Genomic DNA, 55,976 nt, shown 5'->3' with positions numbered 1-55,976 from the left:
AAGCTCGATGGCCAGCTGAAAAGCCTGAACGATGACGTGGCGGCGTTGAAGAAGCAGGGCGGCCAGAAAGCGGCCATCGAAAGCCTTGAGCAGGATGTGCTGGTGCTCAAGACCCAGATGGAGAACCGCACGGCGTCCGGGAGCGGGGCCACGGTGCAGGAGTTCGATGCGTTTCGCGGGCAGACCACGCGCAACCTCAATACCCTGCAGAGCCAGATTCAGAACTTGCAACAGCAGATTAACGCTCGGCCTTGAGAGCACCTGAGGCTTCTTCGCGGGGCAAGCCCGCTCCTACAGGAGCGGGCTTGCCCCGCGAAGGGGCCAACATCAAAGGCGCGGGTAGTCGATGTACCCCACCGGCCCCTGGCCATAGAACGTCTCGGGGTGCGCCTCGTTCAACGGCGCATCGGCCGCCAGCCGTGCTGGCAGGTCCGGGTTGGCGATGAACGGCACGCCAAAGGCCACTGCATCGGCCTTGCCTGCCGCCAACGCGGCATTGGCACTGGCCTTGTCGAAGCGTTCATTGACGATGTACGCCCCGCCGAACGCCGCCTTGATCTGCGGCCCCAGGCTGTCGTCGGCTTCCTTCTCCCGCGAGCAGATGAACGCGATACCCCGCTTGCCCAGTTCGCGCGCCACGTAGGTGAAGGTTTCGGCGCGGTCGGCGTCGCCCATGTCATGGGCGTCGGCCCGCGGTGCCAGGTGTACGCCCACCCGGCCTGCGCCCCACACCTCGATGGCCGCATCGGTGACTTCCAGCAGCAGGCGCGCGCGGTTCTTCAGCGAGCCGCCGTAGCGGTCGGTGCGCTGGTTGGTGCTGCTTTGCAGGAACTGGTCGAGCAGGTAGCCGTTGGCACCGTGGATCTCCACACCGTCGAAACCCGCGGCCTTGGCGTTTTCCGCAGCACTGCGGTAGGCCTCGACGATGTCGGCGATTTCCTCGGTTTCCAAGGCCCGTGGGGTCGGGTATTCGCTCAAGGGCCGTACCAGGCTGACATGGCCCTTGGGCTGGATCGCGCTGGGCGCCACCGGCAACTCACCGTTGAGGTAGCTGGGGTGCGAGACGCGGCCAACGTGCCACAGCTGCAGGAAAATGCGCCCGCCGGCGCCATGCACGGCCTGGGTGACGTTATGCCAGCCACGCACCTGCTGGTCGTTCCAGATACCGGGGGTGTCGGGGTAGCCAACGCCCATCGGGCTCACCGAAGTCGCCTCGCTGAGGATCAGCCCGGCGCTGGCGCGTTGCACGTAGTATTCGGCCATCAGCGCGTTGGGCACCCGGCCTTGGTCGGCCCGGCAGCGGGTCAGCGGGGCCATGATGATGCGGTTGGGCAGTTGCACGTCGCCCAGGGTGATCGGATCGAAAAGCGTGGTCATAAGGGTTACCTGCCTGGTCAAAGCGCGTGGCGCAGTTGTTCGAGGAACGCCTGGATGGTGGCTTCGTCGCGTTTGAAAAAGTGCCACTGGCCGATCTTCTGGCTGCGGATCAGCCCGGCGCGCTGCAAGGTCGCCAGGTGGGCCGAGACGGTCGACTGCGAAAGGCCGCAGCGTTGGTCGATCTGCCCGGCACACACACCGTTCTCGGTGCTGTGGTACTGGTCGGGGAATTGCGTTGCCGGGTCTTTCAGCCAGCTGAGGATTTCTCGCCTGACCGGGTGGGCCAGCGCTTTTATGATTTCGTCGAGATCGAGTGGCATGGGTGAGGCTCGTTGTGTATCGCGGTTGAGCGAAATTTAAATCGGTATTTCGCGATATACAAATATGAAGAGGTTCTGAGCTGAGTGCGAATCGCTATATCGCGTTATAACGATATAGGTGTGGGCGGTGCTAGACTGGGCCCATGAACTACCTCGCACACCTGCACCTGGGCGGCCCGGCGCCGCAACAACTGCTTGGCAGCCTGTATGGCGACTTCGTCAAAGGCTCGCTGGAGGGGCGCTTTGCGCCTGCGCTGGAGTCGGCGATCCGGCTGCACCGGCAGATCGACAGCTACACCGACCAACACCCGCTGGTGCTGGCGGCACTGGCACGGTTCCCCCGTGAGCGGCGACGCTTTGCCGGAATCGTGCTGGATGTGTTTTTCGACCATTGCCTGGCGCGGCATTGGGGCGACTATGCCGACCAGCCCCTGGAGCAGTTCACCGCGGGGTTTTACCGGGTGCTGTTGGCCGAGCCGGAATTGCCGGGGCGATTGGCGCGGATTGCGCCGTTCATGGCGGCGGATGACTGGCTGGGGGCTTATGGTGATTTTGCGACGTTGGAGCAGGTGTTCAATGGCATTGCCCGGCGATTGTCTCGTCCGGAGGGGATGGCGGGAGTGATGGTTGAGCTTGAGCGGTTGTATGAACCGTTGATGGCGGATTTTCGCGAGTTCTATCCGCAGTTGCAGGCGTTTGCGGTGGCGGGCAGGTGAGCTGTGTGGTGCCTGTACCGGCCCTTTCGCGGGGCAAGCCCGCTCCTACAAGTACGTATCCCGTTGTAGGAGCGGGCTTGCCCCGCGAAGGGGCCGGTACAGGTAAATCCAGGCTCAGGCAGCCCGCGCCTGCCGCCGCGGCACCACCGGCACTTCCTCAGCCCCGAACAACGCCAGGTGAATCGCCTGCTGCGCCTGGAACGCCAGCGCCGCCCGCTCTTTGTCCACGCTGCTGATCGGCGCCAGCAACTGAATACACACCTCACCCCGTGGCTCGGCAAACAAGCGCGTCAGGTGCGACACAAGGTCATCGTCACCGATGAACGGTGCAATCGGGTCGGTTTCGCCGTTGCGCCGGTACTGGATGGCCACCGGCTGCAGGGCCACGCCCTGGTCGATGGCGCCGGCCAGCAGGCGCCCGTGGAAGGTGCGCAGCTGTCGGCCGTCGGTGGTGGTGCCCTCGGGGAAAATCACCAGCGGCTGGGCCTGGCCCAGTTGCCCGCTGATCTGCTCGCGCAGGCGCTGGCCGTCGCCACCGCCGCGGCGGATGAACAGCGTGCCGGCCTTTTCCGCCAGCCAACCGGCCACAGGCCAGTGACGCACTTCGGCCTTGGACAGGAACGACAGCGGCATCAGCATGCCCAGCAGCGGAATGTCGGTCCATGACACATGGTTGCTGACCCACAGCATCGGCTGCTGCGGCAGCGTGCCGACCACCCGTACCTCGAAGGGCAGGGCGCCGGCCAGGTATTTCATGAACCAGCATGTCCAGCGCTGGCGCCGCTGCATCGGTGTCTTCAGGCCCAGGCGTTCGCCCACGCCGATGATGCTTGCCATGAGCATGCCCAGCAGCAGCACCAGGATCAGCCTTGAGAAGCGGGCGATGACCCGCAGCTTGGGCATCAGACCGCTGCCTTGAAGTGGCGGGCGTAGCGTGGGCACAGGTCGTCGCGTTTGAGCAGGATGAACACATCGGCGACCTGGAAGTCTTCGTCCCAGCACGGCTCGCCGCAGATCTTCGCGCCCAGGCGCATGTAGGCCTTGAGCAGCGGTGGCATTTCGGCGATGACGTTGCTCGGCAGGGCCAGGTTCGGCAGCGGGTTCTTGGGTTCGGCGCGCAGGTGCTCGGTGCACAGGTAGCGTTCGCGCAGGCGCTGCATGACGGCATGGGCCTGTACGCCGCCGTCTTGCATGGGGATGCTGGCGCAGCCCATCAGGTAGCTGTAGCGGCCTTCGTTGAGCACTTCGGCCAGCTCGCCCCAGAGCACGGCGATGGTGCCGCCGTTGCGGTAGTCGGCCGCCACGCAGGTGCGTCCCAGTTCCAGGATCGGGCCCTGCAGCTGCAGCAGGCCGTGCAGGCTGAATTCTTCTTCGCTGTAGAAGCGGCCCAGGCTGCTCGCGGCCTGGTGGTCGAGCAGGCGGGTGGTGGCAACCAGCTCGCCGGTGTTCAAGTCTCGCACGCCGATGTGGCGGCAGTGCACGTCATAGTCATCCATGTCCAGGCCCTGTTCGGCGCCTTTGAGCTTGGCTTTGAATTCCGCGCTGAATACCTTGTAGCGCAAGGCCTGGGCTTCCTGCAGGGCGGCTGCGCCGACCAGGCGTTCGGCTTGCAGACGGCGTTCAGTGCTGTTGTCGCCAGAGCGAGCGATCCGAGTCATTACGAGTCTCCATAAGCCAGCCATGAAGGGTTGCGGCCGGTCGGCTTTGTTGTGCAAAGTCAGCCTAGGTAGGCGCGGTGTCACCCCTGTGAATCTTTGGTGATGCTTGCGTGACACCCCAGAACAGCCCCCGATAAGGAGCGTCCGATGGCCTGGTTGCAACGACTCAACGACCCCCTCCGCCAGCCTTTGGCCGGCACCCTGGGCGAAACCTACGCCGCCGAGCTGCAGCGCCTTGGCAGCGTGGCCCCGTTCGAACTTGCGGTGCTGGGCGGGCGTGCCATGGCCACCCCGGGGCTGGCTTTCCTGATTGGCTACCAGGCTGCCCTGCGCGTGCTCTGGCCCAGTGCCCCGGCCAGCCTCGGTGCGCTGTGCGCCACCGAGCGGCGCAGCGTGCGCCCGGCAGACATGCATACCCGCCTGCACGGCCTGCGCCTGAGTGGCAGCAAGGATTTCGTCACGGCCGGGCTGGATGCCGAATGGTTGCTGGTGGCGGCGCGCGACGAGCCGCCAGGCGCGGCGCCGCGGCTGAAACTGGCCGTGGTCTACCCCGGCGAGGCGGGGGTGGCGCTGGAGGCCTTGCCGACCTTGCCGTTGATGCCCGAGGTGGGGCATGGGCGCCTGCAACTGGAACAGGCGGCGTGCGAGCTGCTGGCGGGGGATGGTTGGGACGCCTACGTCAAGCCGTTCCGCTCGCTTGAAGACTTGTACGTGCTGGCGGCGCTGGTGGCCTGGTTGTACGGGGTGGGGCAGGAGTGCGCCTGGCCCCAGGCACTGCGCCTGCGCCTGCTGGCTGTGCTGGCAGGGTGCGCCGAGGGCAGCCGGCAATGTGCCGACAGCGTGGCCTGCCATTTGCTGTTGGCGGGCTTGTTCGAGCAGTTCCAGGACCTGCGCGGGGCCATCGACAAGGCCTTGCTGGATGGGCCGCGGCAGTGGGCGCAGTTATGGCAGCGGGACCAGGGCGTGCTGGCGCTGGCGACGGCGGCGCGGGAGAAACGCTTGGCCAAGGCGTGGGCGGCTGCAGGATTGTCATGAAAGGCTGCGAGGCTGTGTGATCCTTTGACATCCGGGGCCGCGTTGCGGCCCTTCGCGGGGCAAGCCCGCTCCTACAGCGATAGCGCCGGTGCCTGTAGGAGCGGGCTTGCCCCGCGAAGGGCTGCAACGCAGCCCCAACGCAGGCGCCCCCCGCATGAAGGCATTGTGGTTGATTCTGATGTTGGCCATGGCCCCCGCCTGGGCCGAAGACTGGCCTGAACCCAACTGGCCCGTCGACAACACCCCCCTCGACTGGCAAGCCGTGGACGCCTACGCCTTCCCCGAACGCAACGCCAGCGAACGCAGCGGCATCCGCACCGATGCCCTGCTGATCATCCGCGACGGGCGCATCCTGCACGAACGCTACAGCGCGCCCACCACCGCCAATACCGCGCACCTCACCTGGTCGATCAGCAAGAGCGTCCTGGCCACCGTGCTGGGCGTGGCCCAGGGCGAGGGCCGCTTCCAGTTGCAGGACCCCGCGGCACGCTTCTACCCGCCGATGCAGGCACACCCCGAGGTGCGCCTGGCCGACCTGCTGCACTGGGCCAGCGGCCTGGCCTGGCAGGAAGACTACGAATACGCCCCGCTCAAGTCCTCGGTGGTGGCCATGCTCTACACCCGTGGGCGCAGCGACATGGCCGCCTACACCGCCGCCCGTGCCCGCGCCGACGCACCCGGGCAGCGCTTCGTCTATTCAAGCGGGGACAGCAACGTACTGGCGGCGGCCCTGCGCGGCATGCTTGGCAAAGGCAATTATGCGCAGTATCCCTGGCAGGCGCTGTTCACCCCCTTGGGGATCGACAGCGCGGTGTGGGAGCGCGACAGCAGTGGCACCTTCGTCGGCTCGTCCTACCTCTACCTGAGCGCCCGGGACCTCGCCCGCATCGGCCTGTTGATGCAGCGCGACGGGCGCTGGGGCGAGCGCCAACTGTTGCCGGCAAACTGGGTGGCCTTCAACCGTACCCTGTTCGCCCAGGCCCAGGCCACGCCCGGCGAAGCCAACCCGGGCGGCCACTGGTGGTTGAACCAGCCCTTGGCCGGCCAGCCGCTGCCCTGGCCAGACGCCCCGGCAGATGCCTTCGCCGCCCTCGGCCACTGGGGGCAGGCACTGTATGTGTTGCCCTCCCAGAAGCTGGTGATCGTGCGCTATGGCGACGACCGTGATGGCCGCTACACGCACAATGAACTGCTCAAACGGGTGCTGGCGGTGTTGGCCAAGGAGGAGGGCGCATGAAGCGCATGCTGTTGCTGCTGGTGCTGGCCCTTTTGGGCTGGGCCTGGCTGGAGCGCCAGGCCCTGGCGGATTTCCCCGGCATTCTCTCGGCCTACTCGGCCAAGGAATATTGTTCGTGCCGTTTCGTCATGGGCTTCGACGAAGGGTATTGCCGGGGTTATGTGAAGCAGTGGCTGCCGTTGAGCGAGCTGCACGAAGACACCCCGCAGCGGCGGGTAAGCGCCGCTGGCCTGGGCCAGCGCAGCCAGGCGGCCTGGCAGGGCCCCCAGGCGGGCTGCCGCTTGCTGCCATGAAGGCGGGCGGGTAAGGTTGACGGTCAAGTTTCACGAGACCTGTCATGTTCAAGTTGCCCCGCCTACTGCCTGCCTTGCTGCTGGCCCTGTGCCTGCCCGCCCACGCCAACTGGCACCTCGATGGCGAGTCTTCCCGCCTGTCATTCGTCACTGGCAAGAACGGCACGACCGCCGAGGTGCACCGCTTTCTGGTGCTGCATGGCAGTGTCGACCGCAAGGGCGCGGCAGCGCTGAGTATCGAGATGGACTCGGTCAGCAGTGGCATTCCCCTGCGCGACGAGCAGATGCGCGACAACCTGTTCGAGGTCGAGCGCTTCGCCGATGCCACGGTAAAGGCGCAGATCGACCTGCGGCCCATCAACGACCTGGCCAATGGCGCGCAGATCGAACTGCGCCTGCCACTGACCGTGACCCTGCATGGCCAGTCCCACAGCTACAACGCCTTGCTCCTGGCCACCCGCCTGGACCAGCGGCGTTTTCAGGTGGTAACGCTCGAACCGCTGGTGCTGCGCGCCAGCGACTACGGCCTGCTGCCGGGTCTTGAAAAGCTGCGCACCTTCGCCAAGCTCAAGTCCATCAACCCGTCGGTGCCGGTTAGCGCGGTGCTGATCTTCAACGCCCGCTGACATGCCCGGGCCGGTCTTTCCCTGGCGTGACGGCAACCAGTTCGAGCTGCTGATCGACGGCCCCGAATTCTTTCCGCGCATGCTCCAGGCCATTGCCCAGGCCGAACTGCAGGTGGACCTGGAGCTGTACCTGGTGGAAGCCGGGGCCTGCGCCGAAGCGGTGGTGCAGGTGCTGGAGCAGGCGGCCAGGCGCGGCGTGCGGGTGCGTTGCCTGTTCGATGACTACGGCTCGCTGGCGTTTACCACGGCCCTGCGCCAACGCCTGCTGGACGCCGGGGTGTACCTGCGCTGGTACAACCGCCTGCGCTGGAAGCGTGGGTTTCGCAACCTGTACCGCGACCACCGCAAGTTGCTGCTGGTGGACGAGCGCTGGGCGGCGGTGGGTGGCACCGGGGTGACCGACGAATTCTGGACACCGGGCCAGGCGACCAGCGAGTGGCACGAGGTGATGGTGCAACTGCAAGGGCCGGTGGTGGCCGATTGGCAACTGCTGTTCGACCGCCAGTGGCACGCCAACAACCGCCGCACGGCCTGGCGGCCGGCCGAAGGCTTCGGCTTGCCACGCCTGCCCAAGGCCCCGGCACAAGGCGTCGGCATGGGCCGGGTCGCCTATGCCGACGCCCGTCAGCACCAGGACATCCTGCATTCGCTGGTGCGCGCATTGAACAGCGGCAAACAGCGGGTGTGGCTGGCCACACCGTACTTCTTGCCCACCTGGAGCGTGCGCCGTTCGCTGCGCCGGGCCGCCAGCAAGGGCCTGGACGTGCGCCTGCTGCTGACCGGCCCGCGCACCGACCACCCGTCGGTGCGCTACGCCGGGCACCGCTACTACCCGCGCCTGCTGCGCGCCGGGGTGCGGATTTTCGAGTACCAGCCGTGTTTCCTGCACCTGAAGATGGCCGTGGTGGACGACTGGGTGAGCGTCGGTTCGTGCAACTTCGACCACTGGAACCTGCGCTTCAACCTTGAAGCCAACATCGAAGCCCTGGACCCGCCCCTGACCGCGGCGGTGGTGGCCAGTTTCGAGCGCGATTTCGCCCTGAGCGAGGAAGTCGACCTCAACCACTGGAACGCCCGGCCCCTGTGGCGGCGGGTGAAGCAGCGGATCTGGGGGTGGATCGACCGGCTGGTGGTCAACGTGCTCGACCGCCGCGACTGAGACCGGCTATCGTGCTGTGACTGTTCACAGGCAATCGAAGGAGTGGGTGCGATGACGGCGAAGAAGATTCTCATGCTGGTGGGCGACTACGTCGAGGACTATGAGGCGATGGTGCCGTTCCAGGCGTTGCTGATGGTGGGCCACACCGTGCACGCGGTGTGCCCGGAGAAAGTCGCCGGGCAGACGGTGCGCACGGCCATCCATGATTTCGAGGGCGAGCAGACCTACAGCGAAAAGCCAGGGCACAATTTTGCCTTGAACTACGACTTCGTGCGGGTACGGGCCGAAGGCTATGACGCCCTGTTGATTCCCGGTGGCCGTGCGCCAGAATACCTGCGCCTGGATGAGCGGGTGCTGGAGCTGGTGCGGGCGTTCGACCAGGCCGGCAAGCCGATTGCGGCGGTGTGCCATGGGGCGCAGTTGCTGGCGGCGGCCGGGGTGCTGGAAGGGCGCGAATGCAGTGCCTACCCGGCGTGTGCGCCGGAGGTGAGGCTGGCGGGCGGGACGTTCGTGGACATCGCGGTGGACCAGGCGCATGTCGATGGCAACCTGGTCACGGCACCGGCATGGCCTGCCCACCCGGCGTGGCTGGCGGCGTTCCTCAAGGTGCTCGGCACCCGTATCGCCTGACCGGCCTGTTCGATTGCGGCGCTTCGCGAGCTACGCTCGCTCCTACAGGCCGATGAACTCCCTTGTAGGAGCGAGCAAAGCTCGCGAAGAGGCCAGCACAGGTTCACGCCACCTGCTCAACCCAATCATTGAGGTTGTAATAGCTGGTCACCCGGGCGATTTTCCCGCAGTGGATGTAGAAGAACGCCCCCGCCGGCAACACATAGGTCTGCCCGTTGGCCGCCGGCAGCCCTTCGTCATCGGCCAGGTACTGGCCATGCACGGTAAATTCCGCCGCCGCACGGCTGCCCTCGGCATTCTGCATCACCACGATATCGGCCAGGCGCTCGCGGTAGCAGCGGTTCATCTTGTCCATGAACGCGGCGAACTTGGTCTTGCCCATCTGCCGCTCGCCCTGGTTGACGTCATGGATCACGTCTTCGCTAAGCAGGGCCAAGAAGCCCGGCATGTCGCCGGCATTGAAGGCGGCGTAGTAAGCATTTACCAGTTCGGTAGCGGTCATGGAACAATACCTGTCGTGTAGGGAAAAGGCGGTCAGTGGATTCCGATGATAGGGTTTCCCCTCAAGCCCGGCTTAGCCGAGCGCGTCATCCACATCGACAAAACGACCGCCAAGCATGGAAATACGCCTGTTGCACGGCGCCGCTATCGCGCCTTACATCGATGACCTCGCTCGCCTGCGCCTGACCGTGTTCCGCGAGTTTCCCTACCTCTACGATGGCACCCCGGAGTACGAGGCCGACTACCTGGCCAGCTACACCCGCTCCGGGCGCAGCCTGGTGGTGCTTGCCCTGGACGACGGCCAGGTGGTAGGTGCTTCCACCGGCCTGCCGCTGGTGGACGTGGCGCCTGCGTTCCAGCAGCCGTTCCTGGCCCAGGGCCGCGACCCGGCCAGCGTCTATTACTTTGGTGGGTCGCTGGTGTTGCCGGAATACCGTGGACTTGGTCTGGGCGTGCGCTTCTTCATCGAGCGTGAGTCGTATGCCCACAAGCTGGCCGAATTCGACTTCTGCGCTTTCTGCGCGGTCGAGCGACCAGGCATCCATCCGCGTCGTCCTGCGGACTACAAGCCGTTGCATGGTTTCTGGCGCAATCGTGGCTTCCTGCATGATCCTTCGCTACGGACGCGTTTTGCCTGGCGCGACCTGGACGAGCAGGAGAGCTCGGACAAGATCATGTCGTTCTGGACCAAGGGACTGCCGATTTGAATGGGCTTGCCATCGAGCCTTGGTTGGCATTGTGCGAGGGAGACAGGGAAGAGGTGAGGCAGGAGAGGCAGGTGTTACCCGCAGGACTGGGCGGAGCAGTTCGACAGCATTGTGTAGAGCAGGCTTGGCCTCTTCGCGGGGCAAGCCCGCTCCTACAAGGGGACGCGATTCCCTGTAGGAGCGGGCTTGCCCCGCGAAGCAGGCGCCGCCGTTACATCAGGTTTACTTCACTTCGACTGCCAGGCTCTGGGCAATCTTGCTCTGCCACAGGGCAGGGCCGGTGATGTGTACCGACTCACCGTTGCTGTCCACGGCCACGGTCACCGGCATGTCCTTGACCTCGAACTCGTAGATCGCTTCCATGCCCAGCTCGGCGAAGGCCAGGACCTTCGACTTGCGGATCGCCTGGGCCACCAGGTAGGCGGCGCCGCCGACGGCCATCAGGTACACGGCCTTGTTGTCCTTGATCGCCTCGATGGCGGTCGGGCCGCGCTCGGACTTGCCGATCATGCCCAGCAGGCCGGTTTGCTCGAGGATCTGGCGGGTGAACTTGTCCATGCGGGTGGCGGTGGTCGGGCCAGCTGGGCCTACCACTTCGTCACCGACCGGATCGACCGGGCCTACGTAGTAGATGAAGCGGCCTTTGAGGTCCACCGGCAGCTCTTCACCGCGGTTGAGCATTTCCACCATGCGCTTGTGCGCAGCGTCGCGGCCGGTGAGCATCTTGCCGTTGAGCAGGATGGTTTCGCCCGGTTTCCAGCTGGCCACTTCCTCGGGGGTGATGTCGTCGAGGTTGACACGGCGGGCGCTTGGGCCGGCTTCCCAGACGATTTCCGGGTAGGCGTCCAGCGACGGCGCTTCCAGTTCGGCAGGGCCGGAGCCGTCGAGCACGAAGTGGGCGTGGCGGGTGGCGGCGCAGTTGGGGATCATGCACACCGGCAGCGAGGCGGCGTGGGTCGGGTAGTCCATGATCTTGACGTCGAGCACGGTGGTCAGGCCACCCAGGCCCTGGGCGCCGATGCCCAGCTGGTTGACCTTCTCGAACAGCTCCAGGCGGATTTCTTCCAGGCGGTTCTGTGGGCCACGGGCCTTGAGTTCATGGATGTCGATGGACTCCATCAACACTTCCTTGGCCATGACCGCGGCCTTCTCGGCGGTGCCGCCGATACCGATGCCGAGCATGCCCGGTGGGCACCAGCCAGCGCCCATGGTCGGGACGGTTTTCAGTACCCAGTCGACGATCGAGTCGGACGGGTTGAGCATGGCCATCTTCGACTTGTTCTCCGAGCCGCCGCCCTTGGCTGCGACATCGACCTCGACCTTGTCGCCGGGAACGATGGAGTAGTGGATCACTGCCGGGGTGTTGTCCTTGGTGTTCTTGCGGGCACCGGCCGGGTCGGCCAGGATCGAGGCGCGCAGGACGTTCTCAGGCAGGTTGTAGGCGCGACGCACACCTTCGTTGATCATGTCGTCGACGCTCAGGGTGGCGCCGTCCCAGCGCACGTCCATGCCCACGCGCACGAACACGGTGACGATACCGGTGTCCTGGCAGATCGGGCGGTGGCCGGTGGCGCACATGCGCGAGTTGATCAGGATCTGGGCGATCGAGTCACGCGCGGCTGGGGACTCTTCGCGCAGGTAGGCCTCGTGCATCGCCTGGATGAAATCGACGGGGTGGTAGTACGAGATGAATTGCAGGGCGTCGGCGACGCTCTGAATCAGGTCGTCTTGCTTGATCACGGTCATGCAGCGCGCTCCTCTTAAAGACGGGAACATTCGAAAAGACGCCCGACGGTGCCGACCAGCATGTCGATGCGCCTTGCAAGGCGCGCCGGCAGGCTGGCCGGCGCAAAAGGGCGCGGCAGTATAGCGCGCCTCACCGCGCGAAACACCTGCGTGTGGTCTGGACCATGGTCGGCTGGCCGCAGGCACCATTTTTGCTGCCGATACGCGCTTGGCATACAGTGACCCGGTAATCGTTGGAGAAACACCCCACCATGCCCGAACTTCATGTGGGCGAGCGCCGCTTTGCGGTGCCGGCCGGCAGCAACCTGCTCGATGCCTTGAACGAGGCCGGGCTCAACGTGCCCTACAGCTGCCGGGCCGGCAGCTGCCATGCCTGCCTGGTGCATTGCCTGGCCGGGCAGCCGGTGGACGCCTTGCCCGAGGCCCTGGCGCTCGACAAACACGCCCAGGGCTGGCGCCTGGCCTGCCAGTGCCGGGTGGTCGAGGACCTGCAGGTGGCGCTGTTCGACCCGCTGCAGGACGGCGTGCCGGCCCAGGTGTGCGCGCTGGACTGGTTTGCCGATGTGCTGCGTGTGCGGCTGCGGCCCGAGCGGGCGCTGCGTTACCAGGCGGGGCAGCACATGGTGCTGTGGCTCGGGGCGGTGGCGCGGCCCTATTCGCTGGCCAGCTTGCCGGGCGAGGATGACTTTCTCGAATTCCACATTGATTGCGCGCAGCCGGGGGCCTTTTGCGACCTGGCGCGCGGGCTGCAAGTGGGCGAGCGGATGCGCCTGGGCGAAGTGCGCGGCGGCGCCTTGCATTACGAGCTGGACTGGCAGGACCGGCCGCTGTGGTTGCTGGCGGCGGGCACTGGGCTGGCACCGTTATGGGGCATTCTGCGCGAAGCGCGGCGGCAGGGGCATCGGGGGGAAGTGAAGGTGATGCATGTGGCGCGCGATGGCGGGGGGCATTACCTGGCCGGGCCACTGCAGGCGTTGGCGGGGGTGACGGTCGAGTTGGTGCTGGCGCAGCACTTGGACGAGGCGCTGGCAGGGTTGCGGCCGACATCGCGGCAGACGGTGGCGCTGGTGTGTGGCGGGGCGGGGAGTGTCGAGCGGTTTGCCCGGCGGCTGTTCATTGCCGGGGTGCCGCGGGGGCAGGTGTTCGCCGATGTGTTCGTGGCGCATGCCTGAGGGTTTTGCGCTGCCTGTGCGGGCCTTATCGCGACCTGCGGTCGCTCCTACCAGGGATGTGTAGGAGCGACCGTAGGTCGCGATAGAGCCTGGGCATCAAACCAGCGGGTCACCCACGTGCAGGATCTTCATGCCGTTGGTGCCACCGATGGTGTGGTAGCTGTCACCCTTGGTCAGGATCACCCAGTCACCTTGCTCCACCAGGCCGCGCTTGAGCAGCTCGTCGACGGCTGCCTGGCTGACCTTGTCGGCCGGCAGCGAGGCCGGGTCGAAGGCAATCGGGTAGACGCCACGGAACATGTTGGCACGGGCCTGGGTGGCGCGGTGCGGCGACAGGGCGAAGATCGGCACGTGCGAGCGCAGGCGCGACATGATCAGCGGGGTGTAGCCGCTCTCGGTCAGGGCGATGATCGCCTTCACGCCCGGGAAGTGGTTGGCGGTGTACATGGCCGCCAGGGCGATGCTTTCGTCACAGCGCTCGAACGTGGTGTGCAGGCGGTGGCTGGACTTCTGGCTGGTCGGGTGCTTCTCGGCGCCCGAGCAGATACGGGCCATGGCCTGTACGGCTTCGATCGGGTAGGCACCGGCGGCGCTTTCGGCCGACAGCATCACCGCATCGGTGTTGTCCAGCACGGCGTTGGCCACGTCGGACACTTCGGCGCGGGTCGGCATCGGGTTCTGGATCATCGACTCCATCATCTGGGTCGCGACGATCACCGCCTTGTTGTTGCGGCGGGCGTGCTGGATGATCTTCTTCTGGATGGCGATCAGCTCGGCGTCGCCGATTTCCACACCCAGGTCACCACGGGCCACCATGACGGCGTCGGAGGCGCGAATCAGCTGGTCGAGGGTTTCGTCGTCGGCGACCGCTTCGGCGCGCTCGATCTTGGCCACCAGCCAGGCGCTGCCGCCGGCCTCGTCACGCAGCTTGCGGGCGTATTCCATGTCGCTGGCATCGCGCGGGAACGACACGGCCAGGTAGTCCAGGTCCATTTCCGCGGCCAGCTTGATGTCGGCCTTGTCCTTTTCGGTCAGGGCCGGTGCGGTCAGGCCGCCACCCTTGCGGTTGATGCCTTTGTGGTCCGACAGCGGGCCGCCGATGATCACCACGCAGTGCAGGGCATCTGCGGTGGCGGTTTCGACGCGCATGACCACGCGGCCGTCGTCGAGCAGCAGTTCGTCACCGACGCCGCAGTCCTTGACCAGGTCCGGGTAGTCGATACCGACGATGTCCTGGTTGCCTTCGGTCAGCGGGTGGGCGGTGGAGAAGGTGAATTTGTCACCCACCTTCAGCTCGATGCGCTTGTTGCTGAATTTGGCGATGCGGATCTTCGGACCCTGCAGGTCGCCCAGCAGTGCGACATGGCGGCCGTTCTTGGCGGCGATGTCACGGATCAGGCGGGCGCGGGCCTTGTGCTCGTCCGGGGTGCCGTGGGAGAAGTTCAGGCGTGCCACGTCCAGGCCGGCGAGGATCAGCTGTTCGATCACTTCCGGCGAGTTGCTGGCGGGGCCAAGGGTGGCGACGATTTTGGTACGGCGGATGGTCATGCACAGACTCCTATAGTGAAGCGCAGCGAAAGGCTACTCCTCAATTGCGCTGTAGTCATTGTTCCGTTGCACTACCTGCGAGCAATGCAGGGTGGCATTTGAACGGGCAGGGGTATCCTTGCAAAAGGCTATGAAGATTTGCCGTTGCCGGCCGATACACAGGCATCTAAGGAGACTCCCCATGCGCGCCCTCATCGTTATCGCCCTGGCGGTCAGCAGCGTCGGCTGCACCCGCTGGTCCATGGACCACCACCTCAACAACGCCTACCGCGCCTACGACCGGGGCGACTGCCAGCGGGTCATGCTTGAGCTGTCGCAGGTCGACCGCACCAGCCGTTCGCGGCCGTTCATCCACCCGGAGGTGTCGTTGCTGCGCGGCCAGTGCCTGGAGCGCGACAAGCTCTACGTGGATGCCGCGCAAACCTACGAATACCTGATCCAGCATTACCCGGGCAACGAATACGCCTACCGGGCCAAGGCGCGCCTGCAGACCCTGGAGCGGCTTGGCCATTACCGGGTAGGCGAGGCTGCGGTGGCCAACCCGGCCACCCCCTCCACTTGGCGCTAATACCAAGGTGTATTGAATTTCACGGGATTTGCTGCTCGGCCTGCGCTAGTCTGTAAGTTAGCTGTAACAGCAACCGCCAGTACCTCGTATTCCTGGCCCCGAATACGGATTGCACGTGCGACCATGTTTACCCAGCGCCATATCGAACGCCACCAGTTGCCTTGTGTACTCAAGGTCTACAACCGCTTCACCGACCAGGCGATCGGGCAGCTGGGTAATGCCTCCGAAGACGGCTTGATGCTCATCAGCTCGCTGCCCGTGCTGGTGGGCCCGGACTACGAACTGCAATTGCGCCTGCCACTCAAGGGCGGCGGCTTCCAATTCATCAACCTGACCGCCAGCTGCCTGTGGTGCCGCGAAGACCAGACCCCAGGCCACTACGATTCAGGCTTCATGCTGCTGCAGGCCCCCCGCGACTACGACGAGTTCGTTGACTCGCTGCGCGACTATTTCAGTTTCCGCCCCGCCAACGCCTCGGCCTGAGCGCTGCCCTGTCATTGATCCTTGCCGGGTGCTAATCGCGCTAGAATCGTGTCGACCTCGAAACAGGACGACCCCGTGACTTCCAGCATTTTCTGGCACGACTACGAAACCACTGGCATCAACCCGCGCTGCGACCGGCCATTACAGGTGGCCGGCGTGCGCACCGATTTCGACCTGAACGAGATCGAGGCGCCCATCAGCCTCTATTGCCGGCCTTCCGACGATATCCTGCCGCACCCGGCGGCCTGCCTGGTCACCGGCATCACGCCGCAGCAACTGGCGCACCAAGGGCTTTGCGAAGCCGAATTCATGACCCGCGTGCATGAGCAACTGGCACGCCCAGGCACCTGTGGCGCCGGCTACAACACCTTGCGCTTCGACGATGAAGTGACCCGCTACAGCCTGTACCGCAATTTCTTCGACCCCTATGCCCGTGAGTGGCAAGGCGGCAACAGCCGCTGGGACTTGATCGATGTCGTGCGCACCGCCTATGCCCTGCGCCCGGAGGGCATCAACTGGCCGCAACAGGACGGGCGCACCAGCCTGCGCCTGGAACTGCTCAGCCAGGCCAATGGCATCGACCATGGGCATGCCCACGAGGCACTTTCCGACGTGCGGGCGACCATTGCCCTGGCCCGGCTGATTCGCCAGCGCCAGCCGAAGTTGTATGAGTGGCTGTTCCAGTTGCGCAGCAAGCACAAAGTGATGGAACAGATTCGGCTGTTGCAACCCTTGGTGCATATTTCCGGGCGCTTCTCGGCCGCACGTAATTACCTGGGCGTGGTGCTGCCGTTGGCTTGGCACCCGCGCAATCGCAACGCGCTGATAGTGTGCGACTTGCAACAGGACACCTTGCCGCTGATAAGCGAAACTGCCGACGTGCTGCGTCAGCGTTTGTACACAAGGCACGATGAATTATCTGACGGGCAATTACCGGTTCCCTTGAAGTTGGTGCAGATCAATCGGTGCCCCGTGGTCGCCCCGCTTTCGGTATTGCGCCCGGTGGATCAACAGCGCCTGGGTATCGATTTGCCAATGCTGCAAGCCCGGGGCGAAGCGCTGGCCAATCAACAGCAGGCATGGCAAGGCAAGCTCGAACATATCTACGGCAATGACGACTTCACCCCAAGTGAAGACCCGGAACAACAGTTGTATGACGGTTTTATCGGCGACCGCGACCGGCGCCTGTGCGAGCAAGTTCGCACGCTGGACCCCGCACAGTTGGGCAAGGGGCACTGGATGTTCGATGACCCGCGCCTGCCAGAGTTGCTGTTCCGCTACCGGGCACGCAACTTCCCTGAGACACTCGTGGGTGAAGAACGGCAGCGCTGGTTCGGCTTCTGCCAGCAGCGCCTGAGCGACCCGCAATGGGGCGCGCCAAATACCCTGGGCGATTTCGAGCAGGCACGCCAGGCGGCTTGGGCCAACGCTGACGAGGCCGGGCGCCGGGTATTGGAAGCTTGGCAGGTGCATGCCCGGGAACGGGCGGAGCAATACGCCATCAGTTACTGAATGTAAAAACAACAACGCCGGCACAGGGCCGGCGTTGTTGTTTGAATAAAGCGAGGCCGATGCGTGGACTATCAGTCCAGCAGGGTCGACCAGCTTTCAACCACGTCACCACCCCACTTGGCTTTCCACTCTTTCAGGGTTTTGTGGTTGCCGCCCTTGGTTTCGATCACTTCACCGTTGTGCGGGTTCTTGTATTGCTTGACCTTGCGCGCACGCTTGGTGGCGACAGGTTTGGCAACACCGCGCGGGGCCTTGCTCAGTTTCGACTCTGGGTCGAGCAGGGCAATGACGTCGCGCAGCGACTTCGAGTATTCGCCCATCAGGGTGCGCAGTTTGCCTTCGAACTCCAGTTCTTTCTTCAGCTTGTCGTCCTGGGACAGGTTGGCCAGGCGAGCTTGAAGTTCCTTGATGGCTTCTTCGGTAGCGCGGTACTCGTTGATCAGGGACATGGAGTGTTCCTTAATGCGTGTTCGGAAATGTGTGGCTCAATAATAGACAGACGCCACACTCAAGTAAACATATTAATCGGGCCATCAAGTGTTAATAAGCCTGTGACAAATTATCTCAAGGTTAAAAAATTTTTACATTTATCCCTGCACTTCGTCCGGTTTGCCCTCTGAACAGTAAACCGCTGCCTTGCCACCGGTGCTTCGGTTGCGCCTGCTGCCGGCGGGTACAATGCTTACTGCGTTTTCTCGGGGGGGCCGCTAGAATGAGCGTCTTTGCGAAGTTCTGGAGTCTTCATTCATGCGCACCTACCGTTTGGTGATCGCCTGCCCCGACCGTGTTGGTATCGTGGCGAAAGTCAGTAATTTCCTGGCCCTGTACAACGGCTGGATCAACGAAGCCAGCCACCACTCCGACGAGCAGAGCGGTTGGTTCTTCATGCGCCATGAAATTCGCGCTGAATCGCTGCCCTTCGGTATCGAGGCATTTCGCGAGGCGTTCGCACCGATCGCCGAAGAGTTCTCCATGACTTGGCGCATCACCGATTCGGCGAAGAAGAAGCGCGTGGTACTGATGGCCAGCCGCGAGTCGCACTGCCTGGCCGACCTGCTGCACCGCTGGCACACCGATGAGCTCGATTGCGAGATTCCTTGCGTGATCTCCAACCACAACGACCTGCGCAGCATGGTCGAGTGGCACGGCATTCCGTTCTTCCACGTGCCGGTAGACCCCAAGGACAAGGCCCCGGCCTTCGCCGAGGTGTCGCGCCTGGTGCAAGAGCACACCGCCGACGTGGTGGTGCTGGCGCGCTACATGCAGATCCTGCCGCCGCAGCTGTGCCGCGACTATGCCGAGAAGGTCATCAACATCCACCACAGCTTCCTGCCGTCGTTCGTCGGTGCCAAGCCTTACCACCAGGCGGCCCTGCGTGGCGTGAAGCTGATTGGCGCCACCTGCCACTACGTGACCGAAGAGCTGGATGCCGGCCCGATCATCGAGCAGGACGTGGTGCGTGTCAGCCATGCCGACAGCATCGAGGACATGGTGCGCTTCGGCCGTGATGTCGAGAAGATGGTGCTGGCCCGTGGCCTGCGTTATCACCTGGAAGACCGCGTGCTGGTGCACGGCAACAAGACGGTCGTGTTCGACTGATTGTGGCTTGGCCTGGAGTTCTGTAGGCGCGCCGCGATCCTTGTAGGAGCGGGCTTGCCCCGCGAAGCAGGCGACGCGGTGCGTGGCACCGGCTTCGCCGGTGTTCGCGGGGCAAGCCCGCTCCTACAACCAGCGTTATGATTGGCTTGATAGGAGCGCCTATGGCAAAACCACGCAACCAACCCACCGCCTCAGCGCCGCCCACCCTGGGCGAGGGCTGCCTGGCCCGCTACGACCCCGATGCCCTCGGCGACGAGGATGGCACCGACTTCCCCGGCGCCGCCGAACTCTGGCGCCAGCTCAACCCGCCTGACGCCACCAGCGCTCCAGCAACGGACGCGCCAGCAGGCAGACGAACACCGGCCCGCCCGCCAGCAGGTAATAGTAGTAGGTGACCGCGCGCCAGATGAGGATCGCCGCGGCCGCTGTCGAGCTGCCCACCAGCGGCGCCAGCAGGCTGGCCGAGGTCAGCTCGGCGGCGCCGGCGCCACCTGGTAGCAAGCTGAATTGCCCGGCGCTGAGTGCGAGCATCTGCACCAGAAAGCTTGGTATCCACGCAAGCTGCGCGCCCAACCCCTGCAGCGCCAGGTACAGCACACTGTAGCGCAGGCTCCAGTGCGCGCAGGTGAGGGCGAACACCAGTGCCAGTGTGCGCTTGGGCAGGCGCCAGGTCTGTGCCAGGGCGTGGATGAAGTGCAACAACCTGCGCGCCCAGCGGCGCCTGCGCGGTGGCGACATGCCCAGGCGCCGCAGCAGTTGCCCGTTGACGCGCATCACCCGGCGCCGGTAGCGCAGCAGCAGCAGTACCAGGCCTAGCGCGGTGCACAGCAGCAAAGCGCTGCCCAGCAACATGCCTTGCTGGCTGCGGCCCAGGCTGTGAAACAGCGCGTAGCCGGCAATCGCCAGCATCGCGCAGAAGAAAAATACCAAGTCGTTCAACTGGTCCATGGCGAACACCGCGCCGCTGCGCGCGGGGCCGATGCGCTCACGGGCGAGCAAGGCCATCAGCGCCAGTGGCCCACCACTGCCACCGGGGGTGGTGCAAATGGCGAACTCGGTAGCCATCACCACGCCGAGGCTGCGTACCCGGCCAAGGCTTGCGCCGTGCTCGCCCAACAGCAGGCGCAGGCGCAGGGCGTTGATTACCCAGCACAAAAGAATCATCCCCAGCAGCGTCAGCAGCAGGCCGGTGTCGAAGGCCATGAGCCTGGGCAGCAGTTCGCTGCCGCCCAGCAGTGCCGGAACCAGCAAGGCGCCGAGCAGGGCAATGGCCAGCCAGGCGAAGCGGCTCATGCGAGCACCTGGCGCTCCAGCCAGGCCGACTTGGTCAGCGGCTCACGGCCTTGCAGCAACAGTTCATCCAGGGTGCGTAGCCAATAGTCGCGTGAGAAGCGGTGGCGCATGTCCACCGGGTGCAGGCCCAGGCGCAGGGTTTCGGCGCTGTGCCAGCGCTGGCACTGCCAGTTGCAAACCACCCGCGACAAACCGCGGCGCCAGGCACTGCGGGCGCTCCAGACCAACCCCGGGGCGTCGAAGGCGGTGAAGTCGGGCAGGCGGTACAGGTGCTGCGGCGTACTGGTATAGCGCAGCGGCAGTTGGCACAGGGCCTGGCGTGTGCCTGGGCTCATCAGCCAGGCCGGGGCGACGAAGCCGGCCACCGGCCAGCCCTGGCGGGCGAACAGCGCCAGGCCCTGTTCCAGGCGGTGCAGGGCCTGGGCTTGGTCGAGGGCGTAGAACTCGCCCTCATGGGTGAAGACCCGGCGCATGAAGTATTCGCCCAGGCTGCGCGGCGTCGGCCCGTCGTCGGCATGGTAGAAACCATGCAGCGCCAGTTCATCGCCGCGCGACAGGCGCCGTTCGAGCAGGCGGCAGAAGGTGGGGGAGCGGGCCAGCGGGTTGCGGTGGTGGAAGTCGGGTACCACCAGCCAGGTCATGGGCACGCTGCCCATTTCATCCACGGCCTGGACGAAGGGCTGGTAGTCGGGCCAGGTTTCCGGGGCGATATCGTGCAGCACCAGCATCAGGCTGCGCCCGGCGCCACTGGGCTCAAGCATGGGCGCGCACCAGGGAGGGGTGGCCGAGCACGGCTTGGTAATGCTGCAGCAGGCCGTTGACCACGTTGTCCCAGGAATAGTGCTGCTCCACATGTTGCCGGGCCTGGCGGCCCAGGGTGCGCACCCCGGCCTCGAACGCTTCGCGCACGGCCGTGGCCATGGCCCGGCCGTCATTGGCCTGGCACAGGCGCCCGCACTGCTCGTTGATGATTTCGCTGAACGCGCCGGCGCGCACGGCCACGACGGGAGTGGCGCTGGCCATGGCTTCAAGAATCACCAGGCCGAAGGTTTCCTGGTCGCCGGCGTGTACCAGCAGGTCGGCGCTGGCCATCAGCCGGGCGACCTCCCGGGGTGGGCGGAACTGGTCGATGACCGTGACGTTGTCCGGCACGTTGGCCGGCATGTTCGAACCCACCAGCAACAGGTGGTAGGGGCGGCCCAGCTGCTGCATGCAGGCAAGCAGCACGGGCAGGTTCTTTTCCCGCGAGCCGCGCCCGGCGTAGATCAGCAGGCGGCTGGTTTCGGCAATGCCAAGCTCGGCCCGCAGCTGCGGGTCGCGGTGGGCGGGGTGGAAGGTTGCCAGGTCGACGCCCAGGCGTTGCACGTGGACATCGCGCACGCCCAGGCGGGCAAGCTTGTCGGCCATTACCCGGCTGGGCGCCAGCACCCGGTCGAAATTGCCATAGAGCTTGCTGACGTAGGCCTCGACGTTGGGTGTGAACCAGTTGCCCATGCGGTTGCTCACCAGCAGTGGCAGGTCGGAGTGGTAGAAGCCGATCACCGGCACGTCGAGCTTGCGTCGCGCTTCGAGCGCCGCCCAGGCGGTGAGGTAGGGGTCGCCGACCTCGATCAGGTCGGGCTGCAGGCTGCGCAGCACATTGCACCAGGGCGCCAGGCGCACGGGAAAGCGATAACCCTTGCCGAAGGGCAGGGGAGGCGCTGGCACGTGGTGGATGCCATCGGCTTGATGGGCGCTGGCGCCGGGGATCAGCAGGCTGTGGCGCACGCCGGGGAGGGCGTCGAGGCGATGGTGTTTGGCATCGAGGTAAGTTCGCACGCCGCCGCTGGCCGGGGCGTAGAACATGGTGATGTCGGCAATGTGCACGATCAGCATCCCTCCGGGATCGTCTTCGGGTGTGTCATTTGGCAATGACGCGCCTAAAGGTTGACCTTACTGAAGGATAGATTGTTCGATCGGGGTTTGGCGGGTGAAGCATCGCGAGCTGCGCTCGCTCCTACCGGCCTGCAGCCATCCTGTAGGAGCGAGCGCAGCTCGCGAAACGGTGGGGCAGGTCAGATGCGGAAGCTGCCCACCAGGTGTTTCAGGCGGGTAGCCTGTTGCTCAAGGTCCGAGCACGCGCGCAGGGTGGCCTGCAGGTTCTCGACGCCTTCCTGGTTGAGCATGTTGATCTCGTTGATGTCCATGTTGATCGAGTCCACCACCGCGGTCTGTTCCTCGGTGGCAGTGGCCACCGACTGGTTCATGCCATCGATCTCGCCAATGCGCACGGTCACGCTGTCCAGGCGCTCGCCGGCCTGGTTGGCGATCTGCACGCTGTCCTGGCTGTGGCGCTGGCTCTGGCCCATGGTGTCGACCGATTCGCGGGCGCCCACCTGCAGCTCCTCGATCATGGTTTGCACCTGCTGCGCCGACTCCTGGGTACGGTGCGCCAGGTTGCGCACTTCGTCGGCAACCACGGCAAAGCCTCGCCCGGCTTCACCGGCGCGGGCCGCCTCGATGGCGGCATTGAGCGCCAGCAAATTGGTCTGCTGGGAAATGCTGGTGATCACTTCGAGAATCTGGCCGATGTTCACGGTCTTGTGGTTAAGCGTCTCGATATGCGCGCTGGAGGTGACGATCAGGTCGGACAGGCGGTTCATCGCCGCGATGTTGCGCTCGACCACCTGCTGGCCTTCCTCGGCGAGCAGCCGCGCAGAGCTGGCATGCTGCGACGCCTGGGCGGCGTTGCCGGCAATTTCCTGGGCGGCGGCGCCCAGTTCGTTGATGGCGGCGGCAACGCTGTTGGTCCGGTTGGACTGCTCGTCGGAGTTGGCCATCGACGAATTCGAGGCACTGATTACCCGCAGCGCCACTTCATTGACTTGCTGGGTGGCCGAGGACACCTCGCGGATCGAGCTGTGGATACGCTCGACGAAGCGGTTGAACGCCGTGCCAAGAATGCCGAACTCGTCGTGGTTGTGGATGGTCAGGCGCTTGGTCAGGTCGCCTTCGCCTTCGGCGATGTCTTCCATGGCCCGGGTCATGGTCAGCAACGGCTGCATGAGCGCGCGAATCAGCAGGCCGAGCAGGCCGATGATGATCACCACCGCCACCAGCGTGGCGATGATCGCCGAGGTGCGGAAGGTGCTGAGCATGGCAAAGGCCTTGTCCTTGTCCACCGACAGGCCGATGTACCAGTTGGCCGAGGGCAGCCCCTTGATCGGGGTGAAGGTCAGCAGCCGGGCCTGGCCGTCGCTGTCGACTTCGGTGAGTTCACCTGACAGTTTCGGGGTGTGCTCGGGGAACAGGTCCGACAGCGACTTCATCACCAGCGATTTGTCCGGGTGGACCAGGATCTTGCCTTGGTCGTTGACCAGGAAGGCGTAGCCCATGCCGCCGAAGTTCAGCGAGTTGATGATTTGCACCAGGCCGTCCAGGGCCAGGTCGCCGCCGACCACGCCGACGCTGCCCGACACCTTGCTGAGGATGCCGATGACCATCTTGTTGGTGGTCATGTCGATGTACGGTTCGGTCAGCATTGCACCCTGCGCGTTCATCCCATCCTTGTACCAGGGGCGGGTACGCGGGTCGTAGCCGTCGGGCATCTTGGCGTCGGGGCGCACGCTGAAGCCGCCATCGACCTTGCCCAGGTAGACCGTCAGGAAGCTTGAGATCAGGGCATTCTGGCCCATCAGGGTTTCGGCATTGGCCGGTTGCTGGGCGATGTTCTGGGCCAGGTTTTCCACCAGCTTGATGCGCCCGTCGAACAGGTTGCGGATGTTGGCCGACGTGGATTCGCCCATTTCAGCCAGATAGTTCTCCAGGTTGGCGCGGATGGCATTACGCTGGAGGTAGTCGTTATAGAGGGTGAACAGGCTGAAGGCGAGTATCACGATCAGCGAGGCCGCCAAAAGAATCTTGTGGCTGAAGCGAAGGCTTTTGTTCATGGCGTAATCGGTTCCGCTAAGGTTTTTTTATCGGGCGTTCGCACGAGTAGCGCTGCAAACAGCGCAACATCCCGAAAAGTCCTTTTTCGGTTGTTACTGTGTATTAAGTGAATATCACCCATAGGTATCGGCCGAATTAAGGTAAAGCTTGAGTAGAGGATTAAAGAGATGTCGGAATCTTCGACGATAGTTGTAGGTGCTGGCCCAGATGGCCAGCCAGTGCAGCAAGCCATGCGCCTGGCCAACCGCCACGGGCTGGTCGCGGGCGCAACGGGCACTGGCAAGACCGTCACCCTGCAGCACCTGGCGGAGGTGTTCAGCGATGCCGGCGTGGCGGTGTTCGCCGCCGATGTCAAAGGCGACCTCTGCGGCCTGGGTGCTGCCGGGGCGCCACAGGGCAAGGTGGCCGAGCGGATTGCCGGCATGCCGTGGCTGGGGCATACGCCACGGGCCTACCCGGTGAGCCTGTGGGATATTGCCGGGCAGTCGGGCCACCCGCTGCGCACCACCCTCACGGAGATGGGGCCGTTGCTGCTGGGGAACCTGCTGGAGCTTACCGACAGCCAGCAAGCTGCCTTGTATGCCGCGTTCAAGGTGGCCGACCGCGAAGGCCTGCTGTTGCTCGACCTCAAAGACCTCAAGGCCTTGTTGGCGCACCTCAAGGACAACCCACAGCTGCTGGGCGAAGACAGCGCCTTGATGACCAGCGCTTCCACCCAGGCCTTGTTGCGGCGCCTGGCAACCCTGGAGCAGCAGGGCGCCGAGGCGCTGTTCGGTGAACCGGCGCTGCAGTTGGAAGATGTGCTGCGGCCAGACGCCGATGGCCGTGGGCGCGTTCACCTGCTCGATGCCAGCCGCCTGGTGCATGAGGCGCCAAAGGTCTATGCCACGTTCCTGCTGTGGTTGCTGGCCGAGCTGTTCGAGCAACTGCCCGAGCGCGGCGATGCCGACAAGCCGGTGCTGGCGCTGTTCTTCGACGAAGCGCACCTGTTGTTCAATGGCACGCCCAAGGCCCTGCAGGATCGCCTGGAGCAAGTGGTGCGGCTGATCCGTTCCAAGGGCGTTGGGGTGTATTTCGTCACTCAGTCACCGGGCGACCTGCCCGACAGCGTGCTGGCCCAGTTGGGCTTGCGTATTCAGCATGGGTTGCGCGCCTTCACCGCTCGGGAACAGAAGTCGCTGCGCGCGGTGGCCGACGGCTTTCGGCCGAACCCGGCGTTCGACAGCCTGGCGGTGCTGACCGAGCTTGGTATTGGCGAGGCGTTGGTCGGAACGCTGGAAGAGAAGGGCACGCCGGCGATGGTCCAGCGCGTGCTGATTGCCCCGCCACAATCGCGGATCGGGCCGTTGAGCGCAGCCGAGCGCAGCGCCCTGATTGCCGCTTCGCCGCTGGCAGGGCGTTATGACAAGCCGATCGACCGGGAGTCGGCGTACGAAATGCTGACCCAGCGCAAGGGTGAGGCGGTGGAACCTGCGCCGGTGCCGAAGGCTGATGAGGAGAGTTTCGCCGACAAGGCCGGGGAGTTTTTGCAGAGTGCGGCGGGGCAGGCGATCAAGTCAGCGGTGCGTCAGGCGGCGAACCAGCTGGGGCGGCAGTTGGTGCGGGGGTTGATGGGGTCGCTGTTGGGGGGCAAGAAGCGCTGATTGCCTGGGCTTGCCCCGCGAAAGGGCCGGCACAGGCAACCACAAAAAAAGCCGACCCTGAGGTCGGCTTTTCACTGCAGCGAGTTCGATCAGGCCAGCGCCTTGGACGCCAACCAGAACAGGCCAGCCGCCAGGCCCATGGAAGCCGGCAGGGTCAGCACCCAGGCCAGCAGGATGGTCTTCACCGTGCCGCCTTGCAGGCCGCTCTTGTTGGCGACCATGGTACCGGCCACACCGGACGACAACACATGGGTGGTCGATACCGGCAGGGCGAACACGTTGGCCATGCCGATGGCGCAGGCCGCGGTGATTTGCGCCGACATGCCCTGGGCATAGGTCATGCCCTGCTTGCCGATCTTCTCGCCAACGGTCAGTACCACACGCTTCCAGCCGACCATGGTGCCCAGGCCCAGGGCCAGGGCGACGGCCACGATTACCCAGAACGGGGCGTATTCGGTGGTGGCGGTGAGGTCCTTGCGCAGCTTCTCAAGGTCAGCCTTTTCACGGGCGCCCAGGTCGGGCAGCTTGCCAACCTTCTTCGCGGTATCGTCCAGGCACAGCAGGTAGCGGCGCACTTCCACACGCTTGTCGGCGTCCAGGGCGTGGTAGTCGGTCACGCCCCGCAGCGAGGCCTGCAGTGCAGCGATGGTCGGTTCGGTCTGCTGCGGGTTGCAGCTGAACTGCTCCGGCAGGTCGGTCGACTTGGCCTTGCCCAATGCCAGGAACTCGCCCAGGGTGGCGGCGTTGCGCTGGTAGAACTGGCTCATGTGCAGGGTGGCGTCGCGGGTGCGTTCGATCTGGTAGGTGGTGCTGTTCAGGTCGAGCACGAACTTGGCCGGCACGATGCCGATCAGCACCAGCATGATCAGGCCGATGCCTTTCTGGCCGTCGTTGGAGCCGTGCACGAAGCTCACGCCCATGGCCGAGATCACCAGCACCAGGCGGTTCCAGAACGGTGGGTGCTTCTTGTCGTCGAGCTTGCGGCGCTGGTCCGGGGTTTTGTGCATCTTCGACAGTGGGCGCCACCATTTCAGGCCAACCAGTACCAGTGCGGCCACGACGAAGCCGGCAATCGGCGACACCACCAGCGACATGGCGATGTCGATCGCCTTCTGCCAGTTCACGCCATCACCCAGCGGGATGCCATTGATCAGCGCGTTGGCCAGGCCCACGCCGAGGATCGAGCCGATCAGGGTGTGCGAGCTGGAGGCCGGAATGCCGAAGTACCAGGTGCCCAGGTTCCAGGTGATGGCCGCAGCCAGCAGCGAGAAGACCATGGCCAGGCCATGCCCGGTGTTCACGTTGATCAACAGTTCCACCGGCAGCAGGTGCACGATGGCGTAGGCCACCCCGACTCCACCGAACAGAACGCCGAGGAAGTTGAACACCCCGGAGAAGAACACGGCCAGGTGTGGCGGCATGGCTTTGGTATAGATGACGGTGGCTACCGCGTTGGCGGTGTCATGAAAGCCATTGATGAACTCGAATGCGAGCACGAAGGTCAGGGCGAGCAGCAGGCTCACCAATACCCAGGCATCCAGTCCGCTGAATAAATCGATCATGAAGGTTGTCTGGCGGTCATAGGGGGGCGGGATTATGCCAGAAAACCTTGGCAATCGATGCACCCACTGCAGACCGATGGCAGCTTCGTCAGCGCATGCGCAGGCTTGGCACGGAGAGAGTAGGGGAGGAAAAGTTCCCTGAAAAAACAAAAAAAAGCGGAAATGTCTTCAAAAATCAGGAAAAACGCCATTCTGGCGACGCTTCAAACGGGCGTATGAAATTTGTGTAATTCCATTTCATCCTCGGCCAATCGGTAATGATCGGCCGCGCCGTGGGCCTGAACCCGCGGCGCAATGGCAAGGCATGGCGGCTCAGGAGTCTTCGCTGCGCAGTTCCTTTTCCATTTTTTCCAGTTCCTGGCTGAATGCCTGGTCCTGGACAGTGGCACGTTTTCGCCAAGGCTTGCGCTCCGGGTCCGGTTGCGCGGCGTAAGTGGTGACTTCACCACCGTATACGTCCTTGTAACGTTCAGCCTGGCGCTCGAGTTCTGCGCGCAGTTCATCTTTCGTCACAGTGATACCTGAATGATTAAGAGTGGTCGTGTTGCGTGCCTGTGCAAGTTGCCCATGCACGGGCGTGCGGGATGACCGAATGATGATCGGGCCGCGGGTTTACCCCGGTGTGTCGATCCGTTCAGTCAACTTGAAGTATAGCAACGGCTAAAAAGTCGCTCAGCGTTATTTACCCAACCTGACACTCACTGTCAAAGTTTTGTGAGCGGTTGAACGTTACCAAGTTTGAACCGCGTCGCGGTGGCGAAGTTCATTGCCGGTGAATAGGCACGCGCAGGGGAAATAAAAACGGCCTCGCACAAGGCGAGGCCGTTGCCTGGGGACTTCTACGGTGGGTACCTGACCAGTCTCTCCAAAGAAGCCACATGTGGCAGGAGAAAGGTATAAGCAAATTTGTCAGCGGTCAATTGCGATTATCGGCCGTTCGTTCGATAATCGCACGAGCCAGCGATTTTTTTGAGGTGTGCGATGAGTGACGAAACCCCGGCTAACGAATCCGCCAGCCCTGAGGCGATCCGCGCAACGGCGCCGGCCATGGCGCCGCCGATCGTGGCCTCCCCGGCCAAGCGGATTCAGGCCTTTACCGGCGACCCGGATTTCATGACCTCACTGGCCCGCGGCCTTGCCGTGATCCAGGCATTCCAGGAGCGCAAGCGCCAGCTGACCATCGCCCAGATCAGCCACCGCACCGAAATTCCGCGGGCGGCCGTGCGCCGTTGCCTGCATACCCTGATCAAGCTGGGCTATGCCACCACCGACGGGCGCACCTACTCGCTGCTGCCCAAGGTGCTGACCCTGGGCCATGCCTACCTGTCCTCGACGCCCCTGGCGGTGTCGGCGCAGCCGTACCTGGACCGCATCAGCGACCAGCTGCACGAAGCGGCCAACATGGCCACGCTCGAAGGTGACGACATCCTCTATATCGCCCGCTCGGCCACGGTCGAGCGCCTGATCTCGGTGGACCTGTCGGTGGGGGGGCGGTTGCCGGCCTATTGCACGTCCATGGGCCGTATCCTGCTGGCAGCGATGGACGACACCAGCCTGCGCGAGTACCTGGAGCGGGCTGACCTGAAGGCGCGTACCAGCCGCACCCTGCACGACCCCGAGTCGCTGTTCGCCTGCATTCAGCAGGTGCGGGCACAGGGCTGGTGCGTGGTCGACCAGGAGCTGGAGCAGGGGCTGCGTTCGATTGCCGTGCCTATTTATGATGCGTCCGGGCAGGTGCTGGCGGCGTTGAACGTCAGCACCCACGTCGGGCGGGTGACGCGCAGTGAGCTGGAGCAGCGTTTCTTGCCGATTTTGCTGGCGGCCAGCCGCGACCTTTGCCATCAGTTGTTTGGGTAACCTGACGCTGGCACGACCCCGGTAGGAGCGAGCGCAGCTCGCGATGGGGCGCGCAGCGGCCCCAAGGTTTTCAGTTGCGCGGCACAGGAGGCCGGGGCTGCTGCGCAGCCCATCGCGAGCTGCGCTCGCTCCTACCAGGACAGGTGTGCCGTTCAGGGGTGAAAGGCGATGTTTTGTGAGCGCATTGTTGTGCGATAAACGCACAGTGTCGCTCCGGGTGAATTGCGCCACCCCGGCCTGCTGATTAATGTCTCTCGCAACGGTCGGCTCTGCCGACCGAACAAGAAAAACATAAGAGGCGCACCCCATGACCACTGTCACCCAACTGCCGCGGCCGCACCCGTTCGCAGTACCGCTGTACTCAGGCTGAATCAGGCCGCACCCGAATGATCCCAACCCTGTACCCGTTTCCCGTGTGCAGTGGCCCGGCCGTGCCTCCTTTTTCGGATAACAACAATGAACAAGCCCCAATCTGTCGGCAGCAACCTCGACGTCCAGTCCTTCATCAATGACCAACCCCTGTCACGCTACCAGTGGCGGGTGGTGATTCTCTGCTTCCTGATCGTTTTCCTCGATGGCCTCGACACCGCGGCCATGGGCTTCATCGCCCCGGCCCTGTCCCAGGAGTGGGGCATCGACCGCGCCAGCCTCGGCCCGGTGATGAGCGCCGCGCTGATCGGCATGGTGTTCGGCGCCCTCGGTTCTGGCCCGCTGGCCGACCGTTTCGGCCGCAAGGGCGTGCTGGTGGGCGCGGTACTGGTGTTCGGCGGTTTCAGCCTGGCGTCGGCCTATGCCAGCAACGTCGACCAACTGCTGGTGCTGCGCTTCCTGACCGGCCTGGGCCTGGGCGCCGGCATGCCCAACGCGACCACGCTGCTGTCCGAATACACCCCGGAACGCCTCAAGTCGTTGCTGGTGACCAGCATGTTCTGCGGCTTCAACCTGGGCATGGCCGGGGGTGGTTTCATTTCCGCGAAGATGATCCCGGCCTACGGCTGGCACAGCCTGCTGGTGATCGGTGGCGTGCTGCCACTGCTGCTGGCCGTGGTGCTGATGCTGTGGCTGCCGGAATCGGCGCGTTTCCTGGTGGTGCGTAACCGCGGCAGCGACAAGGTGCGCAAGACCTTGGCACCGATCGCCCCGGCGGTGGTGGCCCAGGCGGCGAGCTTCAGCGTGCCGGAACAAAAGGCGGTGGCTGCGCGCAACGTGTTCGCGGTGATCTTCTCCGGCACCTATGGCCTGGGCACGGTGCTGTTGTGGCTGACCTACTTCATGGGCCTGGTGATCGTCTACCTGCTGACCAGCTGGCTGCCGACGCTGATGCGCGACAGTGGCGCGAGCATGGAGCAGGCCGCCTTCATCGGCGCGCTGTTCCAGTTCGGCGGCGTGCTCAGCGCGGTGGCGGTGGGCTGGGCGATGGACCGCTTCAACCCGCACAAGGTCATTGGCCTGTTCTACCTGCTGGCCGGTGTGTTCGCCTACGCCGTGGGCCAGAGCCTGGGCAACATCACGGTTCTGGCCACGCTGGTGCTGGTGGCTGGCATGTGCGTGAACGGCGCACAGTCGGCCATGCCGTCGCTGGCCGCACGCTTCTACCCGACCCAAGGCCGCGCAACCGGCGTATCGTGGATGCTGGGTATCGGCCGCTTCGGCGCGATTCTCGGGGCGTGGAGCGGTGCCACGTTGCTGGGCCTGGGCTGGAACTTCGAGCAGGTGCTGACCGCACTGCTCGTGCCAGCGGCGCTGGCGACCGTGGGCGTAATCGTCAAGGGGGTGGTGAGCCACGCCGACGCCACCTGAGGTGGCGGGGCCGCTGCGGCCCATTCGCGGCACAAGGCCGCTCCTACAGGTAGACGCGATCGCCTGTAGGAGCGGCCTTGCGCCGCGAATGGGCTGCGCAGCAGCCCCCATCGCAAGGAAACGACAAACCCATATTTAGTTCGATAACCGCACAAATAGTCGATTATCGAATTGTCAGTCCCCCCTGCGCCTCCTTAATCTGAGCCCAACGAAGCACCCTGGCAGGAGAAGCCCGATGCGTGAAGTATTTATCTGTGACGCCATCCGCACCCCGATCGGCCGCTTTGGCGGCGCCCTGGCCGGCGTGCGTGCCGATGACCTGGCGGCGGTGCCGCTCAAGGCGCTGATCGAGCGCAACCCATCGGTACAGTGGGACCAGCTCGACGAAGTGTTCTTCGGTTGCGCCAACCAAGCCGGTGAAGACAACCGCAACGTCGCCCGCATGGCGCTGCTGCTGGCCGGCCTGCCGCAAAGCATTCCAGGCGTCACCCTGAACCGCCTGTGCGCCTCGGGCATGGACGCCATCGGCACGGCCTTCCGCGCCATCGCCAGCGGCGAGATGGAATTGGCCATCGCCGGCGGCGTCGAGTCGATGTCGCGTGCCCCGTTCGTGATGGGCAAGGCCGAAAGCGGCTATTCGCGCAACATGAAGCTCGAAGACACCACCATCGGCTGGCGTTTCATCAACCCGCTGATGAAGAGCCAGTACGGCGTCGATTCCATGCCGGAAACCGCCGACAACGTGGCCGACGACTACCAGGTTTCCCGCGCCGACCAGGACGCCTTTGCCGTGCGCAGCCAGCAGAAGGCTGCTGCGGCCCAGGCTGCTGGTTTCTTCGCCGAGGAAATCGTGCCGGTGCGCATTGCCCACAAGAAGGGCGAAACCGTGGTCGAGCGTGACGAGCACCTGCGCCCGGACACCACCCTGGAGGCCCTGGCCAAGCTCAAGCCGGTCAATGGCCCGGACAAGACCGTCACCGCCGGCAACGCTTCGGGTGTCAACGACGGTGCCGCAGCGCTGATTCTGGCGTCGGCGGAGGCGGTGAAAAAGCACGGCCTGACCCCACGTGCCCGCGTGCTGGGCATGGCCAGCGCTGGCGTTGCCCCGCGTGTGATGGGCATTGGCCCGGTGCCGGCCGTGCGCAAGCTGACCGAGCGCCTGGGCGTGGCGGTGAGTGACTTTGACGTGATCGAGCTCAACGAAGCCTTCGCCAGCCAAGGCCTGGCGGTGCTGCGTGAGCTGGGTGTGGCCGACGATGCGCCGCAGGTGAACCCCAACGGCGGTGCAATCGCCCTGGGCCACCCGCTGGGCATGAGCGGTGCGCGCCTGGTGCTGACGGCGCTGCACCAGTTGGAGAAAAGTGGTGGGCGTAAAGGCCTGGCGACCATGTGTGTGGGCGTCGGCCAAGGGTTGGCGTTGGCCATCGAGCGGGTTTGACCTGTGCTGGCCTCTTCGCGGGGCAAGCCCGCTCCTACAAGGAACCACGCTGCCTTTTGTAGGAGCGGGCTTGCCCCGCGAAGAGGCCGGCACTTCATACACAAGGCCAATGGCCACCCCGCAAGCGGAACGAGTGTGTTACTAGGTATGTCTAGACTTACCTAGGACCCTCCCGGAGTAAAAACGTCATGACCTCAACCTTTTACACCGGCGAAGAACGCAGCAAGCGCATCTTTGCCATCGTCGGTGCTTCGTCCGGCAACTTGGTGGAATGGTTCGACTTCTACGTCTACGCCTTCTGCGCGATCTATTTCGCACCCGCCTTCTTCCCCTCCGACGACCCCACCGTGCAGCTGCTGAACACCGCCGGTGTGTTCGCTGCCGGCTTCCTGATGCGCCCGATCGGTGGCTGGCTGTTCGGCCGCCTGGCCGACCGCCATGGCCGCAAGAATTCGCTGATGATCTCGGTGCTGATGATGTGCTTCGGCTCCCTGATGATCGCCTGCCTGCCCACCTATTCGAGCATTGGCACCCTGGCCCCGGCGCTGCTGTTGCTGGCGCGGTTGATCCAGGGCCTGTCGGTGGGGGGCGAATACGGCACCACCGCCACCTACATGAGTGAAGTGGCCCTGCGCGGCCAGCGCGGGTTCTTCGCCTCGTTCCAGTACGTGACCCTGATCGGCGGCCAGTTGCTGGCGGTGCTGGTGGTGGTGATCCTGCAACAACTGCTGAGTGAAGAGGAGCTGCGTGCCTGGGGCTGGCGCATCCCGTTCGTGGTCGGCGCCATCGCCGCGCTGATTTCGCTGATGCTGCGCCGCTCGCTGCATGAAACCAGCAGCGCAGAAACCCGCCAGGACAAAGACGCCGGCACCATCAAGGGCCTGTTCCGCAACCACACCGCCGCGTTCATCACGGTGGTTGGCTACACGGCCGGTGGCTCGCTGATCTTCTACACCTTCACCACCTACATGCAGAAGTACCTGGTGAACACCGCCGGCATGAATGCCAAGAGCGCCAGTTTCGTGATGACCGGTGCGTTGTTCCTGTACATGTTGATGCAGCCGCTGTTCGGCATGCTCTCCGACCGCATTGGCCGGCGTAACTCGATGCTGTTGTTCGGCGCGCTGGGCACGCTGTTCACCGTGCCGCTGCTGATGGCCCTGAAGACCGTGAGCAGCCCATTCATGGCCTTCGTGCTGATTTCCCTGGCCCTGTGCATCGTCAGTTTCTACACCTCGATCAGTGGCCTGGTGAAGGCCGAGATGTTCCCGCCCCAGGTGCGTGCGCTGGGCGTGGGGCTGGCCTACGCGGTGGCCAACGCGGCCTTCGGCGGTTCGGCTGAGTATGTCGCCCTGGGCCTGAAGACCATGGGCATGGAAAACACCTTCTACTGGTACGTGACGGCCATGATGGCGATTGCCTTCCTGTTCAGCCTGCGCCTGCCCAAGCAGGCCGAGTACCTGCACCATGACCATTAAGGACGTTGCATGAGCAACCAACTGTTCGACGCCTACTTCACCGCCCCGGCCATGCGCGCTGTGTTTTCCGACCGCGGTCGCTTGCAGGGCATGCTCGACTTCGAGGCCGCGCTGGCCCGTGCCGAAGCCGCCGCAGGGCTGGTGCCGCACAGTGCGGTGGCGGCCATCGAGGCCGCCTGCAAGGCCGAGCGTTATGACGTGCCAGCCCTGGCCGATGCCATCGCCAGTGCCGGCAACTCGGCGATTCCGCTGGTCAAGGCGCTGGGCAAGGTCATCGCCAGTGGCGTGCCCGAGGCCGAGCGCTATGTGCACCTGGGCGCCACCAGCCAGGATGCGATGGACACCGGCCTGGTCTTGCAGCTGCGCGATGCCCTGGCGCTGATCGACGCCGACCTCGCCAAGCTGGCCGATACCCTGGCGCACCAGGCCCTGCAGCATGCCGACACGCCCCTGGTCGGGCGCACCTGGCTGCAGCACGCCACCCCGGTGACCCTGGGCATGAAGCTCGCTGGGGTGCTTGGCGCCTTGACCCGCCACCGCCAGCGCCTGCAGGAACTGCGCCCGCGCCTGCTGGTGCTGCAGTTCGGCGGTGCCTCCGGCAGCCTGGCGGCCCTGGGCAGCAAGGCACTGCCTGTGGCCGAGGCGCTGGCTGAACAGCTCAAGCTGGCGCTGCCTGAGCAGCCGTGGCACACCCAGCGCGACCGCCTGGTGGAGTTCGCCTCGGTGCTGGGCCTGGTGGCCGGCAGCCTGGGCAAGTTCGGCCGCGACATCAGCCTGCTGATGCAAACCGAGGCCGGTGAGCTGTTCGAGCCGTCGGCGCCGGGCAAGGGGGGCTCTTCGACCATGCCGCACAAACGCAACCCGGTGGGCGCTGCGGTGCTGATCGGCGCGGCCACCCGTGTGCCGGGCCTGCTCTCGACGATGTTCGCTGCCATGCCCCAGGAGCACGAGCGCAGCCTGGGCCTGTGGCATGCCGAATGGGAAACCCTGCCAGACATCTGCTGCCTGGTTTCCGGCGCCCTGCGCCAGGCCCAGGTCATCGCCGAGGGCATGCAGGTGGATGCCGAGCGCATGCGCCGCAACCTCGACCTCACCCAGGGCCTGGTGCTGGCCGAGGCGGTCAGCATTGTCCTGGCCCAGCGCCTGGGCCGCGACCGCGCCCACCATTTGCTGGAACAATGCTGCCAGCGCGCCGTGGCCGAACAGCGCCACCTGCGTGCGGTGCTGGGCGATGAGCCGCAAGTCAGCGCCGAACTGAGCGCCGAGGAACTCGACCGCCTGCTCGACCCCGCCCACTACCTGGGCCAGGCTCGCGTGTGGGTGGCGCGTGCCGTGGCCGAACATCAACGTTTCACTGCTTGAAGGAGATCGCTGTGGCGCACTTGCAACTGGCCGATGGCGTACTGAACTACCAACTCGATGGCCCGGCCGATGCTCCGGTACTGGTCCTGTCCAACTCGCTGGGTACTGACCTGGGCATGTGGGACAGCCAGATTCCGTTGTGGAGCGAACACTTCCGTGTGCTGCGCTACGACACCCGTGGCCACGGCGCCTCGCTGGTCACTCCCGGCCCCTACAGCATCGAGCAATTGGGCCAGGATGTGCTGGCACTGCTCGACGCGCTGGACATCCAGCACGCGCACTTCGTCGGCCTGTCCATGGGCGGGCTGATCGGCCAGTGGCTGGGCATTCATGCCGGCCTGCGCCTGCACAGCCTGACCCTGTGCAACACCGCGGCGAAAATCGCCAACGACGAGGTGTGGAACACCCGCATCGACACCGTGCTCAAGGGCGGCCAGCAAGCGATGGTCGACCTGCGTGATGGCTCCATCGCCCGCTGGTTCACCCCGGCATTCGCCCAGGCCCAGCCAGGCGAAGCCCAGCGCATCTGCCAGATGCTGGCGCAAACCAGCCCCGAGGGTTACGCAGCCAACTGCGCGGCCGTGCGCGATGGCGACTTCCGTGAGCAACTGGGCCGCATCCAGGTGCCGACCCTGATCGTTGCCGGTAGCGAAGACGTGGTCACCACCCCGGAGCATGGCCGCTTCATGCAGGCCGGTATCATTGGCGCGACCTATGCCGAGTTCCCGGCGGCGCACCTGTCCAACGTCGAGATCGGCGAGGCGTTCAGCCGCCGCGTGCTCGACTTCCTGCTGGCCCGCTGAGGAGTTCGCCATGGATGAGAAACAACGTTACGACGCCGGCATGCAGGTTCGCCGTGCGGTGCTGGGCGACGCCCACGTCGACCGTAGCCTGGAGAAGCTGAACGACTTCAACGGCGAGTTCCAGAACATGATCACCCGCCACGCCTGGGGTGATATCTGGACCCGCCCGGGCCTGCCGCGTCACACCCGCAGCCTGATCACCATTGCCATGCTGATCGGCATGAACCGCAACGACGAACTCAAGCTGCACCTGCGTGCGGCGGCCAACAACGGCGTGACCCGCGACGAGATCAAGGAAGTGCTGATGCAGAGCGCGATCTACTGCGGCATTCCGGCTGCCAATGCCACCTTCCACCTGGCCGAGTCGGTGTGGGACGAGCTGGGCGTGGAGTCGCGGGGCTAAGCCCCGCGTACGGCTAGGCCCCGCGCACGGCCACGGGCCCGGCATTGGCTTCCACAGCCTGTTTCAGTGCCGGGCACAGGCCCAACATGAATGCCGCTTCCGCCACCACGAACAGCGGCCCGATGATCAGCCCGCTGATGTCGTCGACGAACGCCGGTTTGCGGCCTTCGTAGTGATGGCCGACGAACTGGATGATCCAGCCCACCACGAATGCCCCCAGCCCGGCGCTCAGCCACAGGCCGGTGGGCTGCACGGCCAGTGCCTGGCCGACCCACAGGCATAGCCCCAGCAGCAGGCCCATCACCAGCCCCAGGCGCAAATCCAGGCGCAGGTAGAAGCGCACCGCGGCGGCGGCGGCGAGCAGGGCGGGGGATAGCCAGATGCCGGCCACCTCCCAACCTGGGCGAGACAGCAGCACCGTGACCGCCACGACGATCAGGGGGATGCCGACGAAGTGCGTGGCGATGTTGCGTGGGTCACGGTGGTAGTTGGCGTATTGGCTCAGGTGTTCGACGAGGTTTTTCATTGTTGTTCCTCCCTGGGTGGCCTGATCTGCATTGTGCTGCCTGTGCGGGCCCTTTCGCGGGGCAAGCCCGTTCCTACAACGCGAACAGGCGGGCACTGGCAACCGATATAGCCCAGAATAGCCCGAACCCACCACCATCATCAGCTCAGCGAATGGCCGCCACGCGCATCGGTGCATCCAACTCCACCAATGTCTCGATCATCGCCCGCGCCGCTGGCGACAAGCGGTAGCCGCTGCGGCTGACCACCCCACAACGCACACTCAATACGTCCAGCGCCGGTGGCAGGTTGCGCCAGTGCAGGCGCACCAGGTTGCCCGCCGCCAGGTCGTCGGCCACCGCCTCTTCGCTGGCCGTGCCGATCGCATCGCTGGCCAGCACCACGCTGCGCAGCACGGCCAGGTGCTCGGTTTGCAGGTGCGGAACGAAATCGCTGCGGCCACTGAGGTTGGCCAGGCGCTTGCGCACGCCGGGGGCGAGCAGGGCGCTGGCCAGCGGGTAGGCGAACAGGTCGTTGGTCGACAGGCTGTCCTTGGCCAGCAGCGGGTGGCCGGGGCGGCAGAAGAACAGGCCGGGGCGTGGGGTGAGCGGTTCGGTGTGAAAGTTGGGGTCGGCTTCGAACGGGCGAATGTCGTCGACGAAGAATTCGATCTGCTCGCGGCGCAAGGCCTGGCCCAGGCGTTCGGCATTGTCGATGACCAGTGCGGTGCGAATGCCGGGGTGGCGGGCGATGAACTGCTGCAGGGCTTGCGGCACCAGGCGCACGGCCAGGGCCGGGCCGCTGCCGAAGTGCAGCTCGCCAGCGTCGAGCTTGGTCATTTGCAGCACGTCGTTGCTCAACTGCGCAGCGCCTTGCACCAGCCGGCGCGCGTGTTGCAGCACCACCAGGCCTTCGGGGGTGGGGGGCAGGGCCTTGCTGGCGCGGTCGACCAGTGGGCAGCCGAAGGTTTGTTCAAGCCCCTGGATGGCGCGGCTGAAGGCGGGTTGGGTGATACCCATGGCTTCGGCGGCGCGGACGAAACTGCGGTATTCGGTGAGGGCGATGAAATAGCGCAGTTGGCGAAGGTCCATGTCGGGGCTCTGCGGTGGATCAGGGCTCGATTTAAGCGGTTGTTTTATATGTCGTCCAAGAAGGTTTATGGATTTGTTTATATCATATAGTTATTTGTAAATGCGTCTGGCCTCTTCGCGGGGCAAGCCCGCTCCTACAAGGCCTGTAAGAGCGGGCTTGCCCCGCGAAGAGGCCGGTGTGTTTAAAGGAGATTGAGCGGATAGCTCACGATCAACCGGTTCTCATCGAACGAGTTGGTGCTGAAGTCCCGGCGCATGGTGGAGTTGCGCCACTTCACCGACAGGTCCTTGAAGGTGCCGGACTGAATTACATAGGCCAGCTCGCTTTCCCGCGCCCATTCCTTGCCATCGGTCACGCTGCCGACGGTGACGTTGTCACCCTTGATGTAGCGGTTCATCAAGGTCAGGCCGGGAATGCCGACGCTGACGAAGTTGAAGTCGTGGCGCACCTGCCAGGAGCGTTCCTTGGCGTTGTCGAAGCTTGAGTTGTAGCTGTCGTTGGCCAGGGTGCCGCCGCTGGTGCCATTGACCCGCAGCCAGGCATCGTCACCGCTGACCTTCTGCAGGCCAACATAGAAGGTGCTGCCCTTGTAGCGCGCCGAGAGCATCGCCGAGGCGGTGCGGTTGTCGAGTTCACCGGCGCGCTCGGCGCCGTCTTCCTTGCCGATGAAGTAGCCAAGGTTGGCCCCCAGGGTCCAGTCGCCCAGCGGCTGGCTGTGCACCAGGTTGAGGTACTGCTGGCGGTAGATGTCCTTGAGCTGGGCGTCCCACACGCCGATCATGGTGCGTTTGTCGTTGAACGTGTATTCACCACCGGCGAAATTGAAGCGGTCGGAGGTGAAGGCGCCGCGGCCGTTGAGCGACATGTCTTCCATGCTGGCGTCGTTGCGCGGGCTGTTGCCGCGGAACTGGCCGGCGTACACCGTCAGGCCGTCGATTTCCTTCGAGGTCAGCTGGCCGCCGCGGAAGGTTTGCGGCAGCGAGCGGCCATCGTCGGCCCGCAGGATCGGCAGCACCGGCATCCATTCACCGACTTTCAGTTCGGTTTGCGAGAACTTGGCCTTGAGCGCCACGCCCAGGCGGCCGAAGTCGTCGGCCGGGCGGCCGTCGTCGTGTACCGGCAGCAGGTGGGTGTTGGTGGTGCCTTTGCCGCCGTCGAGCTTGACCGAGTACAGGCCCAGCACATCGACACCGAAGCCGACCGTGCCCTGGGTGAAGCCTGAGCGTGCATCGAGGATGAAGCTTTGCGTCCATTCCTCGCCCTTGGCCTGGGAATGGGCCGGGTCGACGAAGTTGCGGTTGATGTAGAAGTTGCGCAGGTTGAGGGTGGCCTTGGCGTCTTCCAGGAAGCCGCCGTCGGCAGCCAGTACAGGGAAGGCGCAGGACATGGCCAACAGGCCGGGCAGCAGCTGGCGTGCGGGTTGCGTAGTGCTCATCTGTCGTGGATCTCTTGTTTTTATGGGCGAGCCGGTCTGCTGCAGGGTGCGGCCTGCAGGTGCGGGTCTTTTTTGGATGAACTGTGCAACGTTGCGTGGCTGATGGTGCGGGGCAGGGCAGGGGTGAGGCAATTCGCCGCAAACGGAATTGGGCGGTAATCGAACGCTATGTTCCAGTTGGTTAATTGTTGGAGTGAGCCGGCTACCACAAACAAAAAGCCCACCGCGAGGGTGGGCTTTGGGCAATGACCGCTGAATCAGCGCTTGGCGGTTTCCACCGACGCCTGCTGGTTGGCCTGGCCGGTCTGCTCGTACCAGCCGCCACCCAGGGCCTTGTACAGGTTGACCTCGCTGGTCAGCTGCGACAGGCGGTCGCTGATCAGCGACTGCTGGGCGCTGAACAGGTTGCGCTGGGCGTCGAGGAAGGTCAGGTTGCTGTCGATACCGATGCGGTAGCGGCGCTCTGCCAGGCGGTAGTAGTCCTGGTTGGCCTGCACCAGGTCACGCTGTGCTTGCAGCTGCTCTTCGAAGGTCTTGCGCGCCGCCAGGCCATCGGAGACTTCCTGGAAGGCGGTCTGGATGGTCTTTTCGTACTTGGCGATGTTGATGTCCTTCTGGATCTTCGAGTAGTCCAGGCTCGCCTTCAGGCTGCCAGCGTTGAAGATCGGCAGGTTGATCTGCGGCTGGAACAGCCAGGTGCCCTGGCCGCCGCTGAACAGGTGGCCCATGTCCGGGCTCAGGCTACCGGCATTGGCGGTGAGGCTGATGCTCGGGAAGAACGCTGCGCGGGCGGCGCCGATGTTGGCGTTGGCGGCCTTGAGCAGGTGCTCGGCTTCCTGGATGTCCGGGCGGCGCTGCAGGATGTCCGACGGCAGGCCCGCTGGCACTTCGGCCAACTGGTCGGCGTCGAGTTGCAGCGGCTTGGCCAGGTCTGCCGGGATGCCGGTGCCGATCAGCACGGCCAGGCTGTTGACGTCCTGGGCGACCAGGCGCTGGTACTGCGAGTACTTGACCCGTGCGCCTTCCACGGCGGTACGCGCCTGGCTGACATCCAGCGCCGAGGCTACACCCACTTCGTTGCTGCGGCGGGTGAGGTTGAAGCTTTCCTCGTAGGCCTTCAGGGTTTCCTCGGTGAGCTTGAACAGCGCCTGGTCGGCCTGCCAGGTGTAGTAGGCGTTGGCCACGCTGGCCACCAGGGCGATCTGCGTGGAGCGGCGCGCCTGCTCGCTGGACAGGTAGGTTTCCAGGGCCTGCTCGGTGAGGCTGCGCACCCGGCCGAACAGGTCCAGCTCATAGGCGCTGACGCCCAGGGTGGCCGAGTACTGGCTGGTGATGGTGGACTCACCGGTGGTCGACATGTTCGCCGGCAGCCGCTGGCGGGTGCCGCTGGCGGTGGCGGACACCGCCGGGAACAGGTCGGCGCGCTGGATGCGGTACTGGGCGCGGTAGGCGTCGATGTTCAACGCCGCCACGCGCAGGTCGCGGTTGTTCACCAGCGAGGTCTGGATCAGTTGCTGCAGCGCCGGGTCGTGGAAGAACTGGCGCCAGCCCTGCTCGGCGGCGGCGACGTCGGCCGACTGGGTTGGCGAATACGCAGGGCCTTGCGGCCACTGCGCCGGCACCGGCGCGTCCGGGGTCTTGTAATCGGGAATCAGCGAGCAGCCGCCGAGAATGAACGCGGTTACCGCCAGGGACAGCAAAGACTTGGTCATTGCCCAGCCTCATAACGTGGAGTTTCAGGGGTGGCGTCTTTTTTCGGTTCTTTGCTGCCGAACAACGACGACACTGCGACGAAGAATAGCGGTACCCAGAAGATGGCCAGCACGGTGGCACTGATCATGCCGCCGATCACGCCAGTACCGATGGCGTGCTGGCTGCCGGCGCCGGCGCCGCTGGAGATGGTCAACGGTACCACGCCCAGGATGAACGCCAGGGAGGTCATGATGATCGGGCGCAGACGCATGCGGCACGCCTCGATGGCCGAGTCGTACAGGCTGCGGCCTTGCTCGTGCAGTTCCTTGGCGAACTCGACGATCAGAATGGCGTTCTTCGCCGCCAGGCCGATGGTGGTCAGCAGGCCGACCAGGAAGTACACGTCGTTGGACAACCCGCGCAGGCTGGTGGCGATCAGCGCACCGATGATACCCAGTGGCACCACCAGCACGACGGCGATCGGAATCGACCAGCTTTCGTACAGCGCGGCCAGGCAGAGGAACACGAACAGTACCGAAAGGGCGAACAGCGCCGGCATCTGCGAGCCGGAGAGTTTTTCCTCGTAGGACATGCCGGTCCAGGCGTAGCCGACGCCGGTTGGCAGTTCGCCGGCAATGCGCTCGACTTCGGCCATGGCCTCACCGGTACTGTAGCCCGGCGCTGGCGCACCCAGGATCTCCACCGCCTCGACACCGTTGTAGCGCGACAGCTTCGGCGAACCGAAGGTCCACTCGCCCTTGGCGAACGAGGAGAATGGCACCATTTCGCCGGCGCCATTGCGCACGTACCACTTCTGCAGGTCTTCCGGGCTCATCCGGGCGTTGGGTTGCCCCTGGATGTACACCTTCTTGACCCGGCCACGGTCGATGAAGTCGTTGACGTAGCTGGCACCCAGGGCAATCGACAGGGTGTTGTTGATGTCGGCGATGGTCACGCCCAGGGCGCTGGCACGTTCGTCATCGATGGTCAGCTGGTACTGCGGCTCGTCATTCAGGCCGTTCGGGCGCACGGCGCTGAGGATCTTGCTTTGCGCGGCCTTGGCCAGGAACTGGTTGCGCGCTTCCATGAGCTTCTCGTGGCCGACGCCGGCGCGGTCCTGCAGGAACACGTCGAAGCCGGTGGCGTTACCCAGTTCGAGTACCGCCGGCGGGGCGAAGGCGAACACCATCGCATCGCGGAAGCTGAAGAAGTGCTGCTGGGCGCGGGTGGCCAGGTTGAACACGCTGTTCTCGGCCGAACGATCACCCCATGGCTTGAGCATGATGAACGCCATGCCCGAGCTCTGGCCGCGGCCGGCGAAGTTGAAGCCGGTGACGGTGAACACCGACGACACGGTGTCGGATTCGTCCTTGAGCAGGTACTCACGCATCTGGTCGACCACCGCCTGGGTGCGCTCGGCACTGGAGCCGGCCGGAGTCTGTACCTGGGCGAACAGTACACCCTGGTCTTCCTCGGGCAGGAACGCGGTGGGGATACGGGCGAACAGCCAGATCATGCCGACCACGATCAGCGCATAGGCCAGCAGGAACGGCACCTTGTTGCGCAGGATGGTACCCACGCTGCGCTCGTAGCCGGTCACGCTGCGGTCGAAGTTGCGGTTGAACCAGCCGAAGAAGCCGCCCTTGGCGGTGTGGTGCTCGCCTTTCTTCAGCGGCTTGAGCATGGTCGCGCACAAGGCCGGGGTGAAGATCAGCGCCACCAGCACCGACAGGCCCATGGCCGAGACGATGGTGATGGAGAACTGGCGGTAGATCACACCGGTGGAGCCGCCGAAGAATGCCATTGGCAGCAGTACCGCCGACAGCACCAGGGCGATACCCACCAGGGCGCCCTGGATCTGCCCCATGGAGCGCTTGGTGGCCTCCTTGGGCGGCAGGCCTTCCTCGGACATCACCCGCTCGACGTTTTCCACCACGACGATGGCGTCGTCCACCAGCAAGCCGATGGCCAGCACCATGGCGAACATGGTCAGGGTGTTGATGCTGAAGCCCGCGGCAGCCAGGATGCCGAAGGTACCCAGCAACACCACCGGCACGGTCATGGTGGTGATGATGGTGGCGCGGAAGTTCTGCAGGAACAGGTACATCACCAGGAATACCAGCACCACGGCTTCGATCAGGGTGTGGATTACCCCGCTGATCGACTCGGTGACCACCGGCGTGGTGTCGTATGGGAATACCGCTTTCACCCCAGGCGGGAAGAACGGCTCAAGTTCGGAGATGGTCTTGCGCAGTGCCTTGGCCGTGTCCAGGGCGTTGGCGCCGGTGGCCAGCTTGACCGCCAGGCCCGAGGCCGGCTTGCCGTTGAACTGGGCGCTGACCGCATAGTTTTCACCGCCAAGGCCCACCTCGGCGACGTCGCCCAGGCGTACTTGCGAGCCGTCGGTGTTGACCTTGAGCAGAATCTTCTTGAACTGCTCGGCGGTCTGCAGGCGGGTCTTGCCGATGATGGTGGCGTTGAGCTGGGTGCCGGGCATGGCCGGCAGGCCGCCGAGCTGGCCGGAGGACACCTGCACGTTCTGCGCAGCCACCGCGGTCTTGACGTCGACCGGGGTCAGCTGGAATTTGTTCAGCTTGGCCGGGTCGAGCCAGATACGCATGGCGTACTGGGCACCGAACACCTGGAAGTCACCGACACCGGCAGTCCGCGAAATCGGGTCCTGCATGTTCGAGACGATATAGTTGGACAGGTCGTCCTTGGTCATGCTGCCGTCTTCGGACACCAGGCCGATCACCAGCAGGAAGTTCTTCACTGCCTTGGTAACGCGGATACCTTGCTGCTGCACTTCCTGCGGCAGCAGTGGGGTGGCCAGGTTCAGCTTGTTCTGTACCTGAACCTGAGCGGTGTCGGCGTTGGTGCCCTGCTCGAAGGTGGCGGTAATGGTCATGCTGCCGTCGGAGTTGCTTTCCGACGACACGTAACGCAGGTTGTCGATACCGTTGAGCTGTTGCTCGATCACCTGAACCACGGTGTCCTGCACGGTTTGCGCCGAGGCGCCCGGGTAGGTCACGGCGATGGCGATGGCCGGCGGCGCGATGCTCGGGTACTGGTTGATCGGCAGCTTCAGGATCGACAAGGCGCCGACCAGCATGATCACCAAGGCGATCACCCAGGCGAAGATCGGGCGATCGATAAAGAACTTCGACATGGTTTACTCCGCTTTGGCGTCTGCTTTGGCCGCGTTGGCCTGATCAGGGCTGCCCGGCTTCTTGACGTTGGTGGCCTCGGTGGCCTTGACCTCGACACCTGGGCGCACGAACTGCAGGCCTTCGGTGATCAGGCGGTCGCCTGGGTTGAGGCCTTCCTCGATCAGCCACTCGCTGCCCTGGGTGCGGCTGGCCTTGAGCTGGCGCAGTTCCACCTTGTTGTCCTGGTTGACCACCAGGGCAGTCGGCGCGCCCTTGAGGTCGCGGGTCACGCCCTGTTGCGGGGCCAGGATGGCGTTGGCGTTGACCCCGGCCTTGAGGCGGGCGTGCACGAACATGCCGGGCAGCAGGGTGTGGTCAGGGTTGGGGAAGATCGCGCGCAGGGTCACGGAGCCGGTGGTTTCGTCAACCGCCACTTCGGAGAATTCCAGGCGGCCTTCCTGTTTCAGCAGGCTGCCGTCTTCGAGCACCAGTTGTACCGAGGCGGCGTTGTCGCCGGCCTTTTGCAACTGGCCGCTTTCCAGGTCATGGCGCAGCTTGAGCAGCTCGGCGGTGGACTGGGTGACGTCGACGTAGATCGGGTCGAGCTGCTGGATGGTGGCCATGGCGTTGGTCTGGCCATTGCTCACCAGGGCACCTTCGGTGAACGAAGAACGGCCGATACGGCCGCTGATCGGGGCCAGGACCTTGGTGTAGCGCAGGTCGATCTGGGCGCTCTTGAGCGAAGCCTCGGCCTGCAATCGTTTGGCATTGGCGTCGTCGTATTCCTGCTTGGACACCGCCTGTTCGTTGACCAGCTGCTTGTAGCGCTCGGCCAGCGACTTGGTGGCTTGCAGGTTGGCCTGGGCATTGGCCAGGGTGGCTTCGTACACCGACGGGTCGATCTGGTAGAGCTGCTGCCCTTCCTTGACCTCGGAGCCTTCCTTGAACAGGCGCTTGAGGATGATGCCATTGACCTGCGGGCGCACTTCGGCGACGCGGAAGGCCGTGGTGCGCCCCGGCAGTTCCGAGGTCAGGGTGAAGGCCTGGGGCTGCAGGGTGACGACGCCGACCTGAGGAGCCTGCGCTGCGGGCGCTGCTTCTTCTTTCTTACAGCCACTTAGCAGGGTTGCCAGGGCGACGGCGGAAACCAGAGCGGTAACGGCTGGCTTGAATTGCATGAGGATCCTCGGGTCGCAGGAGCAGGGAGACGCTCAAGAGTAATGGAAGAGTCTGGTCAGAAAAATTGCTATCCGAATTGGATAAATAGCTTACTAACGAATATACTTACATTCACGCTTGTTTGTAAATACCGCTGGGTAGTCCATCGCGACTACCGCAGCCCCTGATTAGCCTATCCGGGAGGCACCCTGCAGAGGTGACCCCGGCGGATGCCCCGCGCTGTCAACGTACCCGCGGGCCCAGATGAGGTTGTGCTGCCATGGTCCGTCGAACCAAAGAAGAAGCCCAGGAAACCCGTGCCCAGATCATCGAGGCGGCGGAGAGGGCCTTCTACAAGCGCGGGGTTGCGCGAACCACCCTGGCCGACATCGCCGAGCTGGCGGGCGTGACCCGCGGGGCGATCTACTGGCACTTCAACAACAAGGCTGAGCTGGTGCAGGCGTTGCTCGACAGCCTGCACGAAACCCATGACCACTTGGCACGCGCGAGCGAAAGCGAGGACGAGCTGGACCCGCTTGGCTGCATGCGCAAGCTGCTGTTGCAGGTGCTCAACGAGCTGGTGTTGGACGCCCGAACCCGGCGTATCAATGAAATCCTGCATCACAAGTGCGAGTTCACCGATGACATGTGTGAAATCCGCCAGCAACGCCAGGGTGCGGTGCTGGACTGCCATGTGGGCATCGACCTGGCCTTGGCCAACGCCGTACGCCGCGGCCAGTTGCCGGCGGAGCTGGATGTCGGGCGTGCGTCCGTTGCCCTGTTCGCCTATGTGGACGGCTTGATTGGGCGCTGGCTGCTGTTGCCGGACAGTTTCGACCTGTTGCGCGACGCGGAAAAATGGGTCGACACAGGGCTGGATATGCTGCGCTTGAGCCCCGCGCTGCGCAAATGACACTTTGTTAAGGATTGTGAGGAAGTGTTTCCCCCGTCCATTAAGGCAGGATTAATGCCTTTCGGTAATCGAGCATAGAACAGATTTCGCCTGGCTGACGCCGCGCCCAGGGGACTTGTAGGAGCGGGCTTGCCCAGCGAACACCGGCGAAGCCGGTGCCATGCACCGCGGTGCCTGCTTCGCGGGTCAAGCCCGCTCCTACAGCAAGCTCGTACAGCGGCGCTCGATCTCAGCGCCCGCGCAATTGCCGATCAGGCAACACCAGCGCCGCCAGCAACCCCAGCAAGGCAATCGCAGCGCTGCCCAGCAGCAGGTGGCGGAACGTTTCCAGCAGGCGCATTTGCGTCACCGGGTCCGCTTCACCCGCTTTCAGGCTGCCCAGCAGCGGGTTACCCAGCAATTCGAAACCACCCTGGTGCAGCAACCCCAGCAGCAAGCTCGACATGCACGCCACGCCCATCGCCCCGCCCAGGGAACGGAACAGGTTGGTGGTGCTGGTGGCGACACCAATGTCCTGGCTGGCCACCGCGCTTTGCGTGCCCACCAGCGAGGTGGGGAACTGCAGCCCGCAGGCGATGCCGGTCAGCAGCATGAACACCGCACTCAGCCAGGCTTGCGGCGGGGTCATGGCCATGGCGGCAATCGCCAGCGGCATCAACACGGCGCCGGCCAGGATCTGTGGCTTGAAGCGGCCAGTGCGGCTGGTCATGCGCCCGCCGGTGAAGGCGCCCAGGGGCAGGCCCATGGCCAGTGGCAGCAAGTGCAGCGCGGCGCTGTCGGCGCCCGCGCCGGTGATGCCCTGAAAGCGCAGCGGCATCAGCATGGTCAGCGAAATCGACTGGAAGCTGGCAAAGAAAATCACCACCCAGCACAGCACCGCAACCTTGTTGCCGAACAGCCCCAGCGGCAGCAGCGGCTCCGTGCAGCGCCATTCGTGGCCGACGAACAGGCCAAGGCCCAGCACCGCGCAGCCGAACAGCGTCAGCACCGCCGGGGCCGTCCAGGCCTGGCCCTGGCCGACCAGGGTGATGCCCAGCAGCAGGCTCCCCAGGCCGACGATCAGCAGCACCGCGCCCAGATAGTCGACCCGCGCCTGGCGCCGTTGCACCGGCATGCCGGCCAGCGCCCGGCGAATGGCCCACAGCGCCACCAGGCCCAGCGGCAGGTTGATCCAGAACACCCAGCGCCACGACAGGTACTCGGTCAGCCAGCCGCCGAGCACCGGCCCGGCCACGCTGGCCACGGCGTACATGCTGCTGAAATAACCCTGGTAGCGGCCGCGCTCGCGCGGCGGCACGAAGTCGCCGATGATCGCCTGGCTCACCGACACCATGCCCCCCGCGCCAATGCCCTGAAGCACCCGCGCCAGCACCAGCTGCTGCATGTCCTGGGCCAGGGCGCAGGCGATCGAGGCAAGGGTGAACAGGCTGATGCCGGTGAGGATCATGCGCCGGCGGCCATACAGGTCGCCCAGCTTGCCGTAGATCGGCACGGCCACGGTCATGGCCACCATGTAGCCGGAAATCACCCAGGCCAGCAGGCCGACGTCGTTGAACTGGGCCGAGATGGCCGGCATGGACACGGCGACGATGGTCTGGTCCAGGGCGCCGAGGAAAATCGCCAGCATCAGGGCGGTGAGCACGCTGCGCAGGGCGGTGGGGGGGAGGGCGGCTGTCACGGGGGTGGTACCTTTGAAAGACAGTGTCGCCTGCTTCGCGGGGCAAGCCCGCTCCTACAAGAGCGGGCTTGCCCCGCGAAGGGGTCGACGCGATTTCCCGAGATTGTAACCCGAGTTAGGTAGCTTCCTATGTACTATCTGCATCGCCTATGCAAGATCGGCATTGGCGCATTCATCCAGTGCTGCATGGCCGCGTGATATCGTTGGTATGCCACAGAGGCTGAATTCCGCGGTCTGCACCAGCTTGGTGCAGCATTATGCCGCAGGGTTTCGCGGCCACTGTCTCCCACACCTTTTATTCCTCTACCTGCATGTCGAGCATGAGCGCCCAGAAGGCCGAGCTTCGAACACGGCAGGTAGACCCGATTCAGGGGTCGGTAGCAAACGTTCAATTTCTACATTTATAAGCGGAGTGATCATGCCCAAGGCTTCCCATCAAGATCTGCGTTTTGCCTTCCGCGAGCTGCTCGCTTCAGGTTCCTGCTACCACACCGCTTCCGTGTTCGACCCGATGTCGGCGCGTATCGCCGCTGACCTGGGTTTTGAAGTCGGCATCCTCGGCGGTTCGGTCGCCTCGTTGCAGGTGCTGGCAGCACCGGATTTCGCCCTGATCACCCTCAGCGAATTCGTCGAGCAGGCCACCCGCATTGGCCGCGTGGCGCAACTGCCGGTGTTGGCCGACGCCGACCACGGCTATGGCAACGCGCTCAACGTGATGCGCACGGTCATCGAACTGGAGCGCGCCGGTGTCGCGGCGCTGACCATCGAGGACACCCTGCTGCCGGCCCAGTTCGGGCGCAAGTCCACCGACTTGATTTCCGTCGAGGAGGGCGTGGGCAAGATCCGCGCGGCCCTTGAGGCGCGTGTCGACTCCTCGCTGTCGATCATCGCCCGCACCAACGCAGGCGTGCTCAGCACCGAAGAAATCATCGTCCGCACCCAGAGCTACCAGAAGGCCGGTGCCGATGGCATTTGCATGGTCGGGGTGAAGGATTTCGAGCAGTTGGAGAAGATTGCCGAGCACCTGACCGTGCCGCTGATGCTGGTGACCTACGCCAACCCCAACCTGCGCGACGACGAGCGCCTGGCGCGCCTGGGCGTGCGCATCGTGGTCGACGGCCATGCCGCTTACTTCGCCGCCATCAAGGCCACCTACGATTGCCTGCGCCTGCAACGGGGCCAGCAGAACAAGTCGGAAAACCTGAGCGCCACCGAGCTTTCGCACACCTACACCCAGCCGGAGGACTACATCCGCTGGGCCAAGGAATACATGAGCGTCGAAGAGTAAGCGCCTTGGCGCCGTTCGCTCAACGCACGGCGCTCAAGGTAGCGGTGTGGGGCACGCAGTGTTCGTGCTCGCACACATTGGCCGCGCTGGGCTGGCTGCGCAGCAGCTCGGCGCGCCAGCAGGCCGAACCGTAAAGGGCTGCAACCGCCGTCAAGGCCATGACAAGGGCGACTCTTCTTGATTTGATGCCCATGGTGCTCACCTCCAGAAGGGGTGTACACCTGCATTATAGATCCTTGTCCCACTCAGGCTCGTGCTTGAACCGCTGCACCAGGAAGTCCAGCATGCTGCGCAAGGTCGCCGGCATGTGCTTGCGCGAGGTATACACCGCGTTCAGGTTCAGCTCCCGTGGCCTGGCATCGGGCAGCAGGCGCACCAGCTCGCCGCTGCGCAGGGCTTCGGCGGCCTGGTAGGTGGGCAGCATGGCGATGCCGGCCCCGGCAATGGCGGCCTTTTGCAGGGTCATCGCCTCGTTGGCGCTGATATTTCCTGCCACCGGCACGGCCAGCGGCTGGCCCTCGACCTCGAAGTGCCACAGGCTGTGGCCGAAGTAGGCGTGGGTCAGGCAGTTGTGCTGGCTCAATTGCTCCACCCGCTGCGGCGTGCCGTGCTCGCGCAGGTAGCCGGGTGCTGCGCACACCACCGAGCGGCATACGCTCAGGCGCCGGGCGATCAGGTTCGGGTCCAGGTCATTGCTGGTGCGGATGGCCAGGTCGATACGCTCGTCCACCAGGTTCACCGTGCGGTCGAGCATCTGCAGTTCAACCTTCACCGCCGGGTAGCGGCGCACGTAGTCGGCCACTGCGTGCACCAGCTGGGCCTGGCCGAACGAGGTGCTGACGCTGATGCGCAGCGCGCCACGGGGGGCATCGTGGGGTTGTTGCACCGCGGCTTGCAGGTCGCCGGCCAGCTCCAGCAGCTGCCGGCAACGGGGCAGGGTTTCCTGGCCGGCGGCGGTAAGGCTGAGCTTGCGCGTGGTGCGCTGCATCAGGCGGGCGCCTACCCAGTCTTCCAGCTCGGCCAGGTAGCGCGACACCACGGGCCGTGACAGTTGCAGGTGGTCTGCCGCAGCGGACTGGCTGCCCAGGTCGACGACGGTGACGAAAACGCGCATGGCGTTGAGACGGTCCATGATTTGCCCGGTTTTAGAAACAAACTATGTTGGAGCATCGCATTTTTTGTGATGAATCGGGCAACTAAGCTGTTGGGCATCGTTCATCCGACAGGTACTGCCGATGTCCCTTCTCACACCCTTGCGCGGCCTGCTGCTGGCCTGCGTCACCCTGGCTGGCCCGGCATTGGCGGCCGCGCCGCTGCAGTTGGAGGTCTACAACCCCGGGGAGGCGGCGATCTTCCCGGTCAGTTCGGTGATCGTCAGTGGCGAGCATGACGCCATCCTGGTCGACGCCCAATTCGGCAAGGCCCAGGCCGAGCAACTGGTACAGCGGCTGCGTGCCGGCGGTAAGCACCTCAATGCCATCTATATCAGCCATGGCGACCCGGACTATTACTTTGGCCTCGACACCCTGACCCAGGCCTTCCCGGATGCCAAGGTGTACGCCTCGGCAGCCACGGTTGCGCATATCCGCCGCACCATGGACGCCAAGCTTGCCTACTGGGGGCCGCAGATGGGCGCCGACAAGCCGGCGCGGCTGGTGCTGCCGCAGGTGTTGCCGGGCCACAGCCTGACCCTGGAAGGCAAGGCCCTGGAGGTGGTCGGCCTGGATGGCCCGCAACCGGACCGCAGTTTTGTCTGGATTCCTTCGATCAAGGCGGTGGTTGGCGGCGTGGTGGTCAGCGAGAACATCCACGTGTGGATGGCCGATACGCAGACGGCCAAGTCCCATGCCGACTGGCTCGGCACCCTGGCGAAAATCGAGGCGCTGGCACCGCGCACGGTGGTGCCTGGCCACTACCTGGGCCAGGGCAGCGGTTCGCTGGCGGCCGTGCAATTCACCGCCCGCTACATTCGCGACTTCGATGCCGAAACCGCCAAGGCCAAGGATGCCGGCGCATTGATCCAGGCGATGAAAAAACGCTACCCGGGCCTTGCCGATGAAAGCTCGCTGGAGCTCGGTGCCAAGGTCGCCAAGGGCGAAATGAAATGGTAATTCCGTTCAACTGACTGGAGTGTTTCCCATGAGCAAGATCGCAATCATCGGTGCCACCGGCCGTGCCGGCAGCCAATTGCTGGAAGAGGCCCTGCGCCGTGGCCACAGCGTCGTGGCCATTGCCCGCGACCCGTCGAAACTGCAGGGGCGCCAAGGCGTAACCGTGCAGGCGCTGGATGCCAAGGACAGTGCGGCGCTGGAAAAGGCCCTGGGCGGCGTCGATGCGGTGTTCAGTGCCGCGCACTTTTCCACCCTTGAGCCGCAGGCGGTCATCGCGCCGGTCAAGCGCGCCGGGGCCAAGCGCCTGCTGGTGGTGGGCGGGGCTGGCAGCCTGCTGCTGCCTTCCGGGCAGCGGGTGATCGACAGCCCGGACTTCCCCGAGGCGTACAAGGCCGAAGCCAATGGCGGGGTGCGCTTTCTTGACGCGCTGCGCCAGGAGCAGGGGCTGGATTGGACGTTCCTCTCGCCGTCGGCGGAATTCGTGGAAGGTGAGCGCACCGGGCATTACCGGTTGGGCAAGGATCACCTGCTGATTGGCGCCGATGGCAAAAGCTGGATCACCTTTGCCGACTTTGCCATTGCCTTGCTTGATGAGCTGGAAAAGCCGGGGCATTCGCGGCAGCGTTTTACTGTCGGGTATTGAGTCGCCTGGTTCGCGGGGCAAGCCCGCTCCTACAGGGGGGACGTGTTTCTTGTAGGAGCGGGCTTGCCCCGCGAAAGGGCCCTCAAAGGCTGGCACGCCCCGCCAACCAATCCAGCAACTCCACCAGCCCCGGCGGCTGAGCACGGCCCTGGCTCACCAGGTAATACCCCTTGCCCGTGCGCACCTTCAGCGCAAACGGCATGCACAACCGCCCCCCGCGCAGGTCATCGCCGATCAGCGCCCAGTCGCCGATCGCCACCCCCGTGCCCTGGGAAGCCATGGCCATCGCCATGTCCAATGTCTCGAAATGCTGCCTTGGCCCCTGCAGTGGCAACGACACGCCACACGCCTGCAACCACAGCCGCCAGTCCTGCTCGTCCCGTGATGGGTGCAACACCATGTGCCGGGCCAGGTCCTGAACCTCGCGCAGGGGCACTGGCCCATCGAGCAACGAAGGGGCACACACTGGCGTCAGTTGCTCGTCGAACAGCTTGCGCACCTGCAACCCAGGGGCTGGCGCTTCGCCGTAGACCACGGCGGCATCGAAGCCTTCCCGGCGCAAATCCACCCCATGCTGCACCGTGGTGGTCAGTTCCACCGGCACGTCCGGGCGCAGCGCCTGCCACTCCATCAGCCGTGGTAACAACCAGCGCATCACGCACGTCGGCGCCTTGAGCTGCAAGGTGGCGCTGTGCCCGCCCACTTCCCGAACCCCTTGCTCGATCAGGCCGAACACCTGCTGCACCCGTGGCAGCCAGTCCTGGCCTTCGCGGGTCAGGCTCAGGCCACGGGCCTGGCGCACGAACAAGGCATAGCCCAGATGCGCTTCGAGCCCGGCAATCTGCCGGCTCACGGCGCCTTGGGTGATATGCAGCTGCTGTGCGGCGCGGGTGAAGTTGCAGTGTTGGGCGGTGACCAGAAAGGTGTGCAGGGCGGGCAGGGGCGGGAGGCGTTTCATTGCAAATCAGCCATGATCCTGGGACATGGCTAGTATGTGTTTTTTTGCCTTGTGGCGGTAGCGCTGCGTTGGGTCCAATGGCTGCAGATTCCAACAAGATCCAAGGTGAAACCCGATGGCAACCTGCGGCGAAGTGCTGGTCAAACTCCTTGAAGGCTATGGCGTGGACCATGTCTTTGGCATTCCCGGTGTACATACCGTGGAGCTCTACCGAGGCCTGGCGGGCTCGTCGATTCGCCATGTCACGCCACGCCACGAGCAGGGCGCCGGGTTCATGGCCGATGGCTATGCACGCACCCGCGGCAAGCCAGGTGTGTGCTTCATCATCACTGGCCCCGGCATGACCAACATCACTACTGCCATGGGCCAGGCCTACGCCGATTCGATTCCGATGCTGGTGATTTCCAGCGTGCAATCGCGCAGCCAGTTGGGCGGTGGCCGTGGCAAGTTGCATGAACTGCCCAACCAGGCCGCACTGGTGGCCGGCGTTGCGGCGTTCTCGCACACGCTGATGAGCGCCGACGACCTGCCACAGGTGCTGGCCCGGGCCTTTGCCGTGTTCGACGGTGCCCGGCCACGCCCGGTGCATATCGAAATTCCGCTGGATGTGCTGGTGGAACCGGCCGACCACCTGCTGCCGGGCCGCCCGGTACGCAGCTGCCGCGCAGGGGCTGCGCCGCAGGCGGTGGCGGCGATGGCCGAGCGCCTGGCCAAGGCCCGTCGGCCGCTGATTCTGGCCGGGGGCGGGGCGCTGGAAGCTGGTGCGGCCTTGGCCCGCCTGGCCGAGCACCTGCAGGCGCCGGTGGCGCTGACCATCAATGCCAAGGGCCTGTTACCGGCCAGCCACCCGCTGCAGATCGGCTCCACCCAGTCGCTGGTCGCCACCCGCGCCCTGGTGGCCGAGGCGGATGTGGTGCTGGCGATTGGCACCGAGTTGGCCGAAACCGATTACGACGTCACCTTCAAGGGTGGTTTCGAGATTCCCGGCTGCCTGCTGCGCATTGATATCGACCCGGACCAGACCGTGCGCAACTACCTGCCGGAACTGGCCCTGGTGGCGGATGCGCAGCTTGCCGCACAGGCCCTGGTCGAGGCCCTGGGCGCGCTGGCGCCGCCCACCCGCGATGCCAGCTGGGGCGTGGTGCGCGCCCAGCGCCTGCGTGCGTCGCTGGCCGCTGACTGGGACCAGCCGACCCTGAGCCAGACCCGGCTGCTCACCGGCATTTTGCAGCGCTTGCCCAATGCCGTGCTGGTGGGCGATTCGACCCAACCGGTGTACACCGGCAACCTGACCCTGGACATGCAGCAGCCACGCCGCTGGTTCAACGCCTCGACCGGTTACGGCACCCTGGGCTACGCGCTGCCGGCAGCGATGGGCGCCTGGCTTGGCAGTGCCGAGCGGGCGGACGAGCGCCTGCCGGCGGTGTGCCTGATCGGTGATGGCGGGCTGCAGTTCACCCTGCCTGAGCTGGCCAGTGCGGTGGAGGCACAGGTGCCGCTGATCGTGCTGCTGTGGAATAACCAGGGGTATGAGGAGATCAAGAAATACATGGTCAACCGGGCCATCGAACCGGTGGGGGTGGATATCCACACCCCGGATTTCATCGGGGTGGCGCGGGCATTGGGGGCTGAGGCCGAGCAGGTTGGCGATGTGGCGCAGTTGCAGGCGGCGCTGGGCCGGGCGGTGGAGCGCACGGGGCCGACCTTGATTCAGGTGAACCAGAATCAGTGGCAGGCTTCGGTGCCGGGTTGAAATCGAGCGCCGCGCGCGGCGCATCGCGAGCTTTGCTCGCTCCTACCAGGCAGGCGCAGGGCCTGTAGGAGCGAGCGTAGCTCGCGATGGGGGCGCAAAGAAATCAGCTGGCACTGGCCCGTAACCGCGCCACGTCGCGCAGCGGTGGCGCGCCGTACAGCCGGCTGTATTCGCGGCTGAACTGCGACGGGCTTTCATACCCCACCCGATACCCTGCCACCGCCGCCTCCAGCCCGTCGTTGAGCATCAGCCGCCGCGCTTCCTGCAGGCGCAGCTGCTTCTGGTACTGCAACGGGCTCATCGATGTCACGGCCTTGAACCGGTGGTGCAGGGTCGAGGTGCTGAGGTTAACCTCCCGGGCCAGGTCCTCGATGCGCAGCGGTTGCTGGAAGTTCTGGTTGAGCCAGGTGATGGCCTGGCACACCCGGTGGGTCTGGCTGTTGGCCAGGGCTATTTCATACAGGCGGTAACCCTGCGGCCCACGCAATAGGCGGTAGAGGATTTCCCGGCGAATCAACGGCGCAAGCATGGCGATGTCGCGCGGGGTGTCCAGCAGGCGCACCAGGCGCAGCAGGGCATCGAGCAACTGCGGGTCGCTGCGCTCCACATACAGGCCACGCCCGGAAGGCAGGTTGGGCACCAGCATCGGCCCGCTCTCGGCAATCAGCTGGCTGACCTCGGCCGGGTCCAGGTCCATGCGGATACCCAGGCTCGGGTTTTCGGGGCTGGCATCGAGCTTGACCTTGCTCAGGGGCAAGGTCACCGACACCACCATGTAATGCAGCGGGTCGTAGGCGTATTGCTCGTCGCCCAGGAACAGGCTCTTGCTGCCCTGGGCCAGGATGCACAGGGCCGGTTGCGCGAACGTCGGCACTGAGCGCACGTTCGCGGTATAGCGCACCAGAAACAGGCCGTCGACGGCCGAACACGGGCCGTGGGGGTCGCCGGCATGCCGGCGGATCAGTTCGGCCAGCTCTTGGCGCTGCAGTTCCAGGGTCGGGTCGATGGGCGGGGCGATGGTCATGATGGCTTTCCTCCAGGCCTGCCCAGCATAGGTTTGGGCAATGACGGGCGCTAGTCGAAAGCTGCACGCCGATTGCCTGATCCTGCCGCGCGGCAGGATCAGGCAATCGGCAAGCAGTATTG

At 64.8% G+C, this 55,976-nt stretch carries 52 protein-coding genes (1 of these 52 cut by a window edge); 27 read left to right on the top strand and 25 right to left on the bottom strand.

The window, feature by feature from the left end; all coding sequences use genetic code 11:
- Window positions 1-255: the 3' portion of an ATPase gene (locus F3J44_RS05985; protein ID WP_167061562.1), read on the top strand. It extends 567 nt beyond the left edge of the window; only the last 255 of its 822 coding nucleotides appear in the window; its start codon lies beyond the left edge, outside the window; the stop codon is at window positions 253-255.
- A gap of 72 nt (window positions 256-327) precedes the next feature.
- Here the strand turns inward: F3J44_RS05985 and F3J44_RS05980 are convergent, their stop codons facing one another.
- Both F3J44_RS05980 and F3J44_RS05975 read right to left on the bottom strand, forming a co-directional pair.
- A complete protein-coding gene (locus F3J44_RS05980) occupies window positions 328-1,377 on the bottom strand; it encodes an alkene reductase (protein ID WP_167271157.1) in 1,050 nt (349 codons plus the stop codon).
- Window positions 1,378-1,394: 17 nt separating this feature from the next.
- The gene (locus F3J44_RS05975) at window positions 1,395-1,697 is read right to left on the bottom strand and encodes a helix-turn-helix transcriptional regulator (RefSeq protein WP_167061568.1); all 303 of its coding nucleotides are present in this window, start codon (window positions 1,695-1,697) and stop codon (window positions 1,395-1,397) included.
- 143 nt (window positions 1,698-1,840) lie between these two features.
- Here F3J44_RS05975 and F3J44_RS05970 point away from each other — a divergent pair, with 143 nt between their 5' ends.
- Complete coding sequence (locus tag F3J44_RS05970) at window positions 1,841-2,413, top strand: ACP phosphodiesterase (RefSeq protein WP_167271155.1); 573 nt, start codon at window positions 1,841-1,843, stop codon at window positions 2,411-2,413.
- A gap of 114 nt (window positions 2,414-2,527) precedes the next feature.
- On the opposite strand, the gene F3J44_RS05965 is transcribed toward F3J44_RS05970, so the two are convergent.
- Window positions 2,528-3,316: a lysophospholipid acyltransferase family protein gene (locus F3J44_RS05965; RefSeq protein ID WP_167271153.1), complete on the bottom strand. Its 789-nt coding sequence runs from the start codon at window positions 3,314-3,316 to the stop codon at window positions 2,528-2,530.
- A complete protein-coding gene (gene olsB, locus F3J44_RS05960) occupies window positions 3,316-4,071 on the bottom strand; it encodes an L-ornithine N(alpha)-acyltransferase (protein ID WP_167061579.1) in 756 nt (251 codons plus the stop codon). The genes F3J44_RS05965 and olsB overlap by 1 nt, the downstream gene beginning before the upstream one ends.
- A 147-nt stretch (window positions 4,072-4,218) precedes the next feature.
- Here olsB and F3J44_RS05955 point away from each other — a divergent pair, with 147 nt between their 5' ends.
- The 6 genes from F3J44_RS05955 (at window position 4,219) to F3J44_RS05930 (ending at window position 9,051) form a co-directional block, all read left to right on the top strand.
- Window positions 4,219-5,106, top strand: a complete 888-nt coding sequence (locus tag F3J44_RS05955; RefSeq protein WP_167271151.1) for an acyl-CoA dehydrogenase — start codon at window positions 4,219-4,221, stop codon at window positions 5,104-5,106.
- A gap of 154 nt (window positions 5,107-5,260) precedes the next feature.
- On the top strand, window positions 5,261-6,343 hold the full coding sequence (locus F3J44_RS05950) for a serine hydrolase (protein ID WP_167271149.1): 1,083 nt from the start codon (window positions 5,261-5,263) through the stop codon (window positions 6,341-6,343).
- Complete coding sequence (locus F3J44_RS05945) at window positions 6,340-6,636, top strand: amidase (RefSeq protein WP_167271146.1); 297 nt, start codon at window positions 6,340-6,342, stop codon at window positions 6,634-6,636. The genes F3J44_RS05950 and F3J44_RS05945 overlap by 4 nt, the downstream gene beginning before the upstream one ends.
- Window positions 6,637-6,680: 44 nt before the next feature.
- Entirely contained in the window at window positions 6,681-7,262 is a 582-nt protein-coding gene (locus F3J44_RS05940; protein WP_167061591.1) for a YceI family protein, read from the top strand.
- Window position 7,263: 1 nt separating this feature from the next.
- Complete coding sequence (locus F3J44_RS05935) at window positions 7,264-8,421, top strand: phosphatidylserine/phosphatidylglycerophosphate/cardiolipin synthase family protein (protein WP_167271144.1); 1,158 nt, start codon at window positions 7,264-7,266, stop codon at window positions 8,419-8,421.
- A gap of 51 nt (window positions 8,422-8,472) precedes the next feature.
- Window positions 8,473-9,051: a DJ-1/PfpI family protein gene (locus F3J44_RS05930; protein ID WP_167271142.1), complete on the top strand. Its 579-nt coding sequence runs from the start codon at window positions 8,473-8,475 to the stop codon at window positions 9,049-9,051.
- Window positions 9,052-9,154: 103 nt separating this feature from the next.
- Here F3J44_RS05930 and F3J44_RS05925 read toward each other — a convergent pair whose 3' ends face one another.
- Window positions 9,155-9,553, bottom strand: a complete 399-nt coding sequence (locus F3J44_RS05925) for a nuclear transport factor 2 family protein (RefSeq protein WP_167271140.1) — start codon at window positions 9,551-9,553, stop codon at window positions 9,155-9,157.
- Between the two features lie 115 nt (window positions 9,554-9,668).
- Here F3J44_RS05925 and F3J44_RS05920 point away from each other — a divergent pair, with 115 nt between their 5' ends.
- On the top strand, window positions 9,669-10,259 hold the full coding sequence (locus F3J44_RS05920; protein ID WP_167271138.1) for a GNAT family N-acetyltransferase: 591 nt from the start codon (window positions 9,669-9,671) through the stop codon (window positions 10,257-10,259).
- Window positions 10,260-10,481: 222 nt separating this feature from the next.
- Here the strand turns inward: F3J44_RS05920 and F3J44_RS05915 are convergent, their stop codons facing one another.
- Complete coding sequence (locus F3J44_RS05915; RefSeq protein WP_012274004.1) at window positions 10,482-12,005, bottom strand: fumarate hydratase; 1,524 nt, start codon at window positions 12,003-12,005, stop codon at window positions 10,482-10,484.
- Window positions 12,006-12,256: 251 nt separating this feature from the next.
- Between F3J44_RS05915 and F3J44_RS05910 the strand changes: the two genes are divergently transcribed.
- Window positions 12,257-13,177 (top strand): iron-sulfur-binding ferredoxin reductase, encoded by a 921-nt coding sequence (locus F3J44_RS05910; protein WP_167271136.1) that lies wholly within the window; start codon window positions 12,257-12,259, stop codon window positions 13,175-13,177.
- A 96-nt stretch (window positions 13,178-13,273) separates the two neighbouring features.
- Here the strand turns inward: F3J44_RS05910 and pyk are convergent, their stop codons facing one another.
- On the bottom strand, window positions 13,274-14,725 hold the full coding sequence (gene pyk / locus F3J44_RS05905; RefSeq protein WP_167061614.1) for a pyruvate kinase: 1,452 nt from the start codon (window positions 14,723-14,725) through the stop codon (window positions 13,274-13,276).
- A 181-nt stretch (window positions 14,726-14,906) separates the two neighbouring features.
- Between pyk and F3J44_RS05900 the strand changes: the two genes are divergently transcribed.
- From F3J44_RS05900 to sbcB, 3 genes are all read left to right on the top strand, one after another.
- Window positions 14,907-15,293: a tol-pal system YbgF family protein gene (locus F3J44_RS05900; protein WP_167061617.1), complete on the top strand. Its 387-nt coding sequence runs from the start codon at window positions 14,907-14,909 to the stop codon at window positions 15,291-15,293.
- Window positions 15,294-15,416: 123 nt separating this feature from the next.
- On the top strand, window positions 15,417-15,776 hold the full coding sequence (locus F3J44_RS05895; RefSeq protein ID WP_167061620.1) for a PilZ domain-containing protein: 360 nt from the start codon (window positions 15,417-15,419) through the stop codon (window positions 15,774-15,776).
- A gap of 75 nt (window positions 15,777-15,851) precedes the next feature.
- Complete coding sequence (sbcB, locus tag F3J44_RS05890) at window positions 15,852-17,288, top strand: exodeoxyribonuclease I (protein ID WP_167271134.1); 1,437 nt, start codon at window positions 15,852-15,854, stop codon at window positions 17,286-17,288.
- 71 nt (window positions 17,289-17,359) lie between these two features.
- Here sbcB and mvaT read toward each other — a convergent pair whose 3' ends face one another.
- Window positions 17,360-17,737, bottom strand: coding sequence for a histone-like nucleoid-structuring protein MvaT (mvaT, locus tag F3J44_RS05885; RefSeq protein WP_167061626.1), 378 nt, complete (start codon window positions 17,735-17,737; stop codon window positions 17,360-17,362).
- 298 nt (window positions 17,738-18,035) lie between these two features.
- Between mvaT and purU the strand changes: the two genes are divergently transcribed.
- On the top strand, window positions 18,036-18,887 hold the full coding sequence (purU, locus tag F3J44_RS05880; protein WP_167061629.1) for a formyltetrahydrofolate deformylase: 852 nt from the start codon (window positions 18,036-18,038) through the stop codon (window positions 18,885-18,887).
- A 300-nt stretch (window positions 18,888-19,187) separates the two neighbouring features.
- Here the strand turns inward: purU and F3J44_RS05875 are convergent, their stop codons facing one another.
- The 4 genes from F3J44_RS05875 to F3J44_RS05860 all read right to left on the bottom strand — a co-directional run bounded on the left by F3J44_RS05875 (window position 19,188) and on the right by F3J44_RS05860 (window position 24,109).
- Window positions 19,188-20,180, bottom strand: coding sequence for a lysylphosphatidylglycerol synthase transmembrane domain-containing protein (locus F3J44_RS05875; RefSeq protein ID WP_167271132.1), 993 nt, complete (start codon window positions 20,178-20,180; stop codon window positions 19,188-19,190).
- Window positions 20,177-20,941, bottom strand: a complete 765-nt coding sequence (locus F3J44_RS05870) for a DUF2334 domain-containing protein (protein ID WP_167271130.1) — start codon at window positions 20,939-20,941, stop codon at window positions 20,177-20,179. Before F3J44_RS05870 ends, F3J44_RS05875 begins: the two co-directional genes overlap by 4 nt.
- On the bottom strand, window positions 20,934-22,055 hold the full coding sequence (locus F3J44_RS05865; RefSeq protein WP_167271128.1) for a glycosyltransferase family 1 protein: 1,122 nt from the start codon (window positions 22,053-22,055) through the stop codon (window positions 20,934-20,936). Before F3J44_RS05865 ends, F3J44_RS05870 begins: the two co-directional genes overlap by 8 nt.
- A 179-nt stretch (window positions 22,056-22,234) precedes the next feature.
- Window positions 22,235-24,109, bottom strand: coding sequence for a methyl-accepting chemotaxis protein (locus tag F3J44_RS05860; RefSeq protein WP_167271126.1), 1,875 nt, complete (start codon window positions 24,107-24,109; stop codon window positions 22,235-22,237).
- A gap of 168 nt (window positions 24,110-24,277) precedes the next feature.
- On the opposite strand from F3J44_RS05860, the gene F3J44_RS05855 reads away from it, so the two are divergent.
- Complete coding sequence (locus F3J44_RS05855; RefSeq protein WP_167271124.1) at window positions 24,278-25,753, top strand: helicase HerA-like domain-containing protein; 1,476 nt, start codon at window positions 24,278-24,280, stop codon at window positions 25,751-25,753.
- A gap of 89 nt (window positions 25,754-25,842) precedes the next feature.
- On the opposite strand, the gene F3J44_RS05850 is transcribed toward F3J44_RS05855, so the two are convergent.
- Window positions 25,843-27,315 (bottom strand): inorganic phosphate transporter, encoded by a 1,473-nt coding sequence (locus tag F3J44_RS05850; RefSeq protein ID WP_167061647.1) that lies wholly within the window; start codon window positions 27,313-27,315, stop codon window positions 25,843-25,845.
- 312 nt (window positions 27,316-27,627) lie between these two features.
- Complete coding sequence (locus F3J44_RS05845; RefSeq protein ID WP_167061650.1) at window positions 27,628-27,828, bottom strand: hypothetical protein; 201 nt, start codon at window positions 27,826-27,828, stop codon at window positions 27,628-27,630.
- A 468-nt stretch (window positions 27,829-28,296) separates the two neighbouring features.
- Between F3J44_RS05845 and pcaR the strand changes: the two genes are divergently transcribed.
- The 7 genes from pcaR (at window position 28,297) to pcaC (ending at window position 36,456) form a co-directional block, all read left to right on the top strand.
- Entirely contained in the window at window positions 28,297-29,172 is an 876-nt protein-coding gene (gene pcaR, locus F3J44_RS05840; RefSeq protein ID WP_205299710.1) for an IclR family transcriptional regulator, read from the top strand.
- A 456-nt stretch (window positions 29,173-29,628) separates the two neighbouring features.
- Window positions 29,629-30,972: an MFS transporter gene (locus tag F3J44_RS05835; protein ID WP_167271122.1), complete on the top strand. Its 1,344-nt coding sequence runs from the start codon at window positions 29,629-29,631 to the stop codon at window positions 30,970-30,972.
- A gap of 235 nt (window positions 30,973-31,207) precedes the next feature.
- The gene (gene pcaF, locus F3J44_RS05830; protein ID WP_167061656.1) at window positions 31,208-32,410 is read left to right on the top strand and encodes a 3-oxoadipyl-CoA thiolase; all 1,203 of its coding nucleotides are present in this window, start codon (window positions 31,208-31,210) and stop codon (window positions 32,408-32,410) included.
- A gap of 188 nt (window positions 32,411-32,598) precedes the next feature.
- Window positions 32,599-33,888 carry an MFS family transporter gene (locus F3J44_RS05825; protein ID WP_167061659.1) on the top strand — a complete coding sequence of 430 codons (1,290 nt, stop codon included), beginning with the start codon at window positions 32,599-32,601 and terminating at the stop codon, window positions 33,886-33,888.
- 9 nt (window positions 33,889-33,897) lie between these two features.
- On the top strand, window positions 33,898-35,250 hold the full coding sequence (locus F3J44_RS05820) for a 3-carboxy-cis,cis-muconate cycloisomerase (RefSeq protein ID WP_167271120.1): 1,353 nt from the start codon (window positions 33,898-33,900) through the stop codon (window positions 35,248-35,250).
- A gap of 11 nt (window positions 35,251-35,261) precedes the next feature.
- On the top strand, window positions 35,262-36,053 hold the full coding sequence (gene pcaD, locus F3J44_RS05815) for a 3-oxoadipate enol-lactonase (protein WP_167061665.1): 792 nt from the start codon (window positions 35,262-35,264) through the stop codon (window positions 36,051-36,053).
- Window positions 36,054-36,063: 10 nt separating this feature from the next.
- On the top strand, window positions 36,064-36,456 hold the full coding sequence (gene pcaC / locus F3J44_RS05810; protein ID WP_167061668.1) for a 4-carboxymuconolactone decarboxylase: 393 nt from the start codon (window positions 36,064-36,066) through the stop codon (window positions 36,454-36,456).
- Between the two features lie 13 nt (window positions 36,457-36,469).
- On the opposite strand, the gene F3J44_RS05805 is transcribed toward pcaC, so the two are convergent.
- The 6 genes from F3J44_RS05805 to ttgA all read right to left on the bottom strand — a co-directional run bounded on the left by F3J44_RS05805 (window position 36,470) and on the right by ttgA (window position 45,506).
- Entirely contained in the window at window positions 36,470-36,982 is a 513-nt protein-coding gene (locus F3J44_RS05805; RefSeq protein WP_167061671.1) for a DUF962 domain-containing protein, read from the bottom strand.
- Window positions 36,983-37,127: 145 nt separating this feature from the next.
- Window positions 37,128-38,051, bottom strand: a complete 924-nt coding sequence (locus F3J44_RS05800; RefSeq protein ID WP_167271118.1) for a LysR family transcriptional regulator — start codon at window positions 38,049-38,051, stop codon at window positions 37,128-37,130.
- 182 nt (window positions 38,052-38,233) lie between these two features.
- Entirely contained in the window at window positions 38,234-39,487 is a 1,254-nt protein-coding gene (locus F3J44_RS05795; protein WP_167271116.1) for an OprD family porin, read from the bottom strand.
- Window positions 39,488-39,744: 257 nt separating this feature from the next.
- Window positions 39,745-41,199 carry an AdeC/AdeK/OprM family multidrug efflux complex outer membrane factor gene (locus F3J44_RS05790; protein ID WP_167061680.1) on the bottom strand — a complete coding sequence of 485 codons (1,455 nt, stop codon included), beginning with the start codon at window positions 41,197-41,199 and terminating at the stop codon, window positions 39,745-39,747.
- On the bottom strand, window positions 41,196-44,348 hold the full coding sequence (ttgB, locus tag F3J44_RS05785; RefSeq protein ID WP_167061683.1) for a multidrug efflux RND transporter permease subunit TtgB: 3,153 nt from the start codon (window positions 44,346-44,348) through the stop codon (window positions 41,196-41,198). Before ttgB ends, F3J44_RS05790 begins: the two co-directional genes overlap by 4 nt.
- Window positions 44,349-44,351: 3 nt before the next feature.
- Window positions 44,352-45,506, bottom strand: a complete 1,155-nt coding sequence (gene ttgA / locus F3J44_RS05780; RefSeq protein WP_167061686.1) for a toluene efflux RND transporter periplasmic adaptor subunit TtgA — start codon at window positions 45,504-45,506, stop codon at window positions 44,352-44,354.
- A gap of 260 nt (window positions 45,507-45,766) precedes the next feature.
- Here ttgA and ttgR point away from each other — a divergent pair, with 260 nt between their 5' ends.
- Entirely contained in the window at window positions 45,767-46,399 is a 633-nt protein-coding gene (gene ttgR, locus F3J44_RS05775) for an efflux transport transcriptional regulator TtgR (RefSeq protein WP_099815743.1), read from the top strand.
- Between the two features lie 229 nt (window positions 46,400-46,628).
- Here ttgR and F3J44_RS05770 read toward each other — a convergent pair whose 3' ends face one another.
- Window positions 46,629-48,077, bottom strand: coding sequence for an MDR family MFS transporter (locus F3J44_RS05770; protein ID WP_167271114.1), 1,449 nt, complete (start codon window positions 48,075-48,077; stop codon window positions 46,629-46,631).
- Window positions 48,078-48,495: 418 nt separating this feature from the next.
- Here F3J44_RS05770 and F3J44_RS05765 point away from each other — a divergent pair, with 418 nt between their 5' ends.
- A complete protein-coding gene (locus F3J44_RS05765; protein WP_167061692.1) occupies window positions 48,496-49,365 on the top strand; it encodes an oxaloacetate decarboxylase in 870 nt (289 codons plus the stop codon).
- A 19-nt stretch (window positions 49,366-49,384) separates the two neighbouring features.
- Here F3J44_RS05765 and F3J44_RS05760 read toward each other — a convergent pair whose 3' ends face one another.
- Complete coding sequence (locus F3J44_RS05760) at window positions 49,385-49,525, bottom strand: hypothetical protein (protein WP_167270926.1); 141 nt, start codon at window positions 49,523-49,525, stop codon at window positions 49,385-49,387.
- A gap of 66 nt (window positions 49,526-49,591) precedes the next feature.
- Window positions 49,592-50,497, bottom strand: a complete 906-nt coding sequence (locus F3J44_RS05755; protein ID WP_167271112.1) for a LysR family transcriptional regulator — start codon at window positions 50,495-50,497, stop codon at window positions 49,592-49,594.
- A gap of 103 nt (window positions 50,498-50,600) precedes the next feature.
- Between F3J44_RS05755 and F3J44_RS05750 the strand changes: the two genes are divergently transcribed.
- On the top strand, window positions 50,601-51,476 hold the full coding sequence (locus F3J44_RS05750; protein WP_167271110.1) for an MBL fold metallo-hydrolase: 876 nt from the start codon (window positions 50,601-50,603) through the stop codon (window positions 51,474-51,476).
- Window positions 51,477-51,504: 28 nt separating this feature from the next.
- Window positions 51,505-52,119, top strand: a complete 615-nt coding sequence (locus tag F3J44_RS05745; protein WP_167271108.1) for an NAD(P)-dependent oxidoreductase — start codon at window positions 51,505-51,507, stop codon at window positions 52,117-52,119.
- Window positions 52,120-52,201: 82 nt separating this feature from the next.
- Here F3J44_RS05745 and F3J44_RS05740 read toward each other — a convergent pair whose 3' ends face one another.
- The gene (locus tag F3J44_RS05740) at window positions 52,202-53,077 is read right to left on the bottom strand and encodes a LysR substrate-binding domain-containing protein (RefSeq protein ID WP_167061706.1); all 876 of its coding nucleotides are present in this window, start codon (window positions 53,075-53,077) and stop codon (window positions 52,202-52,204) included.
- 115 nt (window positions 53,078-53,192) lie between these two features.
- Here F3J44_RS05740 and F3J44_RS05735 point away from each other — a divergent pair, with 115 nt between their 5' ends.
- Entirely contained in the window at window positions 53,193-54,830 is a 1,638-nt protein-coding gene (locus F3J44_RS05735; protein ID WP_167271106.1) for a 5-guanidino-2-oxopentanoate decarboxylase, read from the top strand.
- A gap of 103 nt (window positions 54,831-54,933) precedes the next feature.
- On the opposite strand, the gene F3J44_RS05730 is transcribed toward F3J44_RS05735, so the two are convergent.
- Window positions 54,934-55,854 (bottom strand): AraC family transcriptional regulator, encoded by a 921-nt coding sequence (locus tag F3J44_RS05730; protein ID WP_167271104.1) that lies wholly within the window; start codon window positions 55,852-55,854, stop codon window positions 54,934-54,936.
- Window positions 55,855-55,976 lie beyond the last annotated feature (122 nt).

Source organism: Pantoea sp. Tr-811 (assembly GCF_011752535.1).
GTDB lineage: Bacteria > Pseudomonadota > Gammaproteobacteria > Pseudomonadales > Pseudomonadaceae > Aquipseudomonas.
This window is presented reverse-complemented; position numbering and strand designations above follow the sequence as displayed.

Coding starts and splice junctions, on each gene's coding strand:
- F3J44_RS05980 (WP_167271157.1), bottom strand. CDS start 1,377: ATGACCACGCTTTTCGATCCGATCACCCTGGGCGACGTGCAACTGCCC.
- F3J44_RS05975 (WP_167061568.1), bottom strand. CDS start 1,697: ATGCCACTCGATCTCGACGAAATCATAAAAGCGCTGGCCCACCCGGTC.
- F3J44_RS05970 (WP_167271155.1), top strand. CDS start 1,841: ATGAACTACCTCGCACACCTGCACCTGGGCGGCCCGGCGCCGCAACAA.
- F3J44_RS05965 (WP_167271153.1), bottom strand. CDS start 3,316: ATGCCCAAGCTGCGGGTCATCGCCCGCTTCTCAAGGCTGATCCTGGTG.
- olsB (WP_167061579.1), bottom strand. CDS start 4,071: ATGACTCGGATCGCTCGCTCTGGCGACAACAGCACTGAACGCCGTCTG.
- F3J44_RS05955 (WP_167271151.1), top strand. CDS start 4,219: ATGGCCTGGTTGCAACGACTCAACGACCCCCTCCGCCAGCCTTTGGCC.
- F3J44_RS05950 (WP_167271149.1), top strand. CDS start 5,261: ATGAAGGCATTGTGGTTGATTCTGATGTTGGCCATGGCCCCCGCCTGG.
- F3J44_RS05945 (WP_167271146.1), top strand. CDS start 6,340: ATGAAGCGCATGCTGTTGCTGCTGGTGCTGGCCCTTTTGGGCTGGGCC.
- F3J44_RS05940 (WP_167061591.1), top strand. CDS start 6,681: ATGTTCAAGTTGCCCCGCCTACTGCCTGCCTTGCTGCTGGCCCTGTGC.
- F3J44_RS05935 (WP_167271144.1), top strand. CDS start 7,264: ATGCCCGGGCCGGTCTTTCCCTGGCGTGACGGCAACCAGTTCGAGCTG.
- F3J44_RS05930 (WP_167271142.1), top strand. CDS start 8,473: ATGACGGCGAAGAAGATTCTCATGCTGGTGGGCGACTACGTCGAGGAC.
- F3J44_RS05925 (WP_167271140.1), bottom strand. CDS start 9,553: ATGACCGCTACCGAACTGGTAAATGCTTACTACGCCGCCTTCAATGCC.
- F3J44_RS05920 (WP_167271138.1), top strand. CDS start 9,669: ATGGAAATACGCCTGTTGCACGGCGCCGCTATCGCGCCTTACATCGAT.
- F3J44_RS05915 (WP_012274004.1), bottom strand. CDS start 12,005: ATGACCGTGATCAAGCAAGACGACCTGATTCAGAGCGTCGCCGACGCC.
- F3J44_RS05910 (WP_167271136.1), top strand. CDS start 12,257: ATGCCCGAACTTCATGTGGGCGAGCGCCGCTTTGCGGTGCCGGCCGGC.
- pyk (WP_167061614.1), bottom strand. CDS start 14,725: ATGACCATCCGCCGTACCAAAATCGTCGCCACCCTTGGCCCCGCCAGC.
- F3J44_RS05900 (WP_167061617.1), top strand. CDS start 14,907: ATGCGCGCCCTCATCGTTATCGCCCTGGCGGTCAGCAGCGTCGGCTGC.
- F3J44_RS05895 (WP_167061620.1), top strand. CDS start 15,417: ATGTTTACCCAGCGCCATATCGAACGCCACCAGTTGCCTTGTGTACTC.
- mvaT (WP_167061626.1), bottom strand. CDS start 17,737: ATGTCCCTGATCAACGAGTACCGCGCTACCGAAGAAGCCATCAAGGAA.
- purU (WP_167061629.1), top strand. CDS start 18,036: ATGCGCACCTACCGTTTGGTGATCGCCTGCCCCGACCGTGTTGGTATC.
- F3J44_RS05875 (WP_167271132.1), bottom strand. CDS start 20,180: ATGAGCCGCTTCGCCTGGCTGGCCATTGCCCTGCTCGGCGCCTTGCTG.
- F3J44_RS05870 (WP_167271130.1), bottom strand. CDS start 20,941: ATGCTTGAGCCCAGTGGCGCCGGGCGCAGCCTGATGCTGGTGCTGCAC.
- F3J44_RS05865 (WP_167271128.1), bottom strand. CDS start 22,055: ATGCTGATCGTGCACATTGCCGACATCACCATGTTCTACGCCCCGGCC.
- F3J44_RS05860 (WP_167271126.1), bottom strand. CDS start 24,109: ATGAACAAAAGCCTTCGCTTCAGCCACAAGATTCTTTTGGCGGCCTCG.
- F3J44_RS05855 (WP_167271124.1), top strand. CDS start 24,278: ATGTCGGAATCTTCGACGATAGTTGTAGGTGCTGGCCCAGATGGCCAG.
- F3J44_RS05850 (WP_167061647.1), bottom strand. CDS start 27,315: ATGATCGATTTATTCAGCGGACTGGATGCCTGGGTATTGGTGAGCCTG.
- pcaR (WP_205299710.1), top strand. CDS start 28,297: ATGAGTGACGAAACCCCGGCTAACGAATCCGCCAGCCCTGAGGCGATC.
- F3J44_RS05835 (WP_167271122.1), top strand. CDS start 29,629: ATGAACAAGCCCCAATCTGTCGGCAGCAACCTCGACGTCCAGTCCTTC.
- pcaF (WP_167061656.1), top strand. CDS start 31,208: ATGCGTGAAGTATTTATCTGTGACGCCATCCGCACCCCGATCGGCCGC.
- F3J44_RS05825 (WP_167061659.1), top strand. CDS start 32,599: ATGACCTCAACCTTTTACACCGGCGAAGAACGCAGCAAGCGCATCTTT.
- F3J44_RS05820 (WP_167271120.1), top strand. CDS start 33,898: ATGAGCAACCAACTGTTCGACGCCTACTTCACCGCCCCGGCCATGCGC.
- pcaC (WP_167061668.1), top strand. CDS start 36,064: ATGGATGAGAAACAACGTTACGACGCCGGCATGCAGGTTCGCCGTGCG.
- F3J44_RS05805 (WP_167061671.1), bottom strand. CDS start 36,982: ATGAAAAACCTCGTCGAACACCTGAGCCAATACGCCAACTACCACCGT.
- F3J44_RS05800 (WP_167271118.1), bottom strand. CDS start 38,051: ATGGACCTTCGCCAACTGCGCTATTTCATCGCCCTCACCGAATACCGC.
- F3J44_RS05795 (WP_167271116.1), bottom strand. CDS start 39,487: ATGAGCACTACGCAACCCGCACGCCAGCTGCTGCCCGGCCTGTTGGCC.
- F3J44_RS05790 (WP_167061680.1), bottom strand. CDS start 41,199: ATGACCAAGTCTTTGCTGTCCCTGGCGGTAACCGCGTTCATTCTCGGC.
- ttgB (WP_167061683.1), bottom strand. CDS start 44,348: ATGTCGAAGTTCTTTATCGATCGCCCGATCTTCGCCTGGGTGATCGCC.
- ttgA (WP_167061686.1), bottom strand. CDS start 45,506: ATGCAATTCAAGCCAGCCGTTACCGCTCTGGTTTCCGCCGTCGCCCTG.
- ttgR (WP_099815743.1), top strand. CDS start 45,767: ATGGTCCGTCGAACCAAAGAAGAAGCCCAGGAAACCCGTGCCCAGATC.
- F3J44_RS05765 (WP_167061692.1), top strand. CDS start 48,496: ATGCCCAAGGCTTCCCATCAAGATCTGCGTTTTGCCTTCCGCGAGCTG.
- F3J44_RS05760 (WP_167270926.1), bottom strand. CDS start 49,525: ATGGCCTTGACGGCGGTTGCAGCCCTTTACGGTTCGGCCTGCTGGCGC.
- F3J44_RS05755 (WP_167271112.1), bottom strand. CDS start 50,497: ATGGACCGTCTCAACGCCATGCGCGTTTTCGTCACCGTCGTCGACCTG.
- F3J44_RS05750 (WP_167271110.1), top strand. CDS start 50,601: ATGTCCCTTCTCACACCCTTGCGCGGCCTGCTGCTGGCCTGCGTCACC.
- F3J44_RS05745 (WP_167271108.1), top strand. CDS start 51,505: ATGAGCAAGATCGCAATCATCGGTGCCACCGGCCGTGCCGGCAGCCAA.
- F3J44_RS05740 (WP_167061706.1), bottom strand. CDS start 53,077: ATGAAACGCCTCCCGCCCCTGCCCGCCCTGCACACCTTTCTGGTCACC.
- F3J44_RS05735 (WP_167271106.1), top strand. CDS start 53,193: ATGGCAACCTGCGGCGAAGTGCTGGTCAAACTCCTTGAAGGCTATGGC.
- F3J44_RS05730 (WP_167271104.1), bottom strand. CDS start 55,854: ATGACCATCGCCCCGCCCATCGACCCGACCCTGGAACTGCAGCGCCAA.